The organism is Rugamonas rubra, assembly GCF_900114705.1.
Classification (GTDB): Bacteria; Pseudomonadota; Gammaproteobacteria; order Burkholderiales; family Burkholderiaceae_D; genus Rugamonas; species Rugamonas rubra.
Window position 1 is genome coordinate 1 of the sequence record NZ_FOTW01000014.1, and the last position, 56,748, is coordinate 56,748.

47 protein-coding genes (1 of these 47 only partly in view) are annotated in these 56,748 nt (G+C 67.5%); 19 read left to right on the forward strand and 28 right to left on the reverse strand.

The genetic code is table 11. From position 1 onward, the window contains the following. From BM252_RS15165 to tssE, 4 genes are all read right to left on the reverse strand, one after another. The coding region (locus BM252_RS15165) for a contractile injection system protein, VgrG/Pvc8 family (protein ID WP_281249355.1) at window positions 1–339 on the reverse strand (339 nt) is incomplete at its 3' end. A gap of 12 nt (window positions 340–351) precedes the next feature. Further along, window positions 352–1,437: a type VI secretion system baseplate subunit TssG gene (tssG, locus tag BM252_RS15170; protein ID WP_093388520.1), complete on the reverse strand. Its 1,086-nt coding sequence runs from the start codon at window positions 1,435–1,437 to the stop codon at window positions 352–354. Further along, a complete protein-coding gene (tssF, locus tag BM252_RS15175; RefSeq protein WP_093388521.1) occupies window positions 1,401–3,239 on the reverse strand; it encodes a type VI secretion system baseplate subunit TssF in 1,839 nt (612 codons plus the stop codon). The genes tssG and tssF overlap by 37 nt, the downstream gene beginning before the upstream one ends. 29 nt (window positions 3,240–3,268) lie before the next feature. Continuing rightward, window positions 3,269–3,730 carry a type VI secretion system baseplate subunit TssE gene (gene tssE, locus BM252_RS15180; protein WP_093388522.1) on the reverse strand — a complete coding sequence of 154 codons (462 nt, stop codon included), beginning with the start codon at window positions 3,728–3,730 and terminating at the stop codon, window positions 3,269–3,271. Between the two features lie 254 nt (window positions 3,731–3,984). Between tssE and BM252_RS15185 the strand changes: the two genes are divergently transcribed. After that, window positions 3,985–5,223, forward strand: coding sequence for an AcrVA2 family anti-CRISPR protein (locus tag BM252_RS15185; RefSeq protein WP_139236513.1), 1,239 nt, complete (start codon window positions 3,985–3,987; stop codon window positions 5,221–5,223). A 133-nt stretch (window positions 5,224–5,356) separates the two neighbouring features. On the opposite strand, the gene leuA is transcribed toward BM252_RS15185, so the two are convergent. Next, window positions 5,357–7,057, reverse strand: a complete 1,701-nt coding sequence (leuA, locus tag BM252_RS15190; protein ID WP_093388524.1) for a 2-isopropylmalate synthase — start codon at window positions 7,055–7,057, stop codon at window positions 5,357–5,359. Between the two features lie 614 nt (window positions 7,058–7,671). On the opposite strand from leuA, the gene BM252_RS15195 reads away from it, so the two are divergent. Then, window positions 7,672–8,406 carry a PEP-CTERM sorting domain-containing protein gene (locus tag BM252_RS15195; RefSeq protein ID WP_093388525.1) on the forward strand — a complete coding sequence of 245 codons (735 nt, stop codon included), beginning with the start codon at window positions 7,672–7,674 and terminating at the stop codon, window positions 8,404–8,406. 179 nt (window positions 8,407–8,585) lie between these two features. On the opposite strand, the gene selD is transcribed toward BM252_RS15195, so the two are convergent. Next, a complete protein-coding gene (gene selD, locus BM252_RS15200) occupies window positions 8,586–9,635 on the reverse strand; it encodes a selenide, water dikinase SelD (RefSeq protein WP_093388526.1) in 1,050 nt (349 codons plus the stop codon). Next, window positions 9,632–10,711 (reverse strand): glycosyltransferase, encoded by a 1,080-nt coding sequence (locus BM252_RS15205; protein ID WP_093388527.1) that lies wholly within the window; start codon window positions 10,709–10,711, stop codon window positions 9,632–9,634. The genes selD and BM252_RS15205 overlap by 4 nt, the downstream gene beginning before the upstream one ends. Before the next feature lie 56 nt (window positions 10,712–10,767). Between BM252_RS15205 and senA the strand changes: the two genes are divergently transcribed. Then, window positions 10,768–11,970, forward strand: coding sequence for a selenoneine synthase SenA (senA, locus tag BM252_RS15210; RefSeq protein WP_245774275.1), 1,203 nt, complete (start codon window positions 10,768–10,770; stop codon window positions 11,968–11,970). An 18-nt stretch (window positions 11,971–11,988) separates the two neighbouring features. Here the strand turns inward: senA and BM252_RS31995 are convergent, their stop codons facing one another. Together BM252_RS31995 and BM252_RS15220 are read right to left on the reverse strand one after the other, a co-directional pair. Further along, complete coding sequence (locus BM252_RS31995) at window positions 11,989–13,365, reverse strand: sensor histidine kinase (RefSeq protein ID WP_093388528.1); 1,377 nt, start codon at window positions 13,363–13,365, stop codon at window positions 11,989–11,991. A gap of 1 nt (window position 13,366) precedes the next feature. Further along, a complete protein-coding gene (locus tag BM252_RS15220; RefSeq protein WP_093388529.1) occupies window positions 13,367–14,023 on the reverse strand; it encodes a response regulator in 657 nt (218 codons plus the stop codon). Between the two features lie 239 nt (window positions 14,024–14,262). Between BM252_RS15220 and BM252_RS15225 the strand changes: the two genes are divergently transcribed. Further along, entirely contained in the window at window positions 14,263–16,083 is a 1,821-nt protein-coding gene (locus BM252_RS15225; RefSeq protein ID WP_093388530.1) for a DUF885 domain-containing protein, read from the forward strand. A gap of 94 nt (window positions 16,084–16,177) precedes the next feature. On the opposite strand, the gene BM252_RS15230 is transcribed toward BM252_RS15225, so the two are convergent. The 10 genes from BM252_RS15230 to BM252_RS15275 all read right to left on the reverse strand — a co-directional run bounded on the left by BM252_RS15230 (window position 16,178) and on the right by BM252_RS15275 (window position 27,594). Then, on the reverse strand, window positions 16,178–17,410 hold the full coding sequence (locus BM252_RS15230) for a malic enzyme-like NAD(P)-binding protein (protein WP_093388531.1): 1,233 nt from the start codon (window positions 17,408–17,410) through the stop codon (window positions 16,178–16,180). A 94-nt stretch (window positions 17,411–17,504) separates the two neighbouring features. Then, window positions 17,505–18,791 carry a Glu/Leu/Phe/Val family dehydrogenase gene (locus BM252_RS15235; protein ID WP_093388532.1) on the reverse strand — a complete coding sequence of 429 codons (1,287 nt, stop codon included), beginning with the start codon at window positions 18,789–18,791 and terminating at the stop codon, window positions 17,505–17,507. Between the two features lie 219 nt (window positions 18,792–19,010). Beyond that, complete coding sequence (locus BM252_RS15240) at window positions 19,011–19,973, reverse strand: LysR substrate-binding domain-containing protein (protein WP_093388533.1); 963 nt, start codon at window positions 19,971–19,973, stop codon at window positions 19,011–19,013. 39 nt (window positions 19,974–20,012) lie between these two features. Continuing rightward, window positions 20,013–20,369, reverse strand: a complete 357-nt coding sequence (locus BM252_RS15245; RefSeq protein ID WP_093388534.1) for a GIY-YIG nuclease family protein — start codon at window positions 20,367–20,369, stop codon at window positions 20,013–20,015. Next, window positions 20,366–21,793 (reverse strand): MFS transporter, encoded by a 1,428-nt coding sequence (locus BM252_RS15250; protein ID WP_342742515.1) that lies wholly within the window; start codon window positions 21,791–21,793, stop codon window positions 20,366–20,368. Before BM252_RS15250 ends, BM252_RS15245 begins: the two co-directional genes overlap by 4 nt. A 10-nt stretch (window positions 21,794–21,803) precedes the next feature. Continuing rightward, a complete protein-coding gene (locus tag BM252_RS15255) occupies window positions 21,804–22,277 on the reverse strand; it encodes a MarR family winged helix-turn-helix transcriptional regulator (RefSeq protein ID WP_174900543.1) in 474 nt (157 codons plus the stop codon). 155 nt (window positions 22,278–22,432) lie between these two features. Further along, window positions 22,433–23,173 carry a siderophore-interacting protein gene (locus tag BM252_RS15260; protein WP_093388535.1) on the reverse strand — a complete coding sequence of 247 codons (741 nt, stop codon included), beginning with the start codon at window positions 23,171–23,173 and terminating at the stop codon, window positions 22,433–22,435. Beyond that, complete coding sequence (locus BM252_RS15265) at window positions 23,170–24,759, reverse strand: DHA2 family efflux MFS transporter permease subunit (RefSeq protein WP_093388536.1); 1,590 nt, start codon at window positions 24,757–24,759, stop codon at window positions 23,170–23,172. The genes BM252_RS15260 and BM252_RS15265 overlap by 4 nt, the downstream gene beginning before the upstream one ends. Next, entirely contained in the window at window positions 24,759–26,054 is a 1,296-nt protein-coding gene (locus BM252_RS15270; RefSeq protein WP_093388537.1) for an HlyD/EmrA/EmrK family protein, read from the reverse strand. Before BM252_RS15270 ends, BM252_RS15265 begins: the two co-directional genes overlap by 1 nt. Before the next feature lie 4 nt (window positions 26,055–26,058). Further along, window positions 26,059–27,594 (reverse strand): efflux transporter outer membrane subunit, encoded by a 1,536-nt coding sequence (locus BM252_RS15275; RefSeq protein WP_093388538.1) that lies wholly within the window; start codon window positions 27,592–27,594, stop codon window positions 26,059–26,061. 162 nt (window positions 27,595–27,756) lie between these two features. Here BM252_RS15275 and BM252_RS15280 point away from each other — a divergent pair, with 162 nt between their 5' ends. Next, the gene (locus BM252_RS15280; RefSeq protein WP_093388539.1) at window positions 27,757–28,653 is read left to right on the forward strand and encodes a LysR family transcriptional regulator; all 897 of its coding nucleotides are present in this window, start codon (window positions 27,757–27,759) and stop codon (window positions 28,651–28,653) included. Between the two features lie 90 nt (window positions 28,654–28,743). Here the strand turns inward: BM252_RS15280 and BM252_RS15285 are convergent, their stop codons facing one another. After that, on the reverse strand, window positions 28,744–30,159 hold the full coding sequence (locus BM252_RS15285; protein WP_093388540.1) for a DEAD/DEAH box helicase: 1,416 nt from the start codon (window positions 30,157–30,159) through the stop codon (window positions 28,744–28,746). Between the two features lie 407 nt (window positions 30,160–30,566). Between BM252_RS15285 and BM252_RS15290 the strand changes: the two genes are divergently transcribed. Together BM252_RS15290 and BM252_RS15295 are read left to right on the forward strand one after the other, a co-directional pair. Further along, the gene (locus BM252_RS15290; protein WP_217429916.1) at window positions 30,567–32,747 is read left to right on the forward strand and encodes a VIT domain-containing protein; all 2,181 of its coding nucleotides are present in this window, start codon (window positions 30,567–30,569) and stop codon (window positions 32,745–32,747) included. A 105-nt stretch (window positions 32,748–32,852) separates the two neighbouring features. After that, entirely contained in the window at window positions 32,853–33,845 is a 993-nt protein-coding gene (locus BM252_RS15295) for an AraC family transcriptional regulator (protein ID WP_217429917.1), read from the forward strand. Window positions 33,846–33,899: 54 nt separating this feature from the next. Here BM252_RS15295 and BM252_RS31055 read toward each other — a convergent pair whose 3' ends face one another. From BM252_RS31055 to BM252_RS15310, 3 genes are all read right to left on the reverse strand, one after another. Then, complete coding sequence (locus tag BM252_RS31055; protein ID WP_093388542.1) at window positions 33,900–34,985, reverse strand: hypothetical protein; 1,086 nt, start codon at window positions 34,983–34,985, stop codon at window positions 33,900–33,902. Further along, window positions 34,982–35,359, reverse strand: a complete 378-nt coding sequence (locus tag BM252_RS15305) for a sigma factor-like helix-turn-helix DNA-binding protein (RefSeq protein WP_093388543.1) — start codon at window positions 35,357–35,359, stop codon at window positions 34,982–34,984. Before BM252_RS15305 ends, BM252_RS31055 begins: the two co-directional genes overlap by 4 nt. Before the next feature lie 131 nt (window positions 35,360–35,490). Beyond that, complete coding sequence (locus BM252_RS15310) at window positions 35,491–35,808, reverse strand: hypothetical protein (RefSeq protein WP_093388544.1); 318 nt, start codon at window positions 35,806–35,808, stop codon at window positions 35,491–35,493. Between the two features lie 355 nt (window positions 35,809–36,163). On the opposite strand from BM252_RS15310, the gene BM252_RS30175 reads away from it, so the two are divergent. After that, entirely contained in the window at window positions 36,164–36,460 is a 297-nt protein-coding gene (locus BM252_RS30175; RefSeq protein ID WP_139236519.1) for a hypothetical protein, read from the forward strand. A gap of 307 nt (window positions 36,461–36,767) precedes the next feature. Here the strand turns inward: BM252_RS30175 and fabI are convergent, their stop codons facing one another. Beyond that, a complete protein-coding gene (gene fabI / locus BM252_RS15320; RefSeq protein WP_093388546.1) occupies window positions 36,768–37,559 on the reverse strand; it encodes an enoyl-ACP reductase FabI in 792 nt (263 codons plus the stop codon). Window positions 37,560–37,566: 7 nt separating this feature from the next. Further along, window positions 37,567–38,943 (reverse strand): transglycosylase SLT domain-containing protein, encoded by a 1,377-nt coding sequence (locus tag BM252_RS15325; protein ID WP_174900544.1) that lies wholly within the window; start codon window positions 38,941–38,943, stop codon window positions 37,567–37,569. 355 nt (window positions 38,944–39,298) lie between these two features. Here BM252_RS15325 and BM252_RS15330 point away from each other — a divergent pair, with 355 nt between their 5' ends. Together BM252_RS15330 and BM252_RS15335 are read left to right on the forward strand one after the other, a co-directional pair. Beyond that, complete coding sequence (locus BM252_RS15330; protein ID WP_093388547.1) at window positions 39,299–39,856, forward strand: DUF1415 domain-containing protein; 558 nt, start codon at window positions 39,299–39,301, stop codon at window positions 39,854–39,856. A gap of 1 nt (window position 39,857) precedes the next feature. Beyond that, window positions 39,858–40,046 (forward strand): DUF1289 domain-containing protein, encoded by a 189-nt coding sequence (locus tag BM252_RS15335; RefSeq protein ID WP_093388548.1) that lies wholly within the window; start codon window positions 39,858–39,860, stop codon window positions 40,044–40,046. A 110-nt stretch (window positions 40,047–40,156) separates the two neighbouring features. On the opposite strand, the gene BM252_RS15340 is transcribed toward BM252_RS15335, so the two are convergent. After that, complete coding sequence (locus BM252_RS15340; protein WP_093388549.1) at window positions 40,157–40,663, reverse strand: DUF1993 domain-containing protein; 507 nt, start codon at window positions 40,661–40,663, stop codon at window positions 40,157–40,159. 247 nt (window positions 40,664–40,910) lie between these two features. Between BM252_RS15340 and BM252_RS15345 the strand changes: the two genes are divergently transcribed. Both BM252_RS15345 and BM252_RS15350 read left to right on the forward strand, forming a co-directional pair. Beyond that, window positions 40,911–44,039 carry a bifunctional diguanylate cyclase/phosphodiesterase gene (locus tag BM252_RS15345; RefSeq protein WP_093388550.1) on the forward strand — a complete coding sequence of 1,043 codons (3,129 nt, stop codon included), beginning with the start codon at window positions 40,911–40,913 and terminating at the stop codon, window positions 44,037–44,039. A 61-nt stretch (window positions 44,040–44,100) separates the two neighbouring features. After that, window positions 44,101–46,377: a xanthine dehydrogenase family protein molybdopterin-binding subunit gene (locus tag BM252_RS15350; protein ID WP_093388681.1), complete on the forward strand. Its 2,277-nt coding sequence runs from the start codon at window positions 44,101–44,103 to the stop codon at window positions 46,375–46,377. Window positions 46,378–46,509: 132 nt separating this feature from the next. Here the strand turns inward: BM252_RS15350 and BM252_RS15355 are convergent, their stop codons facing one another. Continuing rightward, window positions 46,510–46,938: a thioredoxin family protein gene (locus BM252_RS15355; protein WP_093388551.1), complete on the reverse strand. Its 429-nt coding sequence runs from the start codon at window positions 46,936–46,938 to the stop codon at window positions 46,510–46,512. 179 nt (window positions 46,939–47,117) lie between these two features. On the opposite strand from BM252_RS15355, the gene tsaB reads away from it, so the two are divergent. From tsaB to BM252_RS15375, 4 genes are read left to right on the forward strand one after another with little or no spacing between them, the layout of a single operon-like run. Beyond that, complete coding sequence (tsaB, locus tag BM252_RS15360; RefSeq protein ID WP_093388552.1) at window positions 47,118–47,846, forward strand: tRNA (adenosine(37)-N6)-threonylcarbamoyltransferase complex dimerization subunit type 1 TsaB; 729 nt, start codon at window positions 47,118–47,120, stop codon at window positions 47,844–47,846. Next, window positions 47,843–48,313 carry a ribosomal protein S18-alanine N-acetyltransferase gene (gene rimI / locus BM252_RS15365; protein WP_093388553.1) on the forward strand — a complete coding sequence of 157 codons (471 nt, stop codon included), beginning with the start codon at window positions 47,843–47,845 and terminating at the stop codon, window positions 48,311–48,313. The genes tsaB and rimI overlap by 4 nt, the downstream gene beginning before the upstream one ends. Continuing rightward, window positions 48,310–49,428 carry a uracil-DNA glycosylase gene (locus BM252_RS15370; protein ID WP_245774276.1) on the forward strand — a complete coding sequence of 373 codons (1,119 nt, stop codon included), beginning with the start codon at window positions 48,310–48,312 and terminating at the stop codon, window positions 49,426–49,428. The genes rimI and BM252_RS15370 overlap by 4 nt, the downstream gene beginning before the upstream one ends. After that, complete coding sequence (locus BM252_RS15375; RefSeq protein WP_093388554.1) at window positions 49,412–50,380, forward strand: DUF1853 family protein; 969 nt, start codon at window positions 49,412–49,414, stop codon at window positions 50,378–50,380. Before BM252_RS15370 ends, BM252_RS15375 begins: the two co-directional genes overlap by 17 nt. A gap of 58 nt (window positions 50,381–50,438) precedes the next feature. Here BM252_RS15375 and lplT read toward each other — a convergent pair whose 3' ends face one another. Continuing rightward, a complete protein-coding gene (gene lplT / locus BM252_RS15380) occupies window positions 50,439–51,701 on the reverse strand; it encodes a lysophospholipid transporter LplT (RefSeq protein ID WP_093388555.1) in 1,263 nt (420 codons plus the stop codon). A gap of 922 nt (window positions 51,702–52,623) precedes the next feature. Here lplT and BM252_RS15390 point away from each other — a divergent pair. From BM252_RS15390 to radA, 3 genes are all read left to right on the forward strand, one after another. Continuing rightward, window positions 52,624–54,333 carry a hypothetical protein gene (locus tag BM252_RS15390; protein ID WP_093388557.1) on the forward strand — a complete coding sequence of 570 codons (1,710 nt, stop codon included), beginning with the start codon at window positions 52,624–52,626 and terminating at the stop codon, window positions 54,331–54,333. Between the two features lie 98 nt (window positions 54,334–54,431). Then, entirely contained in the window at window positions 54,432–55,520 is a 1,089-nt protein-coding gene (gene alr, locus BM252_RS15395) for an alanine racemase (RefSeq protein WP_093388558.1), read from the forward strand. Between the two features lie 3 nt (window positions 55,521–55,523). Then, on the forward strand, window positions 55,524–56,748 hold the 5' portion of the coding sequence (radA, locus tag BM252_RS15400) for a DNA repair protein RadA (RefSeq protein ID WP_093388559.1). Its footprint extends 158 nt past the window's final position; only the first 1,225 of its 1,383 coding nucleotides appear in the window; the start codon lies at window positions 55,524–55,526; its stop codon lies beyond the right edge, outside the window.

Genomic DNA, 56,748 nt, shown 5'->3' on the forward strand with positions numbered 1-56,748 from the left:
CACCAACTGGTAGCTGGCCAGGCCGCCGTCGCTCTCGCCCTGGCTGGCCTCGGCGACGATGCCGCAGATGCTGCGCAGATTGCCCTGGTCGGTGACGAGCTGCACCTCGACCGGCAGGCCGACCAGCGTTTTGAGCGGGATGCCGGCGTCCAGCGCGAGGCAGTAGATGCGCAGCTCGATGCCGTCGCAGACGGCTTCGACGCCGTCTATGCGCTGCGGCAGCAGGACGTCGCTGGCGACGCCGTCGGGGAAGTTCAGGTTCATGCGCAGCGGGCGGTTTTTGGCGGACAGATATTTTCCGATCAGGTCGGCACCTTCGAAATCGTCGTCGTAGTCCACAATGAGCTCCAGTCAGAAGGTGAGGTAGTAGCGGGTGCTGTGCTCGTCGCCTGTCGCCGGCTGGTTGAGCAGGAAAGTGCCGTAACCCAGCCGGGAGCGGAAATCCAGCGCCACGGGCGTGACGTCCTGGGCCCGCAGGATCAGACGCACTTCGAAACGCACGCTCGGCACGGCGAACAGGGCGAGCATCGACTTGAGCGCCTTGCCGCCGCTGCCGATAGGGAAAAAACGGTCGAAGTCGGCGCGACTAAGGGGGCCGATCCACAGACGCACACACAAGTCGCGGCGCCAGTAGCCCGGGCCGAGCATGGTGTTGACGCCAAGTTGGAAACGCTGGGCGTCGAGCCGCGTGCGCTCTTCCGGCGGCTGGATTTCGCGCGCGCGGACAAACTGTTCCAGTCGGAAGGGCAGGCAAAAGTATTCGCTGAGGACACCTGCAATCACCTCGGCCGGCAGCGGGCGATGGCGTATCAGTGCCGCGTAATGCGCCGCGACCTCGTCGGCGATGCCGCCCTCGGCGGCGTTCACCGTCGCCGCGCCGGCGCCGGCGCCGGCGCCGGTCGATGCCTTGCCGGCCAGCGCCAGTTGTATTGGGAGGAAGCCGTCGCGGCCCTTGTCGTCGACGCGGTACTCGACGTGGCATTTTTCCCAGGCGCGATAAAACAAGGTCATCGAGCGGTGCGAGAAGCTGTCGAAGAAGGCGCGGCCGCCCTCGTTCTTGTCGAAGTGGATCTGCGCGGCGATGGTGTCGGTGTAGACGTAGGGCAGTACCCCGTTGACGCCGAGGAAGCCCATGAAGGCGGGGGTGAGGCGGATGTGGCGCAATTGCCGCTGGTCCAGCGCGTGCGGCAAGGCCGGCTCGCCGTACACCGGCGCTTCGGCGTCGACGGACAGCGCTTCGATCTGGCTGGCCGGGAAGGCAAGGGAGACGCTATTTTTGAAGCGCAGCACGGTGTCCAGTGTGCGGCCGTGCGCCGGCGCGCCGCGCCGCAGCCAGCGGTCGATCAGGTGCACGGCCTGAAAGTACTGGAAGCGTTGGGGCTGATCGATCAATTGATGGATCAGACTAGATTGATGGCGCCATTTCGGGGCTGGCATCGTAGCAGTTCCTTTCCGCTCGATAGCGACAGGATGGTCAGTTGGCTGAAGCTGTTCAGGTGCACGTACAGACCGAAGAAATGGTCGAGGACGAGGGCGAACAGATGGATGCCGGTGCCGGCGAAGGCGTCTTCGTCGACCGTGAGGAGGATCTCGATGCCATGCACCAGGCAGCCGATGCCGCCGTCGGGCAACCAGGTTCTGGCGGGGCGGTGCGCGAGTGCGGTGATGCCGGCGATCTGCCGTTGCGAGACGGACGACTGGGGCAGGTCGTACAGCGTCAGCGTTTCCTTCAAATTGTCCAGGCCGCCGGACGCCAGCGAGCAGTGGCTCAGCGACAATTGCGAGATCAGGCGCCAGTGGTCGTCCGGGCTGAAGCGGTATTGCGGCGTCGGCTTGCGCAGGAAGCGCAGCGGATGGCCCCCCGTCGGCTGTTCCAGCGTCAGGTCGCCGGCGGCGCCGCCGTAGCGCAGGCGGCTCGGCAAGTCCCGGTTGGTGCAGCTGAGGTCGATCGACACGCTGGCGTTGGGAATGGCCAGCGGATCGAGGTCGAGATCGACCAGGGAGATGCGCGTTTCATGGCCGGGGTTGCTCATCGCCTTGATCGGATCGCGCCTGACGAGGTAGTAGCGGCCGTGCCGTCCGCCGGCTTCGCCGTGGCGCAAGGAGTAGTACGGCCGGAATTCGGTCAGCGTCGGGCCATGGCGCGATTCCCGCACCGAGTAGACCCGGTCGACGCTGTGGATGTCGTAGGCGTCGGCCGGGCTGCCGTCGGGGCTGAGTTCGTAGTCGGGCGCGGTGTGGCTCAGTTCAATCGGGCAGGCGCTGCGCTTGAACAGGTTGACCACCGGCGTGCAGCCCAGCACGAAGTTCTTGCTCGACAGCTCGGCCAGGCTGCGCGCGACGTGCGAGTCGGCGGGGACGCCGGCCAGGCCAAGATGCAGGCTGAGCCGCTTGCAGTTCGGCGGCAGGTGCGGCGCCAGCGCCGGCCAGTCGATATCGAAGAAGTTGAATTTTTCCGGGTAGACGAAGTACTCGGTCAGCAATCGATAGGCCGGATGCGACGACGCCTTGTAGGGGATCAAGGCCTCGTGCGGCGCGAAGCCGACCGCCTTGATGGGCACGTTCTTGAGGACGACCCAGCCGGCGCCGTCGTCCAGTTCGATGTAGGCTGTTTTTGCGCGCATGAACAGCACGTCGCGCGTGGTCGCGCACAGGGACTGCTCGGCGTTGACGAAGGCCCGAATCCGCTCCAGTTGGAGTTGCTCCAGGAAGATGTTTCCCGCCTTGCATTCAATGTCGATGCGCAGTGCCGACGTGACGCCGGCCGCGCGTGGCAGCGACAGCGGCAGTTCGATGAAGGGGCGAAATTCCACTTTCGACAGCACGACGGGGGCGAGCGGCACATCAAAAACGGTCTGGAACTTGCAGACCGGCGCATTGGGCATCTTCGCGTTGAGCATGGCGCCACGCGGAATGAGGCCGACAGTCGTAATTTTGTCGATGCCGGCCTGCATGTCGACGCACACGATGGCGGTGGACGGGAACGGCTGCAGATAGTGGGGATAGTTGACGTTCAACAACGCCTCGGTCACCTTCACGTCGTTGTCGTCGATTAACTTGGCGGTACGGGCATTCGACAACGCGGTGGCTTGGATGAAGCGTTCGATGTGCGGGTCGTCGCTGTTGCCGTCCTCCATGCCCAGCAGGCCGGCCTGGGCCGGAAACTCGGCGGCAAACTCGGCGTTCAAACCCTGCATGATGCCCAGTTCGCGCTCGTAATACGGCCGCAGCTTTTTCATGGGATTCCTCCTCGGTGGGACAAGCGATATCAGCGGATGGAATAGTGCAGCCGCGACGGCTCGAGCGTAACGTCGAACTGGATGCGCTCGTTTTCGGCCCGCGCGTGCAGCTGCCCGGAGATGGCGAAGCTGAGCCGGTTGATGGCCCCTGGTTCATGTAGCAGTTGCGCCCGCACGTGGCGCAGGCGCGGCTCGTGGCGTTCAATGGCCGTCCTCAGACGGTCGCAGATCTCCTTTCTATCCTCGCTGCTGGTCAGACACAGCTGCGCGAAGTCGGCTAGGCCGAAGTTGACGATGGAGTTCCTGCTGAAGGGATATGGCGCAAGCTCTTCCTCCGGTATGGCAACGCGGGTGTTGAGCAGCGCCTCCAGGTCGCGGGCGATGACGCGCTTGTACTGCTCCAATGTCAGACCGGTCGAATTCGGATGCCCCATTGGAACCTGGCTAGGTCCGATTAGTCGATCCCACACGCTGGAAGGAAAGGTGCTCATGTTCGTGCGCTCCGATCTTGGCCATATCGATGTTTGTGCCTGAGGCCGGCAGTCATTATTGAATTGCCAATTGGACCCGGCTCTGCGATTGCGCAAGAAACTGCCGTGCGCGCTGCCGGAATATGGAATCGTTCATGGTGTTGATTCAGAACAAGTCCGTGTTTTGATCGCTGCCAAATACTCGCAGGAACGCATGAAGTTTCAGCCCCTGCCGTGGGCCACGGCGGTCATTCACCATGTCCTTAGGAGAGCTCATGATTCCAGCAATCCGGCAGATTTTTTCCCAGCCACAAACATGGCCGGATTTTCCTTGTCGTCGCAACGGCGGGGTGGCGTTCGATGCCGACCCGGATGGTGCAGCCAGGGCCTATTTGGCAGCCTGGAAGGCCATCCTCGTCAATGTCGGCACCGCTTATCAGCACAGTATGCAGAGCGAATTGGGGGGGCTGCCGTATCCGGTCGCGTATCGCAATCAAGGCACGGTCGAGGGTTGGCGCGGCGCCATGCAAAGCACAAGGTTGGGGCGGGAGTTTTGGAGCCAGCTTGAAAAGGAGGGCAGTGCCGCGATGTGGTGCATCGAACCGCTCAACGCGCACATCGGGCGTTTCTTCGCCCCTGCGCCGGGTTCTCCAGGGGCGGACAGCTGGTTCGGCACGGCTGAAAACATGGCGGTGCAGGTGGGCGCCAATATCATGTTCGAGTGTAAGCGGGGCGCGATCATCGAATCCACGCCGGCGCTGGAAACATTGCTGATCCACTCCGACGTGGACGTAACACTTCCGATGGGAATGTTCGCGCCCCCGTTTGCCGCGCAGTACGTGCATTTCGGTGCTGAAGCGGCAAGCGTCCTGCGTTGCCCAGCTTGCGGCGACGACGAGATCATCTTTGACGGCGTATTTTGCTTTGTTTCGCAGTCGCCGGATCATTCGGGCGACGCCAGCAAACGCGAGCTGGAATTGATCTTTATCGGGAAAAACAATGATCGTTATGCCGGATATTACTTGCTATGCGCGCCTGTGGGCGCCAGCGATAGGCCTGTTGTCGACTGGGTCGATGCCGTCTTTGAACGGTATGAAGAAAGCGGGCATGATGAACTGGAGCGGCGGCACTTGCTGGAGGCGCTCAATTTCGTCGTCAAGTTGTTCCTGTATCTGGGCTTGAAGACTGCGCGCCAAGTGGTGGAGACATCCCACACGGAGGCCCTGAAAAGGTTGGAACGTATTGGGCCGAAAAAGCGCGCGAAGGCGGGCCGCCAGATCAAATCGCTGTACGACCGCATCACGGTGGGGCCAACGGCGTTGTCGGCAACCTTGGGGGCGAGTTCTACCGGGCACGGCAAGGCGCCACATTGGCGGCGTGGGCATTTCCGCATGCAGATCCACGGCCCCGGTCGGCTGGAAAGAAAGCTGATCTTCGTCGCTCCCATTATGGTGCGGGCGGACAAGCTCGGCGAAAGCGTGCCACACCCGAAAACCTATCGGGGGGCCAGGTAGCGTCTCGGCTGTGGAGGGGCGGTCTGTCGTGCGGACGAGGCGGGGATGCGACGGCGCGGCCGGGACGCGGGAGTTCTCCTCCCGGCGGCCCGGCGCAGCGTCCCCCGGCGGCCGGGGGACGCTGTGCAGCGCTTTAGGCGGTCACGCCGGCGCTCTTGCCGCTGGAGGCGCCCTCGCTCAGGCGCAGCTGGCGGTTGACGGCGCTCAGCACGGCCTTGAACGAGGCGGTGACGATGTTGCTGTCGACGCCGGCGCCGAACAGGGTCGGGCCGTTGGCCAGGCGCAGCTCGACGTAGCAGGCGGCCTGGGCGTTGGCGCCCGAGCCGATCGAGTGCTCGTGGTAGTCCATCAGCTTGATGTCCAGGCCGAGCGCGTTGACGAAGGCGTCGATCGGGCCGTTGCCGCCGCCCTGCAGGGCCAGCGGCGCGTTGCGGTGGCTCAGCGCGATGTCGATCTGCACCGACTCGTCGCTGGTGGTGTCTTCCACCAGCTTGTGCGAGGCGTAGGCGTAGGGCGCGGTCTGCTCCAGGTACTCGTTCTGGAAGATCCGGTGGATGCCCTCGGCGGTGATCTCCAGGCCGGTGGCGTCGGCCACCGCCTGCACGGCGCGGGAGAACTCGATCTGCAGGCGGCGCGGCAAGACCAGGCCGTAGTCCTGTTCCAGCAGGTAGGCCATGCCGCCCTTGCCGGACTGGCTGTTGACGCGGATCACCGCGTCGTAGCTGCGGCCGAGGTCGGCCGGGTCGATCGGCAGGTAGGGGATTTCCCACAGCGCGCCCGGCTGCTGCTGGGCGAAGCCCTTCTTGATGGCGTCCTGGTGCGAGCCGGAGAAGGCTGTGAAGACCAGATCGCCGACATACGGATGGCGCGGGTGCACCGGCAGCTGGTTGCACTCCTCGACGCACTTGCGCACCTCGTCGATGTCGGAGAAGTCCAGGCCCGGGTTGACGCCCTGGGTGTAGAGGTTGAGCGCCAGGGTGACCAGGTCGACGTTGCCGGTGCGCTCGCCGTTGCCGAACAGGCAGCCCTCGACGCGGTCGGCGCCGGCCATCACGGCCAGCTCGGCCGAGGCGACGGCGGTGCCGCGGTCGTTGTGCGGGTGCACGCTGATGATCAGCGAGTCGCGCCGCGCCAGCTTGCGCGACATCCACTCGATCTGGTCGGCGTAGACGTTGGGCGTGCTGCATTCGACGGTCGAGGGCAGGTTGACGATCATCTTGTTGTGCGGGCTGGGCTCCCAGATGGCGCTGACGGCGTCGACGATGTGCTTGGAGAAGTCCAGCTCGGTGGTGGAGAACGATTCCGGCGTGTATTCGAAGACCCATTCGGTCTGCGGATGCTGGGCCACCAGTTGCTTGACCAGGCGGGTGCCGCTGGTGGCGATCTCGGTGATCTCCTCGCGCGACATGCCGAACACCACCTTGCGGAACACCGGCGCCACCGAGTTGTACAGGTGGACCACGGCGCGGCGGGCGCCGACCACGGAGTCGACGGTGCGACGGATCAGCTCCTCGCGCGACTGGGTCAGCACGATGATGGTGACGTCGTCGGGGATGCGCTTCTCGTCGACCAGCTTGCGCACGAAGTCGAAGTCGGTCTGCGAGGCGGACGGGAAGCCGACCTCGATCTCCTTGATGCCGATCTTGACCAGCAGCTCGAAGAAGCGCAGCTTCTTGTCGGCGCTCATCGGCTCGATCAGCGCCTGGTTGCCGTCGCGCAGGTCGGTGCTCATCCAGATCGGCGGTTTGCTGATGATGTTGTTGGGCCACTGGCGGTCGGACAACTGCACGGGTGGGAAGGCGCGGTATTTGCTGGATGGGTTCTGCAACATCATGGGATGCTCCTGGGTCTCGAATGGGGGAATGCGGGGAAGGCGTTTTTCACTGCGGCTGCGCGCTGCATTCTGCGTTGCGCAGGTGGCGACTGGCTGCCGGGCGGCCACGTTACACTAGGCCAGGCAACCGATCGGTAGCGATAGCAGCAGGGCCGACAGGACGCGCGCGGGCGCGGGGCGCGACGCGGCGGGCGAATTGTCGGTGCTGCTAGGGACGCGGGTAGCCGGAGTGAACATCTGGGCAAACTTTCCTGGGGTGGTGAGACACGTGCGGCTTGTGGCCGGACGGAGCAATGCGTTGAAACGAATTTAAGCGCGTGCTAGTAGTAGCGACGCTAGCGATAGGGCGCCAGCGTGCGACAGCAGGGAAGGGGATGTGTGCAGATGCGAGGTCATGCATCGAATGTACGAGATTGCAAGCGGGCTTGTCAAGTCCTTTGCGCGGCGCGCGGCCGCCGGCGTGGCGCGGTGGCCGCGCCGGATGCCGCGCGGCGCTTGGGTGTTGATACGAAAGCAATGTAAAATGTGCACTTTTCCCGGGCCGGTCCGGCCGCGCGGCGCCACGCCGCCACGCCACCGCCGCACCGCACCTCCACCAAGTCGAAAGGATATCCATGCGCTCCACTCCGTTCATCCAGACCACCCGTCTGCTGGCCCTGGCCGGCGCCCTGGCCCTGGCCGCGCCGTTCGCCCACGCCACCGGCGCCGGCTTCGGCGCCAACCTGATCGTCAACGGCGACGCCGAGGCGGGCGTCGGCTCGTCCGACGGCGGCCTGGGCAGCACGCCGGGCTGGTCGCTGAGCTCCAATTTCTCCACCGTCCGGTACGGTGCCGGCGGCGGCTTCCCCTCGGCCAGCGACGCCGGCCCGGCCAACCGGGGCCTGAACTTCTTCGCCGGCGGCGACAGCAACGGCGCCTCGCGCGCCAGCCAGGTGATCGACCTGAGCGCCTACGCCGGCGCGATCAACAGCGGCAAGACGCAGTTCGACCTGGCCGGCTGGTTGGGCGGCTACGCCTCGCAGGGTGACAACGCCATGCTCAGCGCCACCTTCCTCGACGCCGGCGGCAACGTGCTGGGCAGCGCCAGCCTGGCGCCGGTCGGCGCGGCCGAGCGCCACAGCCAAACCGGCCTGGTGGCGCGCGACACCCAAGGCTATGTTCCGGTCGGCGCCGTCACGGTCGGCATCGCGCTGGACATGAAGCGCCTGGACGGCTCCTACAACGACGGCTACGCCGACAACCTCTCCTTCGCCATCGCGCCGGTGCCGGAGCCGGGCACTTGGGCCATGCTGGTCGGCGGCCTGGCCCTGTTGGGCGGCCTGGCCAAGCGCAAGCAGCGCAAGGCCTGATGCGGCTGGCGTCGGCCGCTTAGGCCGCAGACGACAAAACGCCGCCACGGAGTATCGCCGTGGCGGCGTTTTTCTTTGTTGCGTCGGTGGGCCCCGGAATCAAGCCAGGGTCAGACCCTGAGGGGCTGACCCTATGCGGATAGGTCGGCCCGCCATTGGATCGCCGGGTTGCCGTTACGTTAGGCGGCCACTTGCACGTGCGGCGCGCCGGCCACCATTTTGCCGATGACGGCGGCCTCGCCGAAGCCCTCGCTGGCGAACAGGGCCAGCACCTCGTCGACGCTGGCCGGGTCGCACGACACCAGCAGGCCGCCCGAGGTTTGCGGGTCGGTCAGCAGGTTGTGCTGCGCCTGGCTGATCGAGGGCGCCAGGGTGACGTCCTTGCCGTAGGCGTCCCAGTTGCGGCCGGAGGCGCCGGTGAAGTAGCCGTCGTGGGCCAGTTGTTCGACGCCGGGCAGCAGCGGGATCTGCGCCATGCTCAGTTCGGCCGTCAGGCCGGCGCCACGGGCGATCTCGAGCAGGTGGCCGAGCAGGCCGAAGCCGGTGACGTCGGTCAGCGCGTGCACGCCGGCCATGTCCGACAGCGCCTTGCCCGGCTTGTTCAACTTGGTGGTGTTGGCGATCATCGCGGCGTAGCCGGCGGCGTCGAGCTTGTCCTTCTTCAGCGCGGCAGACAGCACGCCCACGCCGAGCGGCTTGCCGAGAATGAGCACGTCGCCGGCGCGGGCGTCGGCGTTGCGCTTGACCTTGGACGGGTGCACCAGGCCGAGCACCACCAGGCCGTAGATCGGCTCGACCGAGTCGATGGTGTGGCCGCCGGCGATGGGGATGCCGGCCTCGGCGCAGATGCTCTCGCCGCCACGGATGATCTGGCCGATGGTCTCGAGCGGCAGTTTGTTGATCGGCATGCCGACCAGGGCCAGCGCCATGATCGGCGTGCCGCCCATGGCGTAGACGTCGGAGATGGCGTTGGTGGCGGCGATGCGGCCGAAGTCGAAGGGGTCGTCGACGATCGGCATGAAGAAGTCGGTGGTGGCGATCAGCGCCTGCTCGTCGTTGAGTTTGTAGACGGCGGCGTCGTCGGCCGTCTCGATGCCGACCATCAGCTCCTTGGGCACCGGGAAGCCGGTCGAGTTCTTCAAGATCTCGGACAGCACGCCGGGCGCGATCTTGCAGCCGCAGCCGCCGCCGTGGGAGAAGGAGGTCAGTTTGATGGTCTCGGTGGTCATATTGGTTTCCGTTGTAGGGTGGTGTGGTGCGGGGAATGGAGCAGATTATCCACTAACTTCAGCAGCGCCGCTCGCTCGGCGGCCGGGGCGAACAGCGGCGCGCGCGCGGCGCACTGGGCGCGCAGGCGGGCGTGGAAGGCCGGTTCGGCGATGCAGCGCTCGATCAGACCGGCCAGCGCGGCGGCGTCGCCGGGCGCGAAGTAGCCTTCGTAGTCGTCGCCCAACATGCCGCGGTTGCCGCCGATGTCGCTGGCCAGCACCGCCACGCCGCAGGTCACCGCCTCGATGATGACGTTGGCGCCGCCTTCCATGTGCGAGGTCAGCGCCATCAAGAAGCTGCGCTTGAGGCGCTGCCGCGTGGCGCCGTGGGGCAGGGCGCCGAGCCAGTGGTAGCGCGGCGTGGCGGCCTGGGTTTGCTGCGCCAGCCGGCCCAGCTCCGGCTCGAGCGCGCCGCCGATGTGCAGCAGGCGCGCCGCCGGCGCCGTCACCAGCGCGGCGGCGCGCATGAAGGTCTGCGGGTCTTTTTCGGCGCGCAGGTGGCCGATCATGCAGATGTCCAGGTGGCGCCGGCGCGGCGCCGGCGGCGCTGCCGGCGCTGTGACGTCGGCCGCGCCGCCGGCGGGCTGCGCATGCGTGGCCTGCGCCGTTGCCGCGCGCAGCGTGGCGGCGGACTGGTAGATCACGCTGGCCTTGGACCGCAGCGGCGCCGGCAGGTGGGTCAGGCCGTCCGGCTGCAGCACCACCAGCGCGCTGGCCTGGCGCAGCGCGGCCTGGGCGCTGGCGTCGTGTTGGATGTCGCGGTACAGGTCGGTGCCGGTCAACAGCAGCACGGTCGGGCGCTGAGGCCAGGCCTGGTGGAAGGCGGCCAGCGCGGCGGCCGAGCGGCGCGCGTGCAGCGCGATCAGCAGGTCGGGCGCGGTGTCGCCCGCGTCGCCGTCCGACGCCGGCCACTGTTGCGCAATCGTCACGCGGTAGCGCGTGCGCAGGAAGCGCGCCCAGCGCTTGGCGCTCTGCCAATTGCCGTTGTTGGCCTTGGCCGAGGCCGGGCTGACGATCCAGATGTGCGGTTTGCTCACGGTGTTGGCTTGCTCATGGTTGGTCTTTTGGCGGGCGCCTGGGCTACAATCGGGGCATGAGTTCAATCAACGCCTCCTTCCGAAACGCCCGTCCGATGCAGCTGGCCGACGCCTTGCAGAGTGCGCGAGATTATACGCTGACGCTGTTCGAGTGCTTCGCGGCGGCCGGCATGGACGTCGCCGCCAACGTGCCGCAGCTGCGCATCGTCAACCCGCCGCTGTGGGAGCTGGGCCACACCGCCTGGTTCGCCGAATGGTTCATCCTGCGCGAGGCGGCCTCCAGCCACCCGGTCGACGCGCTCTACAACTCCCTGCTGAGCCGGGGCGACGACTGGTTCGACTCGAACACGGTGGCGCACCGCAGCCGCTGGACGCTGGACCTGCCCAGCACCGGCGCCGTCAAGACCTACTGCCACGAGGTGCTCGACCGCGTGCTCGACAAGTTGAGCCGCGAGGCCTTCGAGGACAAGGCGCTGTATCCCTACCGGCTGGCGCTGGCGCACGAGGACATGCACGGCGAGGCCTTCCTGTACACCCTGCAGACCCTGGGCCTGGCCGCGCCGGCCCGGCTGGCGCTCGAGCAGCAGCCCTGCTACACGCCGGTCGACATCCGCTTCCCCGGCGGCACGCTGCACCTGGGCAGCGCCGCCGACGGCGGCTTCGTCTTCGACAACGAGCGGCGCGACCACGCCTGCCACGTGGCGCCGTTCTCCATCAGCAGCAGCCTGGTGACCAACGCCCAGTACGCCGAGTTCATCGCCGACGGCGGCTACGACAAGCGGCAGTTCTGGAGCGGCGCCGGCTGCAACTGGTTAATGCAGCAGGAGCGCTCGGCGCCGCGCTACTGGCAGCGCGAGGGCCAGCAGTGGCGCACCATGCGCTTCGGCCAACTGAGCACGCTGACCGGTGCCGAACCGGTCCGCCACATCAACCTGTACGAGGCGCAGGCCTACTGCGCCTGGGCCGAGCGGCGCCTGCCCACCGAGGCCGAGTGGGAGTACGCCGCCTTGTCGGGCCACTCGGCCTTCCGCTGGGGCCAGTTGTGGGAGTGGACGGCGTCGCCGTTCGAGCCCTACACCGGCTTCGTCGCCGACCGCTACCGCGAGTACTCGGAGCCCTGGTTCGGCAGCCACCAGGTGCTGCGCGGCGCCAGCTTCGCCACGCCGTCGCGGCTCGGCTCGGCCAAATTCCGCAACTTCTACCGGCCCGAGCGCGACGACATCTTCTGCGGCCTGCGCACCTGCGCCTGGGAGGGCTGAGCCGCCGCGCCGGCATGCCTATGCCGGGAAGCGGGCGGTGAAGGTGCAGCCGGCGCCGCCCAGGCCCGGCCCCAAGGTCAGCCGGCCGCCCAGCCGCGCCGCCGCCTGGGTGGCGATGGCCAGTCCCAGGCCGGTGCCGGCGGCGTCGTGGCCGGCGCCACGGTAGAAGCGTTCGAACACCAGCTCGCGCTCGGCCGGCGCGATGCCGGGGCCGTTGTCGGCCACCGACAGCACCAGCGCGCCGTCGCGCCGCGCCAGTTCCACCACCACCTCGCCGCCGCTGTGCACGTAGCGCAGCGCGTTGGTCAGCAGGTTTTGCAGCACCGACTGGAAGGCGTGCAGCTCGAGCGCCTGCGCCAGGCTGTCCGGTGCCTCCAACGACAGCTCGATGTCGCGCGCCATCGCCGCCGGCGCCAGCTGCGCCAGCTCCTGGCGCACCAGCTGCGCCAGGTCGAACGGCGCGCTGGCGGGCGCCTGCTCGCGGTCGATCTGCGCCAGCTCCAGCAACTGCTGCACCAGGTGCGAGGCGCGGCCGATGGCGCGGTCCAGCCGTTGCTCGGCGTCGGCGCGCTGGCGCGGATCGTCGGCCCGCGCCAGCGCGTGGGCCTGCGCCGAGATCACCGCCATCGGCGTGCGCAGTTCGTGGGCGGCGTCCTGCACGAAGGCGCGCTCGCGCTGCACCTTGTGGCCCAGTTGCGCCAGCAGGCTGTCGATGGCGCTGGCCAGCGGCTTCAGCTCGGCGTACCTGGAGTCGATGCCGAGCGGGCGCAGGTCGTCGGCGCCGCGCGCGGCGATGCGCTCGGACAGCGCGCGCAGCGGCCGCATGCCGCGCGCCACGCCGATCCAGATCGGCAGCAGGAACAGCGGGAAGGCGATGACCATGTCGAAGGCCAGGTCGCCGGCCACCATGCGCACCGCCCAGGACTTGGCGATCAACGGCTGCGCGACGGTGACCTGCCAGGGGCCGGCGCCACGCTGGAACACGCGGTACTGGTGGCCGTCGATCAGCAGCGTGGTCAGCCGCGCGCTGTCGCCGGGCAGCGCCACGCCGACGCCGGCCGGCGCCGTGTGCAGGCGGCGGCCCTGGCCGTCGGCCAGCTGCAGCAGGCGCACGCCGGGGATCTCGTTGATGCGGTAGGCGTTGTGCAGCATCGCCGCCGAGGCGTCCAGCGCGACGCGCGCCTCGGCCTCGCTGCCGGCCGCCGCCACCGAGGCGGCGACGGTGCCGCCCATCGCCACCAGGTCGCGGTCCATCGAGTGCGAATCGAAGAATTCGCTCGACAGGTAGACCAGCAACAGCAGCCAGGTCAGCGCCACCGCCATCAGCTGCACCAGCAGCACGCGGCGCACCAGCGTCGGGCGCAGGCAGTGGCGCAAGCGTTCGATCGGCGCCATCTCAGGCCGCCAGCATGTAGCCTACGCCACGCACCGTGCGGATGCGCTCGGCGCCGATCTTGCGCCGCAGGTTGGAGATGTGCACTTCGATGGCGCCGAAGTCGAGCGCCTCGCCGAGCGGCTCCATGCGCTGCGCCAGGGCGCCCTTGGGCACCACGGCGCCCGGCTCGCGCGCCAGCTCGAGCAGCAGGTGGAACTCGCGCGGCGACAGCTCCAGCGTCACGCCGGCCAGCGTCGCCGTGTAGCTCTTCGGTTCGATGCGCAGCTCGCCCACGCTCCACACCTCGCTGGCCTGCTGGGCGTAGCGGCGCAGCACGGCGCGGATGCGCGACACCAGCTCGGCCGTGGCGAAGGGCTTGAGGATGAAGTCGTCGGCGCCGCCGTCGAGGCCGGCCAGGCGGTCCTCCAGCGCCGAGCGGGCGGTGATGATGATGACCGGGACGGCGATGCCGGCGCGGCGCCAGCGCGCCAGCAGGTCGAAGCCGGTGCCGTCGGGCAGCGACAGGTCGAGCAGCACGCAGTCGTAGGCGCAGTCGTGGAAGGAGCGCGGCGCCTGCTCGACGCGGCGCAGCCACTCGCTGCTGATGGATTCGGCCTTCAATGCCTGCTGCAGGGCGAAGCCCAGATCCAGGTCGTCTTCAATGATCAGTATGTGCATGCTCGAATTATAGGTGGCCCAACCTTAAGCTAAGCCAAAGCTTGCAGAAAATAGAATGGCGCCATTGATCGTGGAAAGCAGGAGTATGAATATGAAACGTATAGGAACAGTCGTGTTGACCTTGGCCTCGGGGTTCTTCTTGCTGGTAGTGGTGCTGGCCACCCAGACCAGCATGTTCGAGTAGTCTTTTTGGCAACCGTAGGTTAGTCTTAAGTACGCCCCCAACCTGGAGAGAATGAATGAAGCGAGTAGCCAAGTGGATGTTGATGGCGGTGTTGACGGTGGTGCTGGCGCTGGCCGCGCTGCTCGCCCATACCGTGTATGCCAAGCCGCTCAAGCTGGACTGGTTCTACACCCGCGTGTTCGCCTCGTTCGCGCTGGATAGCCCCGAGCTGCTGTCGTCGCTGCGCATCCTGCCTGGTTGGTTGGACTTCTATAGCGCCAAGCTGGACGACGCTTCGCCGGCGCACGAGAGGAAGATGACGGAGCTGGTCAAGCACGAGCTGGCCGTGCTGGACCAGTACGACCGCAAGGAGCTGGACCGCGAGGGCCAGCTGTCCTACGACACACTGCATCAGTTCCTGCAGCTGCAGGCCGACGGCGAGCCGTTCAGCCAGCACGACTTCCCGCTCAATCAAATGGCCGGCATGCAGAGCGCGCTGCCCAACTTCATGGCGCAGGTGCACCAGGTGAAGAGCAAGGGCGAGGCCGACAACTACATCGCCCGCCTGAACAAGTTCCCGCGCAAACTCAGCGAGCTGCTGGAAGGCCTCAAGCAGCGCGAGGCCAAGGGCGTCATCCCGCCGCGCTTCACGGTGGAGAAGGTGCTGGTGCAGATGAACGGTTTCGTCGCCAAGGCACCGCAGGACAATCCCTTGTACCTGAGCCTGAAGGAGAAGCTGGCCAAGATCCCGGCGGCGCAGCTCGACGACGCCGCGCGCGCGCAGTTGCTGGCCCAGGCCGAGGCGGCGATCAAGGACAGCGTCTACCCGGCCTACCGCCAGTTGATCGCCTACTTCGTTGCGCTGCAACCGAAGGCCAGCGTCAACAACGGCGCCTGGAGCCTGCCGAACGGCGATGCCTACTACGCCTGGAGCGTGCGCATGCACACCACCACCGACATGACGCCGCAGCAGGTGCACGAATTGGGCCTGGCCGAGGTGGCGCGGGTCGGCGGCGAAATGGACGCGATCCTGCGCCAGCAGGGGCTGGCCGAGGGAACAATAGGCACGCGCGTGCAGACGCTGGCGCGCCGGCCGGAACAGCAGTACGCCAACACGGCCGAGGGCAAGGCGGCCATGCTGGCCGGCTACCAGGCCATCCTCGACGAGGTCAACAAGGGCCTGGACGGCGCCTTCGACGTGCGTCCAAAACTGGGCGTGGAGGTGCGGCCGGTGCCGGCGGCGTCCGAGGCGAGCGCGCCGGGCGCCTACTACGAGCCGGGCGCCTTCGACGGTTCGCGGCCCGGCGTCTTCTACGCCAACATGCGCGCGCCGGGCGAAACGCCCAAGTTCGCCATGCGCACGCTGGCCTACCACGAGGGCATCCCCGGCCACCACTTCCAGATCGCCATCGCCCAGGAGCTGAGCGGCGTGCCGTTCTTCCGCAAGGTGATTCCGTTCACCGCCTACCAGGAAGGCTGGGCGCTGTATGCCGAGCGGCTGGCCTACGAGCTGGGCTTCCAAAAAAAACCGCTCGACAACCTGGGCCGCCTGCGCGACGAGATGATGCGCGCCACCCGGCTGGTGGTCGATTCGGGCATCCACTACAAGCACTGGACGCGCGAACAGGCGATTAGCTACATGATGGACAACACCGGCATGGCGGAGGGTGATGTGACGGCGGAGGTGGAACGCTACTTCGTCGCCCCGGGCCAGGCGCTGGCCTACAAGGTGGGCATGCTGAAGATACTGGCGCTGCGCGAGCACGCCAAGCGGGAGCTGGGCGCGCGCTTCGACCTGAAGCAGTTCCACAACGAGGTGCTCAAGCACGGCGCCTTGCCGTTGACGGTGTTGGAGCGGGTGATCGAGGATTGGATCGTTGCGCGTAAGAAGGTATAGAGCCCCCCGAGGCGTATGCCCGGGGTCTGACCCCGCATGGGGTCAGACCCCTGCCGTTACGGGGTGAAAGCGAGCCGCAAGTGTGCGGCGTCCCTTAGATCAGCTGCTGCGCCAGGTCGTCCAGGTCGGCAGAGTATTCCAGCTCGTTGAGTTCCTTGCGCGCCACGCCGCTGCGGAAGGCCGCCGTGGCGATCTTCGGCGTGACGCCGCTCAGCAGGCGCGGGTCGAGCAGGCCCGGCACCACGTAGTCCTTGCCGAAGCGCGCGTCGCTGCGCGCCATGCCGGCCAGCGCCACCACGCAGGCACGCTTCATCTCCTGGTTGATGGTGCTGGCGCCGCAGTCCAACGCGGCGCGGAACAGATAGGGGAAGCACAGCGCGTTGTTGATCTGGTTCGGGTAGTCGGAACGGCCGGTGGCGATGATCGCGTCCGGCGCCACTTCGCGCACCAGTTCCGGCCGCAGCTCGGGCTCGGGATTGGCCAGCGTGAAGACGATCGGCGTCTTCGCCATCTTCTGCACATCCATCTGCGACAGCACGCCCGGACCGGACACGCCAAGGAACACGTCGGCGCCCTCGATCACCTGCGACAGCTTGGTGGCGATGGTGTCGCGCGCCCAGTCCAGCTTTTCGCCGGACAGGCCGCGCGCGGTGGTCAGCACGCCCTGGCTGTCGCAGACGAAGATGTTCTCGCGCCGGGCACCCAGGTCGACCAGCAGTTCCAGGCAGGCGATGGCGGCGGCGCCGGCGCCCGAGCAGACGATCTTGACGGTGGCGATGTCGCGGCCGCTCATTTCGATGGCGTTCAGCATGCCGGCGCCGACCACGATGGCGGTGCCGTGCTGGTCGTCATGGAAGACCGGGATCGACAGGCGCTCGCGCAGCTTGCGCTCGATGTAGAAGCACTCGGGCGCCTTGATGTCTTCCAGGTTGATGCCGCCGAAGGTCGGGTGCAGGGCGGCGATGATCTCGACCAGTTTGTCCGGGTCGGTCTCGTCGATCTCGATGTCGAAGGAGTCGATGCCGGCGAATTTTTTGAACAGGACGACCTTGCCCTCCATGACCGGCTTGCCGGCCAGCGCGCCGATGTTGCCCAGACCGAGGACGGCGGTGCCGTTGGTGATCACGCCGACCAGGTTGCCCTTGGCGGTGTATTCATAGGCCTTGGCCGGCTCGCGCTGGATCTCCAGGCAGGGCGCGGCGACGCCGGGCGAGTAGGCCAGCGCCAGGTCTTCCTGGGTGCTGACGCTCTTGGTCACCTCGATGGCGATTTTGCCGGCGCTGCCGGAACGGTGATAGGCCAAGGCCTTCTGTTCGATCGTGCTCATTGCTTCTCCTAGCTTGTTCTTGTCGTTTAATGCGAAAAACGCCTGCACAGGCAAAAGCCGGTGCAGGCGCGATGATGCTGATGTCAGCGTCGGATCATGGATACAGGCCGCGTACTTCGCGCGCTTGCAGCACGCGGGTGCAGGCCAGGATGAACGTCGCGGTACGCAGCGTCACCTTCTTATCCTGCGCCACGCTCCAGACGGCGTTGAAGGCCTCTTGCATGATGCGGGTCAGCCGGGCGTTGATCTCGTCCTCGCTCCAGAAGAAGCTGGAGAAGTCCTGTACCCATTCGAAGTAGCTGACGGTCACGCCACCGGCGTTGGCCAGCACGTCCGGCACGATCAGCACGTCCTTGTCGGTCAAAATATCGTCGGCTTCCGGCGTGGTCGGGCCGTTGGCGCCTTCCAGGATGATCTTGGTGCGGATGATGTTGGCGTTGGCGGCGGTGATCTGCTGTTCCAGCGCGGCCGGGATCAGGATGTCCGACTCGATGCCCCAGAAGGCGTCGCGGTCGAGGAAGGCTTCGGCGCCGGGGAAACCGGTGACGCTGCCGCATTCGGCGACGTGCTGGTGCAGACGGGCCACGTCCAAGCCGCCCTGGTTGACCACGGTGCCGGTGTGATCCTGTACCGCGATCACTTTAGAGCCGGCTTCGGCGAACATGGTCGCTGCCACGCCGCCGACGTTGCCGAAGCCCTGGATGCAGACACGGGCGCCGGGGATGCTGACGCCACGCTTGGCGGCGGCTTCGCGGCCCACCACGAACACGCCACGGCCGGTCGCTTCGCGGCGGCCCAGCGAGCCACCCAGCGAGATCGGTTTGCCGGTCACGACGCCGGTCGACAGGTTGCCTTCGATCATGGCGTAGGAGTCCATCATCCAAGCCATCACCTGTTCGTTGGTGTTGACGTCGGGTGCCGGGATGTCCTTGTTGGGGCCGATGATCAGGCTGATTTCGCTGGTGTAGCGACGGGTCAGGCGCTGCAGTTCGTTGCGCGACAGGGTCTTTGGATCGACACGGATGCCGCCCTTGGCGCCGCCGTATGGCACGTTGACCGCCGCGTTCTTGACCGTCATCCAGGCCGACAGGGCCATCACCTCGGACAGGGTGACGTCCTGGTGGAAGCGCACGCCGCCTTTGCCGGGACCGCGCGACATATTGTGCTGTACGCGGTAGCCTTCGTAGTGGGCGATCGAGCCGTCGTCGCGCTCGATGGGCACGTCAACGGTCAGGATGCGCTTCGGACGCTTGAGGGTTTCGACCCAACGCGACAGGCTGCCCAGGTGGGGCGTGACGCGTTCGATCTGTTCGAGGTAAACGCCCCAAGGGCCGAGATCATCGGGATTGAGGTAGGAAGGCAGTGCGTGTTGGGTGGTCATGCTGAAAGCTCCTATGAATTCGTGATTGTCGCCACTGGTGAAGGCGTTCAAGTGGCACGAATCATAGGACGAGGCGGGCTGGGCCGGCCAATGCTGTATGCGCATTTAGCTATGCATTTTTTGCATAGTTTAGGACGCCGGCCCAACCCGGAAAGGCAAGGGGTCTGACCCCGTACGGGGTCAGACCCCGGCGGTGGCGCAGCGGGTTGGGGTTGGAATTCAGCGTTCGGAGACGGCGACGCGGCGCTTGCGGTTGGCGTTTTTTTGCTCGTGTTCGAGGAACTCCCACAGCCGTTCGACGATGGCCTTGCCGCGCCGCTGCGCCGACGGGCGCTCGCGGTAGAGGCGGATCTCCATCTCGATTTCCCAGTCCGGCACGCCGCCGTCGGCGCGCGCCAGCTGCTTTTGCTTCAGCTCGCGGGTCACCGCCGACTCGGGCAGGAAGGCGATGCCGCGACCTTCCAGCGCCATCATCTTCAGGCCCTCGGCCATGTCGGTTTCGTACTGCGGGTCGAGGTGCAACTGCTGTTTGGTGTCGGCCAAAATCAGGTCGACCATGCGGCCCAGATAGGCGTTGTTCGTGTACGATAAAAACGGCAGCGGGTTCTTGGCGCTGCCCGGCAGGGTGAACTCGGGCACCTTGTTCTTGTCGCAGCGGGCGTAGGCGCGCAGCGATTCGCGGCCCATCACCAGCATGTCGTAGCGGCCCGGGTCGAGCTGCACCGGCTGGCGCGGATGGTGGTAGCACAGCAGCAGGTCGCAGCCGCCCTCGACCAGCTGCAGCACGGCGTCGTGCACGTTGAGCGCCATCAATCGGCTGCTGATCGGGGCGAAGTCGTGCTCCAGCGCGGTTAGCCATTTCGGCACGAAGGTCAGCGACAGCGTGTGCGGCACGGCCAGGTCGATGCTGGTCTGCGCCGCCGCGCGCTTGGAGCGCAGCATGTCGCGCGCGCCGTTGATCTGCGCCAGCATCTCCAAGGCCTGCTCGTAGAACACCACGCCGGCCGGGGTCAGCCGGGTGGGGTAGGAGGTGCGGTCGATCAGGTCGGTGCCGAGCCAGTTCTCCAGCGACTGGATGCGGCGCGAAAAGGCCGGCTGCGTCACGTGGCGCAGCGCCGCCGAGCGGCTAAAGTTGTTGGTCTCGACCAGCGAGATGAAGTCTTCCAGCCATTTCGTTTCCATCGCTTGCAGTGTCCCGAGTTTGTGTACCGACCCGTGATTTTACAGGTAGGAGTTGGCCGCGCCGCGCGCGCAGCCTTGCAGGTGGCGCGCCAGCAGCGCCGCCAGTTCCGCTTCGGCGTCGACGGCCGGGTCGGACGAGGGCTCCAGCGTCTCGACCACGGCGCAGTCGAAGGCGGCCGCGCCGTCGCGCCGCCAGTCCGCTTGCAGCGCGGCGTAGCGGTGCTGGCCAAAGCCGAGTTGGAAGCGGTGGCGGTTCAACAGGCCTTCCGGGTTGCGGCTGGCCTCGATCAAGGCCCTACCGCTGCCGATATGGCGGATGACCACGACGCCGGCCGGTGGCGGGCTGAGTTTGTAGGCGGCTTTCAGTTCCGCCTTGCGCGAATTGGCTTGCTTCATGTTTGCTCCGGGGTGTTAGTGTAAGCGATGCGGCGCATCGGCGTGGCCGCCGCCGCCGTCAACGCGAACAGCAGCAACAGGCCGCCGCCGCCGGCGAACAGTTGGCTCAGGGTGATCGACTGCAGCAGCCAGCCGGTGGCGGCCGCCGACAAGGGCGCCAGTCCCATGAAGATGAACATGAAGATGCTCATGGCGCGGCCCATCATGTCGCGCGGCACGCGGCGCTGGATCCAGCTGAACACGGCGATCTGCATGAAGCCGGACAGCACGCCGACCAGCAGCAACAGCAGGGCCCCTTGCCAGGTGGCGTCGATGGCGCCGAGTGGCATCAGCAGGGCACCGGCCAGCGCGTCGACCAGCAGGATGGTGGCGCCGAAGCTGGCCAGGCGCAAGCGCGCGCCGCCCACCGCCGCGACGGCCATGCCGATCAACATGCCGCTGCCGTTGGCGGCCATCAGCAGGCCGAAGGCGCTGGCGCCGTGAAGTTTTTGGTCGGCCAGCACCGGCAGCGCCACTTGCAGCGAGCCGCCGATGAACAGCGCCACCACGCCCCAGTAAGCGAAGCAGGTGCGCAGCGCGCGGTCGCGCCAGACCATCGCCAGGCCGGCGCCGACGGCGCGCAGCACCGGCGCTTGCTGCGGCGCCGACGCGGCCGGCGGCATGCGCACCTGCGACAGGGTCCAGGCGGACAGCAGGAAGCTGAGGCAGTCGATGCCGAAGGCCAGCGCGATGCCGTGGGCGTTGGCGATCAGGCCGGCGCCGCCATTGGCAGCATCCGCGCCAGCACCCGCAGCGGCCGCGTCGAGCGCGCCCGCTGCGACGCTGGCGCTGGCGCTGGCGCCGCCGTCGCCGCCCAGCGCGATCAGGGCGGCCGCCAGCAACGGCCCGACCAGCATGGATATCTGGCGCAGGCCCATCATGATGCCGTTGGCCATATCCAGATGCTCGGGCGCGATGGCGCGCGGCAGGATCGAGGTGCCGGCGGGGATGCTGAAGGCCTGCGCCAAGCCGATCAGCAGGGCTAGCGCGTAGAGGATGGACAGCGTCATCTGCGGGCCAACGAGCAGCGTGAACGACAGCGTGTCGCTCAGCGCGACGGTGTGCGGCGTGTGCGGGTTCAGCACCAGCGCGGTGAGCAAGGCGAGCAGCACGGCGTTGGCGTACTTGCTCAGCATGAGCACGCGCTTGGGCGAGTAGCGGTCCACCAGCGCGCCGCCGATGAGGATGAAGATCGCGCGCGGCACGCTCATCATCGCCACCACCAGGCCGAGTGCCAGCGGGTCGCCGGTGAGTTTAAGTACCAGCCAGGGTAGGGCGATCAGGGTCAGTTGGTCGCCGATCAGCGAGACCACGCTGCCGCGCATCAGCCAGCGGAAGTTGGGGTTGCGCGTCAGGGCGGCGCGCTGGTTTTTGGGGGCGGACACGGCGGCTCCGTCAGGTGCTGGAGAAGTGCACGCCGGCCACTTGGCCGAGCGCGGCGCCGAGCGTGTCCAACTGGTCGGCCGGACAGTTGCGCAGCAGTTCGGCGCAGGTCTGCTGCGCCGTCAACAGCGCGTTGTTGAGCATGGTCTGGCCGGTCGGCGTGATGGCGGCGAAGCCGACGCGGGCGTCGCGCGGGTCGGCCTCGCGGCTGACCAGGCCGATCTTCTCCAGCGGCAGCAGGGTGCGCGTGACGCCGGAGGCGGTGAGGCCCTGGCGCTCGGCCAGGTCGACGCGGCGCAGCCGGCCGCCGGGCGCGCGGTTCAGGTAGAGCAGCAACATGAAGTCGCTGAAGCTGATGCCGTGGTGGCCGCCCAGCGTGGCGTCGAGCCGGCGCAGCATGACGGCTTGGGCGCGCGCCAGGCGCAGCGTGAAGTCGAGGGCCGCGCCGATGGCGGGGCTGTCGTTGTTGCTATTGTGGTCGCTCATGGCGGTTTCCTTGTGTCGTTGTGGCAGCGGCATTACTTGAGTGTTATTTGAGTAATGCTTGAGTAATCAAGTATATCGCAATTAAAAAGCAGCGCAAGCGATTTTTTTGTCCGTGCGCGGCGGAGCCGGGTGGCGCCAAGGCCCGAGCGGAGGGCTCAGCCCTCGTCGCGCTCGCGGTGGTCGGCGCTGCCGACCTTCCAGTAGCCCGCGCTGGTGAGGAACGCGGGGGGCAGGCCGCGTTCTTGCAGTAGGTGCTGGCGCACGGCGCGCACCATCGCCGACTCGCCGGCGAGCCAGACGCGCACGCTGGCGACGTCGATCACGCTGGCGCGCACGGCGGCCAGCAGCTGGCCGCTGGCGCCGGCCGGCACGGTGCCGGAATACAGCCAGGTGGTGCGGAGCGTGGCCATGCCGTGCAGCTCCTGCCGTTCGCGCGGGCCGGCCACCTCCAGCAGCACGTCGGCGCCGGCCTGCGCCGGCAGCGCCTGCGCGATGCGGGCGATGGCGGGCAGGGCGGTGGCGTCGCCGATCAGCAGGTGGCTGGCGGCGTGCGGGTCGATGAGGTAGCCGGCGCGCGGCCCGGCCAGGGTCAGCACGTCGCCGAGGCGGGCGTTGACGACCCAGTGGCCGGCCGGTCCCTCGTCGCCGTGCATCACGAAGTCGAGGTCGAGGTAGCCGGCGGCCTGGTCGAAGGCGCGCACGGTGTAGGCGCGGCCCGGCGGGCGCACGCCGTCCGGCGCCGGGAAGAACACCTTCATCCACTGGCCCGGCAGGTCGATGCGCAGCGCGCGCAGGCCGTGGCCGGCGACGGAGATGCGGCGCATGCCGGGACTGAGGTCGCGGATCTGCACCACCTCGGCCAGGTAGGTGGTGCGGGGAGGTTTGGTGCTGTTCATGGTTTGGCTCCGGTGGCGGTGGGGACTGTGGCGGCGGGCGCCTTGGCCGGCGCGCGGGCGAACCAGACGATGGCCAGCGCGACGGCGAAGGCGAAGGCGGACAGGACGAAGAAGTCGTTCAGCGACAGCATGCGGGCCTGGATGTCGCGCTGGCGCGAGATCACGGCCCAAGTCTGCTCGGGCGAGAGGCCGGCCGCCGTCAGCTTGCCGACCATGGCGGCGCTTTGCTGGCCCCAACCGGTGAGGGTGTCGGCCAGGTGGCTTTGGTGGAAGCGCGCGCGGTGCTCCCAGAAGGTGCCTGCCATCGACGCCACCAGGCTGCCGGACATCATGCGGATCGCCGTTTGCAGGCCGGAGGCGGCGGCGATTTTTTCCGGCGCGAGGCCGGCCAGCGACAGGCTGACCAGCGGCGTCAGGAAGAAGCCGATGCCGATGCCCTGCGCCAGGCAGATCAAGGCGACCGTGCCGGCGTCGACGGCGGTGGTCATGGTCGCGCGCCATAGCGCCACGGCGATCCAGGCGAGGAAGGCGATGCTGGCGAAGCGGCGCGCGTCGGTCTTGCGCACCCACTGGCCGAGGAAGGGCGCCAGCGCGATGCCGAACAGGCCCATCGGCGAGGTGACCAGGCCGGCCCAGGTGGAGCTGTAGCCCATGTCGGTTTGCAGCCACAAGGGCGTGAGCACCAGCGCGGCGAAGTAGAAGCCGAAGCCCAGCGCGACGGCGGCCGTGCCGACGGCGAAATTGCGCTGCTTGAACAGGCGCAGGTCGATGATGGGGTGGGGCGTGCGCAGCTCCCAGACCACCAACGCGATGAAGCCGAGCAGCGCCACCGCCGCCGAGGCGCAGATGAAGTTGGAGGCGAACCAGTCCAGCGTGCGGCCCCGGTCCAGCGTCAGTTGTAGGCTGCCGACGGCCAGCGCGAGCAGACTCAGGCCGGGCAGGTCGATGGGCAGCTTGAGGGTGGGCGTATCGCGCCCGCGCAGCAGCGTGGCTGTGGACAGCACGACGAACAGGCCGACCGGCGCGTTGACCAGGAAGATCCACGGCCAGGTGAAGGTGTCGGTGAGCCAGCCGCCCAGCAGCGGGCCGGCGACCGGCCCGGCCATGTTGGTCATGGCCCACATGGCGACGGCCAGCGCCTGCTTCTCCTTGGGGAAGACGGCGACCAGCAGCGCCTGGCTGAGCGGCACGATGGGGCCGGCCACGGCGCCTTGCAGGATGCGGCAGGCGAGCAGTGATTCGAACGAGCCGGCCAGCCCGCACAGCACCGAGGCGATGGTGAAGGCGGTGATCGCGGCGAGGAACAGGCGCACCTGGCCGAAGCGGCGCGACAGCCAGCCGGTGAGCGGGATGCAGATCGCGTTGGCGATGGCGAAGGAGGTGATGATCCATTCGCCCTCGTCCGAGCTGATGCCCAGGTTGCCGGAGATGGTCGGCACGGAGACGTTGGCGATGGTGATGTCGACCACCGCCATGAACGAGGCCAGGCCGAGCGAGAGCGTGGCCAGCGTGCGGGTGCCGCCTTCGAGCGGCACGAGGGCCTGCTTGGCGGGCACGCTGGCGGCCGTGGTGCTTGCGGCGCCCATCACTGCGCTCCGCTGGCCCGCGCGGCGCGCTTGCCGGCGGTGCTGTGGCCGCCGACGCTGCCTTCGCGAGCGCCGTGATTGCTGCCGGCGGGGGCGTCGCCGTCGGCGCTGCTGTCGCCGGCGTTGCTGCCGATGCTGGTGCGGCCAGCGCCAATGCTGCTGTCGATCAACTGGCGCACGTGGGCGTCGGCCGCCGTGCTTTGTGCCGCGTACAGCGCGCTGGCGTCGTCCACCCGGGCGGCGCGCGCGGTGGTGGCGGGGCAGCTGCTGGTGTCGATGCTGACCCGGGTCGACATGCCGATGCGCAGTGGATGGCTGAGCAGTTCGGCGCGCTCCAGGCGGATGCGCACCGGCACCCGCTGCACCACCTTGATCCAGTTGCCAGTGGCGTTCTGTGCCGGCAGCAGGGCGAAGGCGGCGCCGGTGCCGGCCTCGATGTCCTCGACGTGGCCGTGGTAGACCACCGATTTGCCGTACACGTCGGCGGTGACGGTGGCCGGCTGCAGCGGGCAGACGCCCTTCAGCTGCACCTCCTTGAAGTTGGCGTCGACCCACAGGCGGTCGAGCGGGACGATGGACAACAGCCGTTCGCCTGGTTGCACGCGGCGGCCCAGCTGCACGCTGCGTTGCGCCACCATGCCGGCCACCGGCGCCTGCACGCTGCCGCGCAGCAGGGCCAGTTGCGCCGCGCGCACGCGTTGCGCCGCCGCGTCGACGGCCGGGTGGGCGCTGACGCTGGCGCCGCTGATCTGGGTTTGCGCCTGCGCCGCCATTTGCTGGGCCGCTTGCAGCGCGGCCTTGGCGCCGCGCACGGTGTCGGCGGCGTGGCGCACCTCCTCGGCGGTGACGGCGCCGGAGGCGGCGATGCTCTTGCGGCTGGCGAGGTCGGCCTGGGCGCGTTCCAGCTCGGCCTGGCGCGCTTCGATGTCGGCGCGGTAGCGCGCCTCGCCGGCATTGAAGCCGCGTACGCTGCGCAGCGCCTGCGCCAGCTGGGCCTCGGCCGCCGCTAGCTCGATGCGGGCGTCGGCCGGGTCGATCTCGACCAGCGGCGCGCCGACGTTGACGCGGTCGCTGTTGTCGGCCAGGACGCGGGTGACCATGCCGGGCACCTGTGCGGTCAGTTGCACCACCTGGCCGCCGACATAGGCGTCGTCGGTGCTGCGTTGCGGATCGTCGGAGAAGACCGACCAGGCGCCGACGGCGAGGGCGGCGACGCAGGCGGTGGCGCCAAGGCCGGTGGCGATATGGCGGCGCGGCTTGGTGGCGGTGTTCGGATTGTTTTCGGTGTTGTTCATGGCGTTAGCGTTGTGATGTTGGGAGGGACTGGGCGGCGGCAGTGGCGGTAGCGGCTGCGACTGCTGGATTGGTGCTGGTGGCGCTGGCGGGCCGCCAGGCGCCACCAAGTGCGCGGACCAGGCCGAGCTGGGCCAAGCCGGTGCGTGTCGCGGCTTCCAGCGCGCGGCGCTGGCTGCCCAGCAGCGCCAGTTGGGCGGCGTTGACGGCGAGCGCGCCGGCCATGCCGCTGTGCGCGCGCTGCTGCTGCAGGGTGGCGGCAACGCGCCAGTCCCGCATGGTTTGCTGCGCCAGCTCGTCGCGCTGGCGCGCGCCGCGCAGGGCGACGACGCCGTCTGCCACCTGCTGCAGCGCCGTCATCACGGTGTGGTGGTAGGCGGCGACGGCGGCGTCGTAGTCGGCGCTGCGCTGTTTGAGCTGGCCGCGCCGGGCGCCGCCGTCGAACAGCGGCAGGCTGAGTGCCGGGCCGACGCCGGCGGCCACGCTGCCGGGCCGCATCAGCTGGCCCAGGTCGAAGGCGCGCAGGCCGGCGAAGGCGGCGATGTCGATGTCGGGGTAGAAGGCGGCGCGCGCCACGGCGATGTCCTGCTGCGCCGCCTCGACCATGGCGCGCTGCGCCTGCACGTCCTGGCGCCGGGCCAACAGCGAGGCCGGCAGGATGGACGGCGGCAGCGGATCGGCCAGCTGCAGTAGGGCCGGTGCGGCGAGCGTGTCGCCGAAGGCCGGGCCTTGGCCGAGCAGGGCGGCGATCTGGTGGCGTCGGCGCGGCAGTTCGGCGTCGATGTTGGCCAGCTCGCCGCGGGTTTGTGTCAGGGCGTCGCGCGCCGCCACCATGTCCAGCTCGGTGGCCAGGCCGGCGCGCACGCGGCTCGCCAGCAGGGCGATGGTCTGCTGGCGCTGGTTCAAGGCCGCCTCGGCCAGGGCGCGCAGTTTGTGTACGCTGTCGAGTTGTAGATAGGACTCGACGATGGCCGTTTGCAGCAGCAGGCCGGCGTCGGCGGCCTGCGCCAGCGCCGCTTGCTGGCGCGCCTGCGCCGATGCGTTGGCGGCCTGGCGCTTGCCCCAGAAGTCGAAGCGGTAGCGCGCGTCGGCCATCAGCAGGCCTTCGCTGCCGCTCTTGCCGGCGTATTGCGACGAGTAGCTGTAGTGGTCGGGGAAGTGTTCCAGCGCGGCGCTGGCGCTGACGCCGAACTGCACCGCGTCGGCGGCGCCGATGGTGTCGACGGCCGCCTGGGCACGGCGGATGCGCGCCTCGGCCAGGGCGATGTCGGGCGCTTGTTCGGCCAGCGCGCCGAGCAGGCGTTCCAACTGCGGGTCGCCGTAGCGGCGCCACCAGTCGCCGGCGGCGAGGGTGGGCAGGCTGGCCGTGGCGGCCGTGGCGCTGGCCTGGCCGGCGATGCTTTGGCCGGGCTGGATGGCGTCCAACTGCGGCAGCGTGGCCTGTGGGTGGATGTCCTGGCCGGTCTGGCAGCCGGCCACCACCAACAGACAGCAGCCGGCCAGCAGGCCGGCGGGGAGACGGTATCGTCTGGGTTGCAACATGGCGCTTCCTTATCAAGATGGAAGCCGCCAGCTTAGGTCGCTGGATGATGATTGAAAATGATCGTCGTGGTAACAATGACTTTCATCTGGTGAAACTGAATTCCGTGGTAAGGTTGGCCAAAACTTGACTTGGCGGCCCCTTCAAGCTGCCGCATCCCGACCATGCAAACTCTGGATTTGAACCTGTTGATCGCGCTCGACGCGCTGCTTACGGAAGGCAGCGTGACCGGCGCCGCCGAGCGGATGAACCAGAGCGTGCCGACCATGAGCCGCACGCTGGCGCGCATCCGCCTGGTGGTGGGTGACCCGATCTTGGTGCGCGCCGGCCGGGTGATGGTGCCGACCGCGCGCGCCGAACAACTGCGCGACGGCACCCGCAGCTTGGTGGCGCAGGCGCAGGCCTTGCTGCAGCACGGCGGCGAGTTCGACTTCCAGACGCTGGAGCGCAGCTTCACCATCCGCGCCGACGACGGCTTTGTCAGCAGCTTCGGCCCGGTGCTGTTGCGCGCCTTGACGAAGGTGGCGCCGCGCGTGCAGATCCGCTTCCGCTCGCAGGGCCTGCAGGACGTGGAGGCGCTGCGCGCCGGCCTGATCGATCTGGACATCGGCGTCATCAACGACATCGGCCCGGAAATCGTGCGGCAGACCTTGTTCAAGGACCGCTTCGTGGCGGCTTTCCGCCTCGGCCACGTGCTGGAGCAGGCGCCCGAGCTGACGCCGCAGCTGTTCGCCGACTGCGGCCATGTCACCGTGTCGCGCCGTGGCCGCACCAGCGGGCCGCTCGACGAGGCGCTGGCCGAGCGCGGCCTGAGCCGGCGCGTGGCGGCGGTGGCGCCCACCTTCGCCGAGGCGCTGGCCATCGCCCGCGAGACCGATCTGGTGGCCACCGTCGCCGAGCGCCTGACGCAGACCGCGCGCCACGGCATGCGCACGCGCGAGCTGCCGCTGGAGACGCCGCTGGTGACCATCTCGCAGGCCTGGCACCCGCGCTGCAACGCCGACCCCGGCCACCGCGCCGTGCGCGCGCTGCTCAAGCAGTCCTGCGAACAGGCCTACTGAGGCGCGCCGGGACAGAAAAACGCAGATAAAAAAACGGCCACCAGATCGCTCTGGTGGCCGTTTTTTATTGTGTGCCGCTAGCTGGGACGATTAACGATCGCCGTAGCTGCTGCTGGTGCGACGGGCGCCGTCGGTGGTGCGGGCGCTGCTGCCCTTGTAGCCGCCGGTGCTGCCGCCGTCTTTGCGCGGTGCGCCTGGCTTGCTGAAGGTGCGCTGGCCTGGCTTGGCCGCTGGGCTGCGGTTGTCGCCTGGTTTCCAGCCGCCTGGACGCGAAGGCGAGCGGGTTGCCGACGCGGTCTTCTTAGGCTCGAAGCCCTCGACGACGTTGACCGGGATCAGCTGCTTGGTGAAGCGCTCGATGCGCTTGACGTTCATGCCTTCGGCGTGGTTCACCAGCGAGATCGCCAGACCGTTGCGGCCAGCGCGGCCGGTACGGCCGATGCGGTGGACGTAGTCTTCCGGGAACTTCGGCAGGTCGTAGTTGAACACGTGGGTGATGGTTGGAACGTCGATACCGCGGGCGGCAACGTCGGTGGCAACCAGTACCTTCACCTGGCCGCGGCGCATGCCGTCCAGGGTGCGGTTACGCGCGCCCTGGTGCATGTCGCCGTGCAGCGCGGCGGCCGAGAAACCGGCGATGTTCAGACGGTCGGCGATGGTGTCGGCGTCACGCTTGGTGGCGGTGAAGACCACGGCCTGGTCCAGCGTTTCGTCGCGCAGCAGGTGGTCCAGCAGGCGGTTCTTGTGCGACAGGTCGTCGACGAAGTGGACGCGCTGCGAGATGTTCTCGTGCTTGTTGGCGGCGCTGACCACTTGGATCACTTGCGGGTTCTTGGTGATGCGGCGGGCCATGTTGCCGACCACGCCGTCGAGCGTCGCCGAGAACAGCATGGTTTGACGGGTCGACGGGGTCGCTTCGACGATCTTTTCGATGTCGTCGATGAAGCCCATGTCGAGCATGCGGTCGGCTTCGTCGAGCACCAGGATTTCCAGTTGCGAGAAGTCGATCTTGCCCGATTCCATGTGGTCGATCAGACGGCCGGGGGTCGCCACCAGAATCTCAGGATTCTTGGCCAGCAGTTGCATCTGTTTAGGGTAAGGCATGCCGCCCAGGATCGAGACGGCCTTCAGGCGACGCAGGTTGACGGCGTACTTGTCGGTGTTCGAGGTTACTTGCAGGGCCAGTTCGCGGGTCGGGGTCAACACCAGCATTTTTGGCTGCGCAGCTTTGAAACGTGGACGCTCGCCGCGCGCACGGGCGGCTTGCATTTCCTGGTTCGCGGTCTTGCCGGCGGCGCTTTGTTCGCCTTCCAGCGACAAGCGGTGCAGCGACGGCAGCATGAACGCTGCGGTCTTGCCGGAACCGGTTTGCGAGGACACCAACAAGTCCTTGCCTTCGATAGCGGCAGGAATCGCTTGCATCTGGACCGGGGTGGGCGCGGTGTAGCCGGCGTCGGTCAGTGCTTTGATAATGGACGTGTTGAGGCCTAATGATTCAAATGTCATTCTTTTCTTTCGTAAAAATCAGCGTTCATGCAAAAGCAGAACGCAAAATAGCAACGCCAACCAAAACGAAATGACTCAATCAAAATCGAAAGAAATTTCGGCACAAAAGCTTTGCGCCGGGACGGTGTCAGGTGCGACACACAAGGCGGGAGGGCTTTAGAAGCGTCATCCGAGGGATGCGCTAGGGCTTGCGAAGCTGCTAATTATTATAGGCGTCTGCAGTGTTGCAGCGCACAAGCGACACTATACCGTATTTCTACTGTTTCTGCACGTATTAATGAGTTTGCGCATATGAGCGCCAGCTATGAAACAGCAAGTTGTATCTATTTGTAAGTTTGCGACCCCGTGTCGCCGTGTCGCCCGTTTCACGTTCCATGCCGGGATGTTCCGGGAACACGGAGGCGACTATGTTGCAGCAAACGGTGGGACGAATGGCGGGACGAATGATGGCGGTGATGCTGGCGCTGTGCTGCGTGGCGGGCGCCGCTCGCGCCGCTGCCGCACCGCAGATCATGACGACGATAGGCGGCGAGCGGCCCTTGCGGCTGCAAAACCTGGACATAGACGGCAGCGTCAGCGGCGGCATGGCGCTGACCAGGGTGCGCATGGTGTTCTTCAATCCGAACCAGCGCGCGCTGGAGGGGCGGTTGCAGTTTCCGCTGCTGCCGGGCCAGCGGATCACCGCCTTCGCGCTCGACGTCGAGGGCCAACTGCGGCCGGCCGTGCCGGTGGAGAAGGCCAAGGGACGGCAGATCGTCGAGCAGCTGGAGCGGCGCCGCGTCGATCCGGCGCTGCTGGAGCAAACCCAGGGCAACAATTTTCAACTGCGCGTGTATCCGATCGCCGCGCAGGGCACGCGCACGGTCGAACTGACGTATGCGGAGCCGCTCGAGCGCGAGGGCGCCAACTGGGCCTACCGTCTGCCGTTGGCGTATGGCGAGGTGGCGCGCGGCTTGAACTTGCGGCTGCAGTTGAACGGCGCCGACGCCGCGCCGCAGGCCAGCGGCACCTTGGCGGAGCTGGCCTTCGCCCGGCGCGCCGGCGGCTACGAGGCGCAGATCGTCAAGGAACACGTCAGCCTGGACGGCACGCTCAAGCTGCTGCTGCCGGCCAGCGCCGCGCCGCGCAGCTTCGTCCAGCAGTTCGACGGCGCCACCTACTTCATGGCCGAGGTGCCGCTGCCGCCGCTGCCGCCGGCCGCGTCGCGCGGTGCGCGGGTGCTGCCGAAGGTGGTCGGCCTGCTGTGGGACAGCTCCGGCTCCGGCGCCAACCGCGCCAACGCGGCCGAGCTGGTGGAACTGGAGCGCTACTTCAAGGCGCTGGGCAATGGCGAGGTGCGCTTGAGGTGGGACAGGTCGTATCCGAAGGATTTTTTTTACCAGCCCCCGCCGAAGGGCGGGGTGGCCAATGAGCCGTCCGACGGAATGCCGCCGCCGCCGCCGCCGCGACCACTGGCGCACCCCGTGCCGATGCCGGCACCGATCATGGCGCCATCCTGGCAGCGCGAGAAGGTCATCGTGGCAGGCAGCCGCGTGGCGCAGGGCGATCTGGCGTATGGCGCGCTGGCGCCGGCGGGGCCGGCGGGGCCGGCGGCCGAGTCGGCGGTTGTGGCGGCAACCAACGTCCTGCAGCGGGCCGAGTCGAAGTCGTCGACGCCGGGCACCGGCGAGATCGGCGTGTCGCTGCAAAAATGGCGCGCCGACGCGCCCTACATCGCCCGCCTGCAGGCGGCTGGCACCGACCGGCTGTACGCCATCTACCTCGACGAGCGGCCGTCCTACACCAACAGCAGCGCCTTCTTCCTCGATGTGGCCGACCTGCTGTTCGAGCGCGGCCAGCGCGAGCTGGCGCTGCGCGTGCTATCCAACCTGGCCGAGATGGATCTGGAGAACCGCCAGGTGCTGCGCATCCTCGGCTACCGCCTAATGCAGGCGGGCGCGCCGGAGCTGGCGATCGGCGTGTTCGAGAAGGTGCGCGAACTGGCCGAGGAGGAGCCGCAGTCCTTCCGCGACCTGGGCCTGGCCCACGCCGCCGCCGACCACCCCCAGCAGGCCGTGGACCAGCTGTACGAAGTGGTGCTGCGGCCGTGGGACCAGCGCTTCGCGGAGATCGAGCTGATCGCGCTGGCCGAGATGAACGCCATCGTCGCCAACGCGCCGCGCAAGGCCGCGCTCGACACCAGCCGCATCGATCCGCGCCTGCTGAAGAACATGCCCTTGGACCTGCGCGCGGTGCTCAGCTGGGACGCCGACAACAGCGACATGGACCTGTGGGTGACCGACCCGAACGGCGAGCGCTGCTTCTACGGCAAGCGCTTCAGCTACCAGGGCGGCCGCATGTCGCTCGACTTCACCGGCGGCTACGGGCCGGAGGAGTTCTCGCTGCGCCACGCCAAGCCGGGCAAGTACCGCATCGAGGCCAACTTCTACGGCAGCACGCAGCAGTTGGTGGCAGCCGCCACCACGCTGCAGCTGCGCCTGAGCAGCGGCTTCGGCAGCGGCGCGGCGCAGGACAAGCTGATCACCCTGCGTTTGAAGGGGCGCGGCGAGACCGTGCTGGTGGGCGAGTTCGAGGTCAAGCCGAAGTAGGGCGGGGACCGGCGCGCCGCTGCAGGGTCACGATATCGGCGTACTCGGCATACTCGGCACAATCGGCACAATCGGCGCGTTCCGCCCGTGGCATAATCGGCAACCATGACATTTGCCGAACAACCGTCCCAAGACGACGCGCCGCTGCGGCGCGTCGCCCGCGCCGAATACGCGCTGCGCATGAACCGCGTGCTCGACTACATCGACGCCCACCTCGACACGCCTCTGGAGTTGAGCCAGTTGGCCGACGTGGCCAACTTCTCGCGCTTGCACTTCCACCGCATCTTCGCAGCCTGGATGGGCGAGACGCTGGGCGACTACGCGCGCCGGCGCCGCCTGGAGGTGGCGGCACAGCGGCTGGCTTGCGGCAGCGGCGCCTCTGTGCTGGCGACGGCGCTGGCCTGCGGCTTCGGTTCCGGCGAGGCCTTCGCGCGCGCCTTCAAGCTCAAGTTCGGCTGCACGCCGACCGCCTGGCGCGCCGGCGCGCCCGAGCGCCGGACGGCGCAACTGGCGGCGCTGCGCGCGCCGCAGAGCAATCCGGATCAGGCGGATAGCAAGCACGATCAGGCGGGCGGGGGCGCGCCCGGCGACTATGGAGTCTCTTCCCAACTTCATAGAAAGAACAACATGCAAGTACGCGTAATCGATTTGCCGCGAGTGCGGATTGCCTACCATCGCCACATCGGCCCCTACGGCGCGCCGGTGACCGCGTTCTGGCGCGACAAGGTGGCGCCGTGGATCCAGTCGAACGGTTTGCAGGGGCGCTTGTGCTTCGGCGTCGGCCACGACGACCCCGGCGTGACGGCCGCCAACAAGTGCCGCTACGACGCCTGCGTCGCCGTGCCGGACGACTTCCGGGGAAACGGCATGGTCAGCGTCGGTTCGCTGCCGGGCGGGCGCTACGCGGTGGCCGAATTCAAGGGCAGCCCGGCCAGCATCGGCGAGGCGTGGATGACGCTGATGCGCGAGTGGCTGCCGTCGAGCGGTCTGCAGTGCGACGAGCGGCCTTGCTTCGAACAGTTCGCGCCGGCCAGCGCGCTCGATCCGGTGAAGGGCGAGTTCAGCTGTGAGCTGTGCATTCCGGTGCGTGCGCTCTAAACTTTTACCAGCAATGTAGCTCGCCATCGCCGACATCGTGGCGGCGATGGCGAGCTATTCCTGCGCCGCCTTGATCCTCGCGCGCAGGGCCTCTGGCACCGGGTGGTCCGGGTAGGCCAAGCGAAATCTCGTCCACTCGCTGAGCGCGTCCTGGCGCAGCTCGGCCTTCAGCATCTCGTCGATAACGTTCAACCAGGCCTGCGCCCGCGCCGCCTCGGCCGGCTTGGCAGCGGCGGCCGGGCCGGTTGGCGCGGCCATGAGACGCGAGCCGGTGACGGTCACGTTGACGGCATCGCTGGCGGCGGGCGCGCCGTAGCCGGCGACCGGCGCGGGCGGTGCTACGGTTGCCGGCGCTGGCGCGCTTAGGTGGCCGGCGGGCGCGCTGGTGGCGCGGGCGTAGACGGATTGTTCAGCTGCAGCGGGCTTTTCCAAGACGCTGGCCGACGCCGGTGCGGCCTTGGGCGGTGGTGCTATATGGGTACGCGCCGCGCCATTGTCACGCGCGACGGTGTCGTCGGCCGACATCTTGGAGCCCGGCACTGCGGCGCGCGCGGCGGAAGCGGCAAAAGGGGGAGCGGGGGCCGGAGGGGCCGCCGCAGCGGTAGGTTTCGGAGCAGGAGCAACAGCAGGTGCAGCAGGAGCCGCAGGAACCGGTGCGGTCGGAGCAGATGCGACCGTGGGTGCGGCAGCCACGGTGGTCGATTCGGCCGTGGCGGGAGCTGCGGCGCTTTGACGCGGTGGTGCGATGCGTTCGGACTCGGGTTGCTGCTGCCATTGCAGCATCAGCGAGATGGCGCCGATGACGCTGGCGGCGGTGGCCAGCGGCATGCGCCAACGCGCCAGCCGGCTCACGGCCGCCAGCGGACGCAGTTCGCCGGCAGCGGATTTGCCAGCACCCGCTGCCGCGTCGTTGGCAGCAAGCTTGGCCGATGCTGCCGACGCCGACGCCGACGCCGAAGCCGACGCCGACGCCGACGCGGCCAAGTCGGCCCGCACGGCGGCCAGGATGGTGGCGTCCAGCGCGGCCGGCGCCTGCGGCTGGGGCAGGGCGGACAGCTGGCGCGCCAGCGCGCCGCCGCCGTGCAGGAAGGCCTCGAACTCGTCGTCGTCGTCCAAGTGGTCTTTGCCCTTGCTAGTCATGCCTGCTCCCCTTGCGCGGCCAGTCCGGTCGACAATTGTTCACGTAATTTTCGCATGGCGTAGCGCAGCCGGCTTTTCACCGTCTCCACCGGCGCGTCGACCAGCGCGGCGATCTCCTCCAGGCTCATGCCGCTGAACTGCTTCTGGTACAAATAGGTGCGGAAGCTGGCCTGCGGCTGGTAGCGGGCGCGCGCCTGGTGCAGGCCGATCCAGCTGTCCTGGGCGATCTCGTCGACCCAGTCGCGGCGCGGCGAGCGCCAAGCCAGGAAGAGGTACAAGCCGCCGCTGTGGCGCCGGTACAGCTCCTGGAAGGCGCCCAGGTCGCCGTCGCGGTAGCGCAGCATCAGGGTCTCGTCGGTCGGCTCAATTGACATGCCGGCAAGTGTAGGGGCAAGGGCGCGGCGGTGCAATACCTTACTCGCAGGCAGGCAGGCAGGCAGGCAGGCTTGCGGCCGGGCGGACGGACGGTGCGGTTCAATCTTCAGGTCCGTGCGGCGAGCTTTCCCTATGGCTTGACTGGCGGCTCGGCCGGCGCTGCCGCGACCGGCGCTGGCTGGGCGTAGATGACGATGGGCGCGGGCGCAGCCGATTTCGGCACGGCATTGTTGAGCACGAAGGTCATGATGGTGATGCCTGCAATGCCGAGGCCGGAAACCGTGCCGACTATCCATTTGACCATCGTCAAGGTTAGCGCATGCAGGTCGGCTCGAACTTCGGCAATGTCGGCTTTGGTGGCGGTTTGGTCGAGGCGCACCTCTATCTTCGCCAAGCGCTCCTTGGCGTCAGACGCGAACTCTTCGAGTTTTGTTAGCCTAGCTTCCATGTTTCCATCATAGGACGGATTGCCCTCGGCCGCAACGCCGCCATCGGCAATTCCAGGCGAGTAGCTTTCTGCTTAAGTGTGACAATTAGTGAATATTTGCCATAATGCAACATGTTATAGTCTGAAAAATAGTTTCTGACAATTGCTGATGCTCTGAGATGCTCAGTAATATTGCGCGTGGAGCTGGCTGTTGCATGCGGACGGGAGTCGGATTTGGCGCCTGAGGTTTAGTCGGTGGCGCTATCGTAGGCGGCGCTATTGCTTGCATCGTTTATAGTATGACCGCAGAATAAAACCAACGATGCGGTAATGTGAATATGCCCGGAGGGCATGTGCATGAGACAAGGAGAGGAAAATGATTAAAGAAAGCCATAAAAGCTACCGCAATGCGGGAGGTGTGGTATTTGCCCTACTTGTTGGATTGGCATCGACTGCTCTTCCGGCAATATTCGGAAGAACAATTACGGTATCTCCGATGGTGCTTTTCGGAGTCGTCATTCTTGGCAACTTGCCACATTATATAAAATCAAAAAATCACAATGAGGATGATAACGGATTCTTCAGTGGTAAATTTTTTATAAATTTGGCTATCTCTTCATTTCTTTCAATCCTGTTGATACTTATATATAAATTCGCAATTACATTGAAATAGGAATCCCAGTCCTGTTTACCGTTGCGAATGCAGGTCGCTACACCCAAGAATTATGGCTCTATGCCGTTTCGTGTGGGAACTTACCTCAGGCGGCAGCGGCGCCCAGGATATCCAGTCCAGCAAGTCCTGCTCCGCCTCGGCGGCGCAGTTGGCGGCCACGGTGCCGCGATAGACCTCGCGCAAGGCCTGCTTCAAACCCCAGGTGGCCGCCCACGCCGCAGGCCGGGCAAGGCAACTGTTTGGTGTTGCACGACACCTCGAAATCGATTCGGCGCTTGGCCATATCCAGCCCGCGCCATCCGCAAACTCAGGCGTAGTCTTCCGCGTTCAGTCCCATGACGTGGGAAAAGCCGCCGTCGACGTAGGTGATCTCGCCGGTGATGCCGGAGGCCAGGTCGGACAGCAGGAAGGCGGCGGTGTTGCCGACCTCCTCGATGGTGACGTTGCGGCGCAGCGGCGCGTGCGCGGCGGCGAAGCCGAGCAGCTTGCCGAAGTCCTTGATGCCGGAGGCGGCCAGCGTCTTGATCGGGCCGGCCGAGATGCCGTTGGCGCGCACGCCCAGCTTGCCCAGGTTCTCCGCCAGGTAGCGCACCGAGGCCTCCAGCGAGGCCTTGGCCAGGCCCATGGTGTTGTAGTAGGGGATGGCGCGCACCGCGCCCAGGTAGGACAGGGTCAGCAGCGCCGAGCCCTCGCGCAGCAGCGGCAGCGCCGCCTTGGCCATGGCCGGGAAGCTGTAGGCCGAGATGTCGTGGGCGATGCGGAAGTTCTCGCGCGTCAGGCCGTCGAGGAAGTCGCCGGCGATCGCCTCGCGCGGGGCGAAGCCGATGGCGTGCACCAAGCCGTCGAGGTGGTCCCAGTGGCCTGCCAGGTCGCCGAACAGGGCGGCGATCTGTTCGTCGCTGCCGACGTCGCAGTCGAACACCAGCGTGCTGTCGAACTCCTTGGCGAACTCGGTGATGCGCTCCTTGAAGCGCTCGCCGACATAGGTGAAGGCCAGTTCGGCGCCCTCGCGCCGGCAGGCGCCGGCGATGCCATAGGCGATGGAACGGTTCGACAGCAGGCCGGTGATGAGGATTTTTTTGCCTTGCAGGAAAGCCATGGCCGGCTCAGTCGTCGTTGCGGTGGCCCTTGCGGCCGGCGGCGTGGCGCGGTACGCGCGCCTTGACCAGCTTGACCGGGGCGTCGTCGTCGGACGCCTTGCCGCCTTTGGCCGCCTTGTAGTTGCCGGCGCGCTTGCCGCCACGGTCGGCCACGTAGTTGACGGTGGCGTTGTCGGCCACCTCGGGCGCGATGTCGACGTTGAGCGAGGACGAGATCTTCGGCACCAAAATGGTCGAGCCGGCCACCAGCATGGACCTCTGCGGGATGTTGTTGGCCTGGCGGATCACCTCGGGCGTGGTGTGGAACTTCGAGGCCAGGGTCTCGATGCGCTCGCGCGCGCCGGTGATCTTGTGGGTGGTCCAGGTCGACAGGGCGCGGCCCCACTGGGCCAGGTTCAGGTGGAACTTCTCGGCGTTCTCCTGCGGCAGCAGGATCTTGGTCTTCTCGCCGCCGGTGATGACGGGGCGGTTGAACTGCGGATTGAGCGCCTTGAACTCGTCGACCGACAGCTCGGCCAGCTGGGCGGCGATGGTCAGGTCGATGTCGCTGGTCTTGTCGACGGCGGTGAAGTAGGGTTGGTTGTCGATCAGCGGCAGCGACAGGCCGTACTGGCCCGGGTTGGCGATGATGTTTTTGACCGCCTGCAGCTTGGGCACGTAGTTGCGCGTCTCGGCCGGCATCAGGTCGGCCAGGCTGTCGAAGTCGGTCGGCTTGCCCAGCGCCTGGTTGCGCTTGATGGCGCGCTGCACCGAACCCTCGCCCCAGTTGTAGGCGGCCAGGGCCAGTTGCCAGTCGCCGAACATGTCGTACAGGCGCTGCAGATAGGTCAGCGCGGCGTCGGTCGAGGTGACGATGCCGCGCCGCTCGTCCTTGAAGACGTTCTGCTTCAGGTTGAAGTCGCGCCCGGTGCCGGGCACGAACTGCCACATGCCGGCCGCGTTGGCGCTCGACAGGGCCTGCGGGTTGAAGGCCGACTCGATGAAGGGCAGCAGCGCCAGTTCGGTCGGCATGCCGCGCTTTTCCAACTCGTTGACGACGTGGAACAGGTAGCGCGAGGCGCGCGCCGTGGTGCGGGCGATGTGGTCGGGCCGGCTGCTGTACCAGGTGATGTGCTTGGCGACCAGGGAGTTGTCCAGGTCGGGGATGGCGTAGCCGGTGCGGATGCGGCCCCAGACGTCGGTCTCGCGCAGCGCCTCTTCGCTCAGCGCGGGTTTGGCGGCGCGCTCGGCGCGGGCGATGACATCGGCGTTGTTGCTGGCGCTGCGGGCCGGGGCCGACAGCGGCGCGCCGCCCGTGGCGGCGTCTGCGGCGTGGCCGGCGACGGGCGCCAGGGCGATCAGCAGGGCGGCCAGGGCGGCGGAGGTGTTAGAGCTTGCTTGCATAGTTTTCCATTGTTGTCGACTGAGAAACATCGGACTTACCATGAATAAACGTGGAGTGTACGAAGGTCGACTAGTTGAGTCAAGAAATATGTCAGCCTGATGACGGTATTCCAGGTTAATTCTTTTTGGCAATAGTTTCGAGAAAATACAGTGAAGTTGCCGGCAGAATAGCTGAACATGCCGCAACAACGGGCGCGCGGCGGGCGCCACGGCTAGTCCTCGCCGTGCCTGCACTGTGTGCCGCGTCCCGCTGTTGGGCAAGCGGCGCGGCCATAAAGTATGAGATGGCGCAAAGAGTGCGTACAATTTGCCCTGTCGAGCGCAGCATCGCCTCACCCAACAAGGAAACATATATATGAGTACCCCCGCCGCGGACCACGCCGCCATCATCGCCGCGACCACCAGCTGGCTGGAGAAGGCCGTCATCGGCCTGAACCTGTGCCCCTTCGCCAAGGCGGTCCACGTCAAGAAGCAGATCCGCTACGTGGTCAGCGACGCCACCACGCCCGAAGAACTGCTCAGCACGCTAATGGACGAGCTGCAGCGCCTGTCCGACACCTCGCCCGAGGCGGTCGACACGACCTTGCTGATCCACCCCCACGTGCTGGCCGACTTCGCCGACTACAACGAGTTCCTCGACGTGGCCGACGCCGCGCTGGAGGACATGGACCTGGTCGGCGAGCTGCAGGTGGCCAGCTTCCACCCGCAATACCAGTTCGCCGACACCCACATCAACGACATCGAGAACTTCACCAACCGCTCGCCCTATCCCACGCTGCACCTGCTGCGCGAGGACAGCGTCGAGCGCGCCGTCGAGGCCTTCCCCGAGGCGGGCGACATTTTCGAGAAGAACATCGAAACGCTGCGCAAGCTGGGCCACGACGGCTGGGACAAGCTGATGGCGGAGAAGTGAGATGACGGCGCTACCGCCACGGCCGGACACGCCCTGCGTGGCCGTCTGTTCGACCACCTTCGACGAGATCTGCCGCGGCTGCGGCCGCAGCGTCATCGAGGTGGCGCACTGGGTGTCGATGACGGCCGAGGCCAAGGAGCTGGTGTGGCAGCGCATCCTGGCGCAGGGCTACCCGCGCCGCAACACCTGAGGCGGCAAGGCGCCGCGCCGGCGGTCGGTGCGCAGAGCCGCGGATGCCGAGGGTCAGACCCTAGGGTCTGACCCTGTGACCGTTTGCCTAGCCGCCGGCGCGCGCCGTTCTTAGTAGCTGCCGATGAAGTTCTTCTTGCCGATGTCCAGGCCGTTGTGGCGCAGGATGTCGTAGGCGGTGGTGGCGTGGAAGAAGAAGTGCGGCAGGGCGTAGTGGAACAGGTAGGTCTGGCCGGTGAAGTGCTTGGTCTTCTCGCCGCTGCCGGTGGTGATGGCGCGCGTTTCGCTGCCCTCGATCTGGTCCTGCGGCAGCGCCTCGATGAAGGCCAGCGTCTTGACGATGCGCGCCTTCAGCTCGGCGAAGCTCTGTTCTGTGTCGTCGTAGGCGGGCACCTCGGCGCCGGCCAGGCGGGCGCCGCAGCCCTTGGCGAAGTCGCAGGCGATCTGGATCTGGCGGGTGAAGGGCAGCATGTCGGGGAACAGGCGGAACTGCAGCAGCGCGTTCGGCTCGATCTTCTTCTCGGCGGCGTGGCTTTCGGCCTTGTCGAGGATGACCAGCAGACTGTTGAGGATCTGTTTGAAGACCGGGATGGAGGCGGAGTAGATGGAAAGGGTCATGGCGGGTTCCTCGTAATAAGAGGGGCGATGATAGCAAGCTTGCGCGTTTTTTGCTTGGCGTGGCGCGGCGCGGTCCGCAAGTTGGTGACTTTTGCCCCTTTTTCCGTGCATAATTCCACTGAGGGAAAAGTTTGCCAGGCCAGCTAGCCGCGCCGCGCCGCCCGGCGCGCCGGCCCGCTAGTGTAATCACCTAACGAAGCTCGATGATGCAAACTTATAAACAGGCTGCCGCAGTGCTGCTGGGCGCATGACCGGCAAATCCATCTATCAAGGTTTACGCTCCAGGCTGGGCGCGCTGTACGGCCTGTCGATCTACGGCGCCCTGCTGCTGGTGGTGTTCGGCGGCCTGGTGATCCCGGCCATCATCGGCAGCTACCTGCTGATCGGCGTGCACGAGCAGCAGTCGGCCAAGACGGCGCTCAACGAGTCCTTGCAGCGCAACGCCGACATCCTGGCGCTGGGCATGCAGGAGTCGCTGTGGAACATGAACGCCGAGTCGGCCCATTCGCTGGTCGAGTCGGTGATGCGCGACCGCGCGGTGGTGCAGGTGCAGGTGGTCGGCCAGGCCGACACCCAGTTCATGCACGTGCATTCGCCGCAGCGGCCGATCGGCAACGTCTACCGCGCCGAGCGCGAGATCCTGGTGCGCGGCGAGCGCATCGGCCGCATCATGGTCGAGATGGACGACGCCCGCAGCCAGCAGGAGCTGCGCGAGAAGCAGCTGTCCTACGTCTTCGTGCTGGCGGCCCAGCTGACCGTGTCGCTGCTGCTGATCGTGCTGTTCCTGAACACCCGCCTGTTGAAACCCCTGCGCAAGCTGATGCGCTTCTCCGACCGCCTGTCGCACGGCGACTTCGAGACCCGCCTCGACCTGGCCGGCAGCGACGAGCTGGGCCGCCTGGCCGGCCAGCTCGAGCAGATGCGCGTCGCCATCAAGCACCTGTTCGAAGACATCGGCCAGCGCGAGGAGCGCTTCCGCACCATCGTCACCCAGGTGCCGGGCGCGGTGTTCCGCTTCCGCCCGGACGGCCCGATCGACTTCATCAGCGACGCCATCGAGGACATCTCCGGCTACTCGGCGGCCCAGTTCATGCGCGGCACCTCGCACTCCTGGGCCAACCTGATCTGCCCGGAGGACCGCAAGCGCCAGCGCCACTGCGTCGGCCAGGCGGTGCGCGACGGCCAGCCCTACGAGATCGAGTACCGCATCGTCGACGCCAGCGGCACCGAGCGCTGGGTGTCGGAGAACGGCCAGCCGCAGCCGCACGAGGCGGGCGGGCTGGCGCCGTGGATCGACGGCATCATCGCCGACATCAGCGAGCGCAAACACAACGAGATGCGCATCGCCGCCCTGCTGGCCGAGCAGAGCGCGATCCTCGACAACGTGATGTTCGGCGTGATGTTCGTGCGCCAGCGCCACATCGTCTCGGTCAACCGGCGCTGCGAGGAGCTGTTCGGCTACGCGCCGGGCAGCTTGGTCGGCGCCTCGACGGCGATCCTGTTCCCCGACAGCGTCGACTACGAGGAGGCCGGCGCGCGCCAGTATCCGACCCTGGCCGCCGGCGAGTACTTCAACGAGGAGCGCCACTACCGGCGCCGCGACGGCACGCTGTTCTGGTGCCTGGTGAGCGGCTGCGCGATCGACCAGAGCCGCGCCAACGAGGGCAGCATCTGGGTCTACGCCGACGTTTCCGCGCGCAAGGAGGCCGAGGAGAAGCTGCGCCTGTCGGCCACCGTCATCGAGCACATCGCCGACGGCGTGGTGGTGCTCGACGCGGCCGGCAACATCGTCGCGGTGAACCCGGCGTTCAGCCAGATCACCGGCTACTCGGAGCAGGAGGCGCTCGGCCGCGACCGCACGCTGACCCGCTCCGGCCGCCACGACGAGGCCTTCTACGAGCAGATGTGGACCGAGCAGATCAACAGCGGCTTCTGGCGCGGCGAGCTCTGGAACCAGCGCAAGAACGGCGAGCTGTACCTGGAATGGCTGACCGTGTCGGCGGTGCGCGACCACCGCGGCATCGCCACCCACTATGTCGGCGTGTTCAGCGACATCACCAAGGCCAAGGAGTCGCAGGAGAAGCTCGACCACCTGGCCCACCACGACCCGCTGACGGCGCTGCCCAACCGCCTGCTGTTCCACGACCGCCTGCAGCACGCGCTGCAGCGCGCCGTGCGCGACGACGAGCAGCTGGCGCTGCTGTTCATCGACCTGGACCGCTTCAAGAACGTCAACGACACGCTGGGCCACCACATCGGCGACGAGCTGCTCAAGCAGGTCGCCAAGGCCTTGTCGGACAAGCTGCGCGAGGGCGACACCCTGGCCCGCCTGGGCGGCGACGAGTTCATCGTGCTGCTCGAGGACGTCGAGGGCCAGTACAAGGCCAGCATGGTGGCCGAGAAGTTGGTGGCGATGTTCGAGCAGCCCTTCATGGTGGCCGGCCACGAGCTGTTCGTCACCTGCAGCGTGGGCATCAGCCTGTTCCCGGCCGACGCCGCCGACCTCAACATGTTGATCCGCAACGCCGACGTGGCGATGTACCAGGCCAAGGCGCGCGGCCGCAACGGCTACAGCTTCTACGCCCCGTCGATGACGGGCGAGGGCGTCGAACGGCTGCGCCTGGAGACCTTCCTGCGCCGCTCGATCGAGAAGGACGAGGTGTTCCTCAACTACCAGCCGCAGGTGGAGATCGACACCGGCCGGCTGGTCGGCGTCGAGGCGCTGGTGCGCTGGAACCACCCCGAGCTGGGGCCGGTGCCGCCGGTGCGCTTCATCCCGCTGGCCGAGGACACCGGCTTCATCAACCAGCTCGGCAAGTGGGTGCTGTTCGAGGCCTGCCGCCAGATGGTGCGCTGGCAGGCCGACGGCCTGTACGTGCCGAAGATCGCCGTCAACCTGTCGGCCAAGCAGTTCGAGCGCGGCAGCATCGTCAACATGGTCTCGGCGATCCTGCGCGAGACCGGGCTCGAGCCGCAGCGCCTGCAGCTGGAGGTGACCGAGTCGGTCATCATGAACACCGGCGACGCGCTGGTGTTCATCAACGACCTGCACTCGATCGGCGTCGGCCTGGCCATCGACGACTTCGGCACCGGCTACTCCTCGCTGGCCTACCTCAAGCAGTTGCCGGTGCAAACGCTGAAGATCGACCGCTCCTTCATCAAGGACATCTCGACCGACCCGAACGACGAGGCCATCGCCATCGCCATCATCCAGCTCGGCAAGAGCATGAATTTGTCGGTGATCGCCGAGGGCGTCGAGACCGAGGAGCAGGCCGCCTTCCTGCTGCGCCACGGCTGCTACCTGGCGCAGGGCTACTACTACAGCCGGCCGGTGCTGTCGGGCGACCTGTTGACGCGCTGGCGCCCCAAACCCTAAACGCCAAGACTTGAAACCGGCCACCACCGCCACCACCGCCACCACCGCCACGAAAGCCTCCATGCTCAAACCGACCAGACTGTCGCGCCGTCGTTTCATCTTCAGCGGCGTCGCCGCCGCCGGCGCGCTGCTGGTCGGCTGGGGCGCGCTGCCGCCGCGCCAGCGCGTGCGCGCCAGCCATCCGCTGCCGCTCACCGGCGGCGCGGTGGCGCTCAACGGCTGGGTCGCCATCGGCACCGACGGCAGCGTCTCGGTGGCCATGCCGCGCAGCGAGATGGGGCAGGGCGTGCACACCGCGCTGCCGATGCTGGTGGCCGAGGAGCTCGACGTGCCGCTGTCGGCGGTGCGCCTGCTGCAGGCGCCGCTCGACAGCATCTACGGCAACGTCGCCATGCTGCGCGACGGCCTGCCCTTCCATCCGGACGAGCAGGGCAATCTGAAGGCGGTGGCGCAGTGGACCGTCGGCAAGGTGGCGCGCGAGCTGGGGCTGCAGATCACCGGCGGCTCGTCCAGCGTGAAGGACGCCTGGGGGCCGATGCGCGAGGCCGGCGCCACCGCCCGCGCCCTGCTGGTGGCGGCCGCCGCGCGCGAGTGGAGGGTGGCGCCGGCCGAGTGCCGCACCGAGGCCGGCTTCGTGCTGCACGCCAGCGGCAAGCGGCTGGCCTACGGCGCGCTGGCGGCGCGCGCCGCGCTGAGCGAGCCGGGCGAGGTGCGCCTGAAGCAGCCGCGCGAGTTCAAACTGATCGGCACGCCGGCGCCACGGCGCGACAGCGCGGCCAAGGTCAACGGCAGCGCCGGCTTCGGCATCGACGCCCGGCCGCCCGGCCTGCTGTACGCCGCCGTGCGCATGGCGCCGGTGCTGGGCGCCGGCGTCGCCAGCGTCGACGCGCAGGCCGTCAAGGGCATGCCCGGCGTGTCCCGCGTGGTCGATTTCTCGGCCGCGCTGTCGCCGCTGGGCGGCGCGCGGGCCGGCGCCGCCGTGGTGGCGGCCAGCTACTGGCAGGCCAAGCAGGCCGCGCTGGCGCTGCCGATCACCTGGACCGAGGGGCCGCACGGCAAGCTGTCGAGCGAGCAGATCTTCCAGGAGTTCGCCGCCAAGCTCGACAGCGAGAGCGGCTACGCCTACCACCAGGTCGGCGAGGTGGGCGCCATCGCGCAGGGCGTGGGCGGCGTGGCCAAGGTGCTCAACGCCGAGTACCGCGCGCCCTATCTGGCGCACGCGGCGATGGAGCCGGTCAACTGCACCGCCCAGGTCAAGGACGGCAAGGTCTGGCTGTGGGCGGCGACGCAGTCGCCCAGCCTGGCGGTCAAGGCGGCGGCCAAGGTGGCCGGCGTGGCGGCGGCCGACGTGGTGCTGGAAGTGACCCTGCTGGGCGGCGGCTTCGGCCGCCGGCTCGACGTCGACATGGTGGCGCAGGCGGTGGCGGTGGCCATGCAATGCGGCGGCGCGCCGGTGCAGCTGATCTGGAGCCGCGAGGACGACATCGGCCACGACGTCTACCGGCCCGCCGCGCTGGCGCGCTTCAGCGCCGGGCTGGACGCGGGCGGCAAGGTGCTGGTCTACGACAACCACTCGGCCAGCGGCTCGGTGTCGCACCAGTTCTTCAAGCGCAATCTGGGCCTGCCGCCGGGCGGGCCGGACAAGACCACCGCCGAGGGCGAGTTCGACATGCAGTACGAGTTCGCCAACCAGCGCATCCGCCACGTCATCGTCGATAGCCCGGTGCCGCTGGGTTACTGGCGCTCGGTCGGCCATTCGCACAACGCCTTCTTCAAGGAGAGTTTCGTCGACGAGCTGGCCCACGCCGCCGGGCAGGACGGCGTGGCCTTCCGCCGCGCGCTGCTGGCGCGCCATCCGCGCCACCTGGCCGTGCTGGACGCGGCGGTGGCCAGGGCCGGCGCCGCGCCGGCCGGCCGCGCCCACGGCGTGGCGCTGCACCAGTCCTTCGGCACCATCGTCGCGCAGGTGGCCGAGGTGTCGGTCGAAGGCAGGGAGATTCGCGTGCACCGGGTGGTCTGCGCGCTCGACTGCGGCATCGCCGTCAACCCCAACATCATCGCCCAGCAGGCCGAGTCGGCGGTGGTGTTCGGCCTGTCGGCGGCGCTGTTCGGCGCGGTGACGATCAAGGACGGCAAGGTCGAGCAGAGCAATTTCCACGACTACCCGGTGCTGCGCATGGGCCAGGCGCCCGAGGTCGAGACCATCATCATCGCCAGCGCCGAGCCGCCCGAGGGCATGGGCGAGCCGGCCACGCCGCCGATCGCGCCGGCGGTGGCCAACGCCGTCTTCAAGCTGACCGGGCAGCGCCTGCGCAGCCTGCCGCTGACCCTGGCTTGAGATTGAGGGGGGGCGAAGCGCCACCCCGCAATCCGTTCAAGTGGAGCGCTTGATGCGCCACTTAGGGGTCAGACCCCGTACGGGGTCTGACCCCCGGCATTGCCGTGCGGGGTGGCGGCTATTCGCGCCAGTTCAGCCCAGCGCGGCGCCCAGCAGCGTGCGCAGGTTGCAGTCGCGCTGCCATTGGCGCCGCTCCTCGCTGCTGACCGCCGTGGCGGCCAGCTCCTCGTCGCTTTGCTCGGCCTTGGACATCACCAGCCGGTGCGCCAGGTGCGGGTCGGGCAGCATGGTGCCGAAGAAGGCGACCACGTCGTGGCGCTGGATCAGCAGGGTGGGGAAGTTGTCGACGTCGAGGTCGCCGACCACGTCGGCGTGGTCCTCGATGTCTATCCACAGGAAGAACTTGTCGGGGTGGCGCGCCGCCACCTCCTCGAACTGGGCGCGATAGCTGGCGCAGGTGCCGCACCAGGCGGCGCACAGGCAGGCGACGATCCAGCGTTCGCCGGCCAGGGCCGCCGCCACGTCGTCGCGGTTGTCGTTGTTCAGGGTCACACTATGCATGGTGGGTCGAAGCCAAACGGGCGCCGGGCGCCGATCGCGCATATTCTACAGCCTGCGGCGCGCCGCGGCCGGCCGTTGGCGCTGCCGCCGGCCAAAAAAATCGCCGCCCCGGCGGCCCCGGCGCCAAATCGGCCGCGTCCGGACCTGCCCCGGCCCGGCGCGGCGGGTTAAAATACGCCATGCCTATTATTCTCGCCATTGAAACCTCCTCCGAACTCGCCTCCTGCGCCCTGCTGCGGGACGACGTCGTCCTCTCCCGCGAGTCGTCGGGCGTGCGCACCCATTCGCAAGCCATCCTGCCGATGGTCCAGGAACTGCTGGCCGAGGCCGGCATCGCCCTGGCCGACTGCGCCGCCATCGCCTACGGCTCCGGCCCCGGCTCGTTCACCGGCGTGCGCACCGCCTGCGGCATCGCCCAGGGCCTGGCCTTCGGCGCCAACCTGCCGGTGGTGCCGGTGGTGACCCTGGACGCGATGGCGTTGGCCTGCCACCAACAATCCGCCGCGGCGGATATTTTGGCCGTGCTCGACGCCCGCATGGGCGAGGTCTACTGGGCGCAGTACCATTACGCCGACGGCCTGCGCGCGGTGCTGGCGCCGGCCCTGTCGGCGCCCGAGGCGGTGGCGCCGCAGGGCAGCCCGGCGGCCTGCGGCAACGGCCTGTCGGCCTACGCCGAGGCCTTCGCCGGCCGGGACTTCGCCGCCGCCGCGCAGCCGCTGGTGATGCCGCACGCCGTGCAGATCGCCCAGCTGGCGCGCCTCGCGCTGGCGGCCGGCGCCACGGTGACGGCGGCCGAGGCGCAGCCGCTCTACCTGCGCAACAAGATCGCCTTCACCAGCGCCGAGCGGCGCGATATCAACGCGGAAAAGGCGGCGCAAGCGGCGAAGGCGGCCGGGGCGCCGGCATGAGTCAACAGTGGGATCTGGCCCGGCTCCAATACGAGCCGATGGGCGAGGCCGACGTCGACCAGGTGCTGGCACTGGAGGAGTCGGTTTATCCGCATCCCTGGAGCCGCGCCAACTTCGCCGACTCGCTGGCCAGCGGCTACCAAGCCTGGCTGCTGCGCGACCAGGGCGGTGAGCTGTTGGGCTATTTTTTGGTACTGGCGATCCTCGACGAGGCGCATCTGCTCAACGTGGCCGTGGCGGCGAAGCGCCAGGGCCAGGGTCTGGGCCGGCTGCTGCTGAACCAGGCCTGCGCCTGCGCGCGCGGGCTGGGCATGGAGTCGATGCTGCTGGAGGTGCGGCCGTCGAACACGCGGGCGCTGGCGATCTACCAGCGCTATGGATTTATTCAAATCGGCCGGCGCAAGGCGTACTACCCGGCCGCCAATCAGCAACGCGAGGACGCGATCGTTATGCGGTTTGTTTTATGAGTCAGATCACAGGCCGCAGCGCGGTGTTCCTGGAAGAGATGGGCGTCGGCCCGCAATGGTCGCGCCGCAACATGCCGCCGGCCGGGGCGATGCCCGAGCCGATCGAAGCGCCGGCCGAACCGGTGGCGGAAGACGAGGCGCCGGCCATGCAGTCGGCCGCCTCGTTCGCCGCCGCCGTCATGGCCGCCGTCGCCGATGACATGCCTGATGGCGCTGCCACCGCCATCGCCGCCGTGTCGGTCGCGTCCCCGGACGTGGCACCGGTGCTCGCCGCTGAGGTGGCAGCGCAATCGCACGACGACGCGCTGGAGCATGCCGCCGCATCCGCATCCGCATCCGCATCCGCATCCGCATCCGCATCCGCACCGCCAGCCGAAGCCGAAGCCGAAGCCGAAGCTGCGCCCGCGTCCGTTGCCGCACGCGCGCCGGCTGCCGCCGCGCCGACCATGCCGGCCGCCGCCGATGCTACCGATGGCGTCGATGACGCCGACTCGACCGCCTGGTTCGACGACGCCCCAACCCCGGCGCGCGCCGCGCCCATCGCCGACGAGGCCATCGCCGCGCTGGACTGGGCCGGCCTGAAGCAGGCCATCGCCAGTTGCACGCGTTGCGACCTGTGCGCCACCCGCCGTGGCACGGTGCCGGGCCGGGGCGAGGGCAGCGTCGGCTGGATCGCCATCGGCGCCGCGCCGAGCCGGCTGGACGAAAAAGAAAACCGCGCCATCACCGGCGACGGCGGCCAGCTGCTGGCCAATATGCTGAAGGCGATCACGCTGGCGCCGGACAGTGACGTCCACGTGACCAACCTGGTCAAGTGCCGGCCGTCCGACGCCGACGGCGCCGACCGCAGGCCGACCCCGGACGAGGTGGCGGCCTGCCGTCCCTTCCTCGAACGCGAGCTGGTCTTGAGCGGCGCCGCCATGGTGTTGACCTTGGGCCAGGCCGCCGCCAAGGGCCTGCTGGGCGCCGCCGCACGCGGCCAAGTGCTGCGCTACGGCGCGTTGCCGGTGGTGGCCACCTACCACCCGGAAGACCTGCTGCGCCGGCCCGAAGACAAGGCCAAGGCCTGGGCCGACCTGTGCCTGGCCAGGGCGGCCCATGCCGGCGAGCCCTGAGGACGAGGCCAGCTTCCAGGCGCTGTTCGAGCGCCGCTGGAGCCGGCTGACCCGGCCCCACGTGCGGGCGCTGGCCTGGTTGCTCGACGCGCCCGACTTGCTCGATGCGGCCGCGCCGCAGTGGCGCGGCCGCATTGCCAGCCTCGGCCCCGTGTCGGCCGCCAGCGTCGACTGGTTGCACGCGCTCGAGCGCGACCCGGCCCCGCTGGACGCCGCGCTCGGCACGCGCTTCTATTCCCGCCTCGGACTGTACGCCGAGAAGCTGATGGCCTTCTACTTCGCCGAACACGGCACGCTGGTGGCGCACGGCCTGCAAGTGCGCGCCAACCGCAACGACACCGTCGGCGAATTCGACTTCCTGCTGCGCGACGGCGCCCGCCTGCTGCACTGGGAGTTCGCCACCAAGTTCTATCTGCTCGACGAGCTGCCCGACAGCGACGGCGTCAACTGCCTGATCGGTCCCAACCTGGCCGACACGCTGGGCGCCAAGATGCGCAAGATCCTCGACAAGCAGCTCGCCTTGGCGCTGCATCCGGCGGCGCAGCCGCTGCTGCCGCAGCCGGTCGATCTGGCGCAGGCGCTGGTCAAGGGCTGGTTGTTCTATCCGCAGGGGCGCACGCCGGCGCTGACCGGCATCGCCGCGCCGCACTGCCACGGCTTCTGGAGCGCGCTGGCGCGCTTCGAGGCGGCCGACGACGAGCGCTTCATTGTCCTGCCGCGCCTGCAATGGCTGGCGCCGTGGAAGGGCGCGGGCGACACGCCGGTGTTGAATCCGTGGCAGTTGCGCCAGGAGTTGACGCTGCAGATGGAGACGCTGGCCGCGCCGGTGATGGTGGCGGCGGTGGTGGAGCAGGGCGGCTGGCTGGTGGAGCGGCGTCGCGGCTTCGTGGTGCCGGACGACTGGCAGGCGCAGGCCGCCGCGCGGCGCACGGCCGGCTTGCTGCCTGCCTGATTCAAGTTCGATTCAAACCACCGGCGGCGAGAGGCCGCCGGCTGGTACATCCCAAGACCTAGTGCTTCAGCTCGCCGATCAGGGCCAGGGAATCGTGTTCCTTCTGGTTGGCGGCGTGCTTGCGCATGATGAAGAACATGGTGCCGGCGACGAACAGGCCGAACATGATGATGATGACGTTCAGGTCCAGATGCAGGCGCAGCATCAGCGAGTAGGCCGCCAGCATGGTCAGGATCGACAAATTCTCGTTGAAGTTCTGCACCGCGATCGAGTGGCCGGCGCTCATCAGCACGTGGCCGCGGTGTTGCAGCAGCGCGTTCATCGGCACGACGAAGAAGCCCGACAGCACGCCGACCAGGATCAGCAGCGGATAGGCCAGGTAGATCGAATTGACCAAGGTCATGCTCATCACGATGATGCCCATGCCGATGCCCAGCGGGATCACGGTGAGCGACTTGCGCAGCGTGATGAAGCAGGCCGACAGCACGGCGCCCAGCGCCACGCCGATCGCCACCACGCCGACCAGGCTGGTCGCCTTGTCGTAGGGCAGGTGCAGCGAGCGCTTGGCCCATTCCAGCACGATCAGTTGCAAGGTGGCGGCGGCGCCCCAGAACAGCGTGGTGACGGCCAGCGAGATCTGGCCCAGCTTGTCCTTCCACAGCAGCGAGAAGCAGTTGGCGAAGTCGGTGATCAGCTTGACCGGGTTGCGTTCCTGGTGGGCGTATACGCAGCCCGTCTCGGGGATGCGCAGGTTGAACATGGCGGCCAGCACATATATGACGACGACGACGCACAGCGCCGCCTCGGTCGGCGTGTTGATGCCGGTCTCGATCATCGGCACGTCGATGCCGAGCAGGAAGGCCGAGCTGCGCCCGCTCACCAGCAGCCCGCCCATCACGGTGCCGAAGATGATCGAGGTGACGGTCAGACCTTCGACCCAGCCGTTGGCGGCGACCAATTTCTCGCCCGGCAGCAATTCGGTCAGGATGCCGTACTTGGCCGGCGAGTAGACCGCCGCGCCAAAACCGACCACGGCGTAGGCGGCCAGCGGATGGACCTGGAAGAAGATCAGCGCGCAGCCGAAGATTTTGATCAAATTGGCGATGAACATGACCCGGCCCTTGGGCAGGGCGTCGGCGAAGGCGCCGACAAAAGCGGCCAACAGCACGTAAAAGAGGACAAAGGACAGTTTCAGCAGCGGCGTGATCCAGCCCGGCGACTTCATGGTGATCAATAGGTCGATCGCGACAAAGAGCAACGCGTTATCCGCCAATGACGAAAAGAACTGCGCGGCCATGATGGTATAGAAACCACGATTCATACTGGGATGCCTGAAAACATATCTGGCTTGCTTTATACCATAAATGCCGGGGTATCAGAAACAATGCGGGTTCGCGGCGCGTTTGCCGAACGGCATTACGGATTGCCTGAAAATCGCCTTGCCGGGAGGCGGTGCTGGCCTTGGCCGCTCGGATCGTTGTGCCGGCCCGCCTTGCTATGCCCGTGCTCAAGGGGCGCTTCGCCGCGCCGAGTTTGTTTGCCGGTGGCGGTGGATTTTCTTGTAAAAAAAACATTCCGGCACTACCATCTGAGTTCAGACTTTATTGCATGGTTAACCGGCAAGCATGTCATGGGAGAATAACGTGCCTCAATTCCCCAAACCAGGCCAGAACAAGCCAGTGTCCGCGCGTGCGGCGGTAACCGTGCCGACCAGCGCCAAATCGATATCGAGGTCGCCGGCACGACCGCCTTTGGCGGCCTTGCCAGGCCCGTCGCGTGTGCAGGTCGCCGTCCCGCCGCCACCTGCGGCAATGTCGAAGAGCCGTTCCGCCCCGGCACAAATGTTGCAGGCCAGGCAGGCAGTGGTGACGCCACTTCCGGGGCGGCCGGAGCAGGTCGCCGCAGTACCCCGGGTCACAAGTCCAGCGCCGCGGAACCACGCCATGCGCCAGATGGCGCGGCCGTCGTGGACGGCCCCGGTAGTGCCCGGTCCGCGCCTGCTGCAGCGGGCGACCAACGGGTCCAGTTCCGCGCTCAGCCAAACGACGCCCACGCTTCCCAGCACGTCCTCGCAACAGGCGACGACGAGTCGGGCGCATCGGCGCATGGCGGTAATCGCAGGACACTTGGCGCCGCCCATTCCGCAACAATCTACGACGAGTCAGGCGCTTCGCCCCATGCCGGTACATGTTCCGCCCACTTCGTCCTCCTCGTCCTCCTCTTCCTCTTCGCCTCCTTTGCGCATGTCGCACACGTCGCACACGTCGCATACCCCGCAAATCGACGTATATAAGCTGGCCGTTGTTGGCGCCGGCAGCGCGGCCGCCTACTACCTGAATACCTTGGGGCCGGCTTATGACCATTCGCTCACCATCGTGATCGGCGACACCAACCCTTGGCATCAGGAGCGTGGGCATGGCCTGCCGACGATCAGCCATACTGCGCGTCAAATCGGCATGCCCAGCCGCAATGTGACTGAGCATATGGGCGCCGATCAACTAGTCAACCGGCGCGATTTTGCCGCAGAGGCGGATACGGAGATCGCCAAGGTTAGAACGCACACACGTCGCGGCAGGGTGGCGGCGGTGTCTTTGCCCGCCCTCGGCGTGTATACACTGACGCTCGACGATGGCAGTATCGTGCGGGCAGGCAAGGTGGCCTATATGGCGGGCTCTGGCGCATTCAGAATGCCGCCGATGCTAACGTCCCCCTCCGGTTCCAGCCTAACGAGCTCATCCGGTTCCAGCTTATCCAGCATATCCAGCTCATCTAGCTCACCCAGCCCATTCCATCGGCAGGACCGTGTCATCGGCCTGAATGAATTTGTCCGCAAGATCGGCGCGGATGGATCGTTCCGGCCGAGGTCGATCGTCGTTTGGGGCGGGAATGCTGCAATCGACGCACTGGCCGCAGCCGACAGGCACCACGTGGATGTCGCCCTCTGGATCTACGACGGCCCCCCAGTGTGGTTGTCTGGGTCATTGTTCAGGCAGACCGCCGAACCACCGCCCGATCGTCAAGTTTTGATATCGCGGGAAGAACGCGCCGGGATACAAATCTTGGACAGTACGACAAGCTCCGGAGTCTGCTTTATCTGGAGCAAGAGCGGCCATACCCACTCCGTGACTGTGGATTATGTGGTTTACGGCTTGGGTAGCGAGAACCAGCTTGTGTATCCAGAGCGGCTGGAGCCCCTGCTTGACCGTGAAGGTGTCTTTAGCGACCCATCATTGCCCTCGCATAGGGACAGCACACCGGCCTGGCTGGGCTGGCAGAACAGGGAGGGCACCCTTCAGGTCTTTGGCTTGGCGGCGGAGAACTTCAGCAATAGCGGCAATCCTCGCGACAATCCCCGCGTCAGCCCTGTAGAACCGTCCGTGATGGCGCTGAAAAAATGGCTGTCCGGCGACATCGTCACTGTTGGCCAGTTGGGCTATATGCGTTCTGCCATAAGGGCCGCAAACAACTATGTACCGCCGACTGTTGCGGATCGAGTCGACTTCAGCCATGCCGACGCCAACTTGCTGCGCATCCACCTGGCAAGCCGATATCCGAACTTGCCGGAAGCGCTTACGGCGCAATTCATCGGGACGATACGCAACGTTCGTGACGGTCTTGGAAGAGAGTTGCCTTATGGCTTTACCGTGCGGCAGCAAGCGCTGATTGTCAGGGTGCTTACCCTTTGGGAGAACTTTATGAAGCAACATGCAGCCGGCCTCGATAGGTTCGAGAGGGAAAAAACTCAGATGCGGAAATTGATTCGGGCCAATCGACAGTCTGGGAAAGCGCAGGAGGCAAGCAGACTTCAGAGTATTTTGGATGAACATCTAAGGCACGAACAGGACGTGGCCGCCAAGATGGTCGAACCGCTGCGCCTGGAGCTCGTGCGCCTGGCCGAGACGGCAAGCGAGGTGGCGGACGCCCGCCAACGAGCCAACAAGCCGGCGCTATGAAGTCTGGCCGGCGGTCCCCTCGGCGCGCGCAAATTGGACCGTGCGGATCAGCCCGCGTCCGGTAAAATACGGCCTTCCTCCATCCGCTTCCACTTCCTATGCCACGGCCGATAGTCGCAACGATCCACCTCGAATCCATGAACCACAATCTGGCCCGCGCCAAGGCGTGCGCGCCGCAGGCCAAGGCCTGGGGCGTGCTTAAGGCCAACGGCTACGGCCACGGTCTGGAGCGCGCCATGCGCGGCTTCGCCGCCGCCGACGGCTTGGCGCTGATCGAGTTCGACAACGCGGTGCGCCTGCGCGAGCTGGGCTGGAGCAAGCCGATCCTGCTGCTCGAGGGCTGCTTCGACGCCGACGACGTGCGCGCCATGGCCCAGTACGACTTCAACTGCGCCGTCCACTGCGACGAGCAGATCGCCTGGCTGGAGGCGGCCGAGGTCAAGCGGACCATCCACCTGCACCTGAAGATGAACACCGGCATGAACCGCCTCGGCTTCAAGCCGGAGGCCTTCGCCGCCGCCCACGCCCGCCTGCGCGCGCTGCCCTGGGTCGGCGAGATCACCTTGATGACCCACTTCGCCAACGCCGACGAGGCCGGCCATCCGGTGCTGACCTTGCACGAGCAGATCCGCCGCTTCAACCTGGGCGCGGCCGGCCTGCCCGGTCCCTACAGCCTGGCCAACTCGGCCGGCACGCTGCACCAGGTCGAGCTGTCCGATGTGCTGGTCAGCGACTGGGTGCGTCCCGGCGTCATGCTGTACGGCGGCACGCCGGGCGGCCGCAGCGCGGCCGAGTTCGGCCTGCGCCCGACCATGACCTTGAGCAGCGAGATCATCGGCACGCAGAACATCGTCGCCGGCGACGCGGTCGGCTACGGCAGCCGCTTCCAGGCCGAGCGGCCGATGCGCATCGGCGTCGTCGCCTGCGGCTACGCCGACGGCTACCCGCGCCACGCCCCGCTGGGCACGCCGGTGCTGGTCGACGGCGTGCGCACCCGCCTGGTCGGCCGCGTCTCGATGGACATGCTGACCGTCGACCTGAGCGACCTGCCCAACGCCGGCGTCGGCAGCAAGGTGGTGCTGTGGGGCGAGGGCATGCCGATCGACGAGGTGGCCGAGGCCGCCGGCACCATCGGCTACGAGCTGATGTGTGCGCTGGCGCCGCGCGTGCGCGTGGTCGAGGGCTGACGCGTGGCCACCAAAGCGAAAACCAACTACACCTGCAGCGACTGCGGCGCCGTCAGCAACAAGTGGACCGGCCAGTGCGCCGCCTGCCAGCAGTGGAACACCATGCTCGAGACGGTGCTCGAGAGCGGCGGGCAGAACCGCTATTCGAACCCGCCGCAGCACATGGCGCTGGCGCAGACCGCGCCGGTGCTGTCGCTGGCCGACATCGACGCGGTCGACGTGCCGCGCTTCGGCACCGGCATCGAGGAGTTCGACCGCGTGCTCGGCGGCGGCCTGGTGGCCGGCGGCGTGGTGCTGATCGGCGGCGACCCCGGCATCGGCAAGTCGACCCTGCTGCTGCAGGCGCTGGCCAACATCTCGCACGACAAGAGCGTGCTCTACGTCAGCGGTGAGGAGTCCGGCGCGCAGATCGCGCTGCGTGCCAAGCGATTGCTGATCGACGCCAAGGACTTGAAGCTGCAGGCCGAGATCCAGCTGGAGAAGATCCTCGGCACCCTGGCCGAGCTGAAGCCGCAGGTGGCGGTGATCGACTCGATCCAGACGGTGTATTCCGACGCGCTGAGCTCGGCGCCCGGCTCGGTGGCCCAGGTGCGCGAGTGCGCCGCCCAGCTGACCCGGGTGGCCAAGCAGACCGGCATCACCATCATCCTGGTCGGCCACGTCACCAAGGAGGGCGCGCTGGCCGGCCCGCGCGTGCTCGAACACATCGTCGACACGGTGCTGTACTTCGAGGGCGACAGCCATTCCAGCTTCCGCCTGGTGCGCGCCATCAAGAACCGCTTCGGCGCCGTCAACGAGCTGGGCGTGTTCGCCATGACCGAGAAGGGCTTGAAGGGGGTGTCCAACCCGTCGGCGCTGTTCCTCTCGCAGCACGACAGCCAGGTGCCCGGCTCCTGCGTGATGGTGACCCAGGAGGGCACGCGGCCGTTGCTGGTGGAGATCCAGGCGCTGGTCGACACCAGCCACCTGCCCAACGCGCGCCGCCTGTCGGTCGGCCTGGAGCAGAACCGCCTGGCCATGCTGCTGGCGGTGCTGCACCGCCACGCCGGCATCGCCGCCTTCGACCAGGACGTTTTCATCAACGCCGTCGGCGGCGTCAAGATCACCGAGCCGGCGGCCGACCTGGCCGTGCTGCTGGCGATCAACTCGTCGATGCGCAGCAAGGCCCTGCCGAGCGGCTTCGTGGTGTTCGGCGAGGTCGGCCTGGCCGGCGAGATCCGCCCGGCGC

Bases quoted from the DNA above. Each gene is read 5' to 3' on its own strand.
- BM252_RS15240 (WP_093388533.1), bottom strand. From the start codon at position 19,973: ATGGAAACGAAATGGCTGGAAGACTTCATCTCGCTGGTCGAGACCAAC.
- BM252_RS15355 (WP_093388551.1), bottom strand. From the start codon at position 46,938: ATGCATAGTGTGACCCTGAACAACGACAACCGCGACGACGTGGCGGCG.
- BM252_RS15255 (WP_174900543.1), bottom strand. From the start codon at position 22,277: ATGAGCGACCACAATAGCAACAACGACAGCCCCGCCATCGGCGCGGCC.
- tsaB (WP_093388552.1), top strand. From the start codon at position 47,118: ATGCCTATTATTCTCGCCATTGAAACCTCCTCCGAACTCGCCTCCTGC.
- lplT (WP_093388555.1), bottom strand. From the start codon at position 51,701: ATGAATCGTGGTTTCTATACCATCATGGCCGCGCAGTTCTTTTCGTCA.
- BM252_RS15220 (WP_093388529.1), bottom strand. From the start codon at position 14,023: ATGCACATACTGATCATTGAAGACGACCTGGATCTGGGCTTCGCCCTG.
- BM252_RS15275 (WP_093388538.1), bottom strand. From the start codon at position 27,594: ATGTTGCAACCCAGACGATACCGTCTCCCCGCCGGCCTGCTGGCCGGC.
- tssF (WP_093388521.1), bottom strand. From the start codon at position 3,239: ATGAAAAAGCTGCGGCCGTATTACGAGCGCGAACTGGGCATCATGCAG.
- BM252_RS15305 (WP_093388543.1), bottom strand. From the start codon at position 35,359: ATGTCAATTGAGCCGACCGACGAGACCCTGATGCTGCGCTACCGCGAC.
- tssE (WP_093388522.1), bottom strand. From the start codon at position 3,730: ATGAGCACCTTTCCTTCCAGCGTGTGGGATCGACTAATCGGACCTAGC.
- BM252_RS15230 (WP_093388531.1), bottom strand. From the start codon at position 17,410: ATGAGCACGATCGAACAGAAGGCCTTGGCCTATCACCGTTCCGGCAGC.
- BM252_RS15195 (WP_093388525.1), top strand. From the start codon at position 7,672: ATGCGCTCCACTCCGTTCATCCAGACCACCCGTCTGCTGGCCCTGGCC.
- BM252_RS15375 (WP_093388554.1), top strand. From the start codon at position 49,412: ATGCCGGCGAGCCCTGAGGACGAGGCCAGCTTCCAGGCGCTGTTCGAG.
- BM252_RS15285 (WP_093388540.1), bottom strand. From the start codon at position 30,159: ATGACATTTGAATCATTAGGCCTCAACACGTCCATTATCAAAGCACTG.
- BM252_RS15235 (WP_093388532.1), bottom strand. From the start codon at position 18,791: ATGACCACCCAACACGCACTGCCTTCCTACCTCAATCCCGATGATCTC.
- BM252_RS31995 (WP_093388528.1), bottom strand. From the start codon at position 13,365: ATGGCGCCGATCGAACGCTTGCGCCACTGCCTGCGCCCGACGCTGGTG.
- leuA (WP_093388524.1), bottom strand. From the start codon at position 7,057: ATGATGTTGCAGAACCCATCCAGCAAATACCGCGCCTTCCCACCCGTG.
- BM252_RS15245 (WP_093388534.1), bottom strand. From the start codon at position 20,369: ATGAAGCAAGCCAATTCGCGCAAGGCGGAACTGAAAGCCGCCTACAAA.
- BM252_RS15265 (WP_093388536.1), bottom strand. From the start codon at position 24,759: ATGGGCGCCGCAAGCACCACGGCCGCCAGCGTGCCCGCCAAGCAGGCC.
- BM252_RS15325 (WP_174900544.1), bottom strand. From the start codon at position 38,943: ATGCAAGCAAGCTCTAACACCTCCGCCGCCCTGGCCGCCCTGCTGATC.
- BM252_RS15335 (WP_093388548.1), top strand. From the start codon at position 39,858: ATGACGGCGCTACCGCCACGGCCGGACACGCCCTGCGTGGCCGTCTGT.
- selD (WP_093388526.1), bottom strand. From the start codon at position 9,635: ATGACCACCGAGACCATCAAACTGACCTCCTTCTCCCACGGCGGCGGC.
- BM252_RS15185 (WP_139236513.1), top strand. From the start codon at position 3,985: ATGATTCCAGCAATCCGGCAGATTTTTTCCCAGCCACAAACATGGCCG.
- BM252_RS15390 (WP_093388557.1), top strand. From the start codon at position 52,624: ATGTCGCACACGTCGCACACGTCGCATACCCCGCAAATCGACGTATAT.
- BM252_RS15330 (WP_093388547.1), top strand. From the start codon at position 39,299: ATGAGTACCCCCGCCGCGGACCACGCCGCCATCATCGCCGCGACCACC.
- BM252_RS15345 (WP_093388550.1), top strand. From the start codon at position 40,911: ATGACCGGCAAATCCATCTATCAAGGTTTACGCTCCAGGCTGGGCGCG.
- BM252_RS31055 (WP_093388542.1), bottom strand. From the start codon at position 34,985: ATGACTAGCAAGGGCAAAGACCACTTGGACGACGACGACGAGTTCGAG.
- tssG (WP_093388520.1), bottom strand. From the start codon at position 1,437: ATGCCAGCCCCGAAATGGCGCCATCAATCTAGTCTGATCCATCAATTG.
- BM252_RS15310 (WP_093388544.1), bottom strand. From the start codon at position 35,808: ATGGAAGCTAGGCTAACAAAACTCGAAGAGTTCGCGTCTGACGCCAAG.
- BM252_RS15270 (WP_093388537.1), bottom strand. From the start codon at position 26,054: ATGAACAACACCGAAAACAATCCGAACACCGCCACCAAGCCGCGCCGC.
- BM252_RS15280 (WP_093388539.1), top strand. From the start codon at position 27,757: ATGCAAACTCTGGATTTGAACCTGTTGATCGCGCTCGACGCGCTGCTT.
- senA (WP_245774275.1), top strand. From the start codon at position 10,768: ATGAGTTCAATCAACGCCTCCTTCCGAAACGCCCGTCCGATGCAGCTG.
- BM252_RS15350 (WP_093388681.1), top strand. From the start codon at position 44,101: ATGCTCAAACCGACCAGACTGTCGCGCCGTCGTTTCATCTTCAGCGGC.
- BM252_RS30175 (WP_139236519.1), top strand. From the start codon at position 36,164: ATGATTAAAGAAAGCCATAAAAGCTACCGCAATGCGGGAGGTGTGGTA.
- BM252_RS15370 (WP_245774276.1), top strand. From the start codon at position 48,310: ATGAGTCAGATCACAGGCCGCAGCGCGGTGTTCCTGGAAGAGATGGGC.
- BM252_RS15295 (WP_217429917.1), top strand. From the start codon at position 32,853: ATGACATTTGCCGAACAACCGTCCCAAGACGACGCGCCGCTGCGGCGC.
- alr (WP_093388558.1), top strand. From the start codon at position 54,432: ATGCCACGGCCGATAGTCGCAACGATCCACCTCGAATCCATGAACCAC.
- BM252_RS15225 (WP_093388530.1), top strand. From the start codon at position 14,263: ATGAAGCGAGTAGCCAAGTGGATGTTGATGGCGGTGTTGACGGTGGTG.
- BM252_RS15340 (WP_093388549.1), bottom strand. From the start codon at position 40,663: ATGACCCTTTCCATCTACTCCGCCTCCATCCCGGTCTTCAAACAGATC.
- BM252_RS15290 (WP_217429916.1), top strand. From the start codon at position 30,567: ATGTTGCAGCAAACGGTGGGACGAATGGCGGGACGAATGATGGCGGTG.
- fabI (WP_093388546.1), bottom strand. From the start codon at position 37,559: ATGGCTTTCCTGCAAGGCAAAAAAATCCTCATCACCGGCCTGCTGTCG.
- rimI (WP_093388553.1), top strand. From the start codon at position 47,843: ATGAGTCAACAGTGGGATCTGGCCCGGCTCCAATACGAGCCGATGGGC.
- BM252_RS15260 (WP_093388535.1), bottom strand. From the start codon at position 23,173: ATGAACAGCACCAAACCTCCCCGCACCACCTACCTGGCCGAGGTGGTG.